Source organism: Hymenobacter translucens (genome assembly GCF_020685205.1).
GTDB classification, from domain to species: Bacteria; Bacteroidota; Bacteroidia; order Cytophagales; family Hymenobacteraceae; genus Hymenobacter; species Hymenobacter translucens.
This window is the reverse complement of the sequence record NZ_JAJERB010000006.1, coordinates 170,645-224,584: the sequence shown is the minus strand read 5'-3', so window position 1 is coordinate 224,584 and position 53,940 is coordinate 170,645. Positions and strand designations below refer to the sequence as shown.

Genomic DNA, 53,940 nt, shown 5'->3' with positions numbered 1-53,940 from the left:
GCGTGCAGCTCGTCAATGATGCCGCAATGCACGTTCAGGCCGTCGAGGTTGCCGCCCTGGTCCCGGGCGAGGGCCTTGAAGGTGCCGCCGTCGGTGGTGTAGATGCTGTGCGCGGAGGTCTGCACCCCGAACCGGGCGCCGAGCCCCTTGGCCTTCTGTGCCATCCGGTGCGCGTCCTGCCATACGATCTTCGCCTGGTCCTTGGTCGTGGCGGCGGAGTACACCTCCGGCCCGCCTTCCCCGTCAGCGGTCAGCATATACAGCCCTACCCCACTGGAAAGCGTCGATTTCGCGTTTTTTCTTGGTATCTCGGTGTAGGCGGTCTTGAACCGGCGGTTTCCCGCGGCATCTACCCAGCCAAACACGCATGTTAGAATAAACATCTGCCAGGGCTCCAACTGTATCGGACGGCCGGCCCATTCCCCCTTGATGTGGGGCAATAGCTCAATAAACCGGCAGATGCGGGAAGCCTTGTCGGGGTCGAAGTGGTAGGCGAACCCGCGGCGCTTCAAATCCTTTAGCTGCCGTTCGCAGGCCAGCTTCACCCACTTGCAGGCGGGTATCGTGCCAGCCACCACGTCGCGGGCGTACTGAGTCGCCAGGGCTACGTAGTCGCGGCTAGTCGAATTGGGAGAAGCCATCTTCTTTCTTTTCAGGGGTGGGTACTACTATCCGGGTCCGGCTGCTGGGCGTGAAGCCAAACTGCTGCCCGAGCTTGGCGGCCCGGTCGCTGGCTTCGTTGTAGATGCCGACCCAGGGGCTTTTCGTCTCATAGGAGCCGCCGCCTTTGTTGGTGATGGTGGTGGTATAGCCTTCCGTCCGCAGCTTAGAAGATGCTATGTCCATCGTGGCGACGTGCTGGCAGTAGCTTTTCAGGATGGAGAGGTCGGCCGGGGTCAGCACCTTCAGGGGCTGTAGCTGCTGCATGACCCGGTTCCACTCCTGCTGACCCTTTTCGGGCAGGTCGTCGGGCGCCATCTCGAACGATTCCAGCACGGCGGGCTTCATCGAGGGCTCCAGCTTACGGGACGGGCGCAACGTGCCCTTTTGGGCCTTTAATGCGTCTGGTTTGGGGTGTGGGCTAGCCATTTGGTCGGGTGTTCCCCTTTGGGTACGAAGTTGGACGCGTGAAAATTCGAGGAAGGGCTCCGGTATCAGCCGACTATGGGCGAGGTAACAGAACCACCCCCGGGGCAGGCTAGGCCGCAAGCCTCATCTGAAGCTGTCCGATAGCCTTGTCTCCCTTGATACTATTACACTGACGGCAGGCGCACTGCACGTTGTGGTACTCATGGGTGCCGCCCTTAGAGAGAGGCAGGATGTGGTCAAGTTCAGGAGCGTTGGGCTCCATCGTGCCGCGCTTACTCTTTGGGGTCTTGATGCCGCATAGTTGGCACGTCCACTTATCCCGATCGAATACAGTCAGCACGTTGATAGGTGTATAGAATACACCGAAATGCCGTGCCCGCCGCCTATGATTCTCCTTGCCTCTCTTGGCTTGGCGTGCCATCTCATCCCGGCACGCTTCCGAACAGAAGGCCTTGATGCTTGCGCCATACGTGCGGGTGAAGTCTTTACCACAGGCCTTGCACTGCTTAGCGGTATCAGCCTTGTTGACTATTCGCGCATCGTTGCGCTTCTTCATCATAAGGCTGCTCCCTTGCTCGCTGTACTTAGCTGTTGGCCGTCGGGCGGTGAATAGCTCTCCCGTTATGATGCAAGTGTTGAAGTAGACAGGACAGGAGGTCGCGCGCTTCGGGCGGGGCTTAACCTTGGTTAGCTCCTTCAGGCGTGGGGCATTGTCAGCCATCCATTGCTTGAGGTAGCCAGCGCGCTCGGCATTGCGCTCCCGCTCCTTCTGCTTGTAGGCTTCTGTGTAGTCGGGGCGTTTCCGCAAGGCCTTGATGGAAGCATTGATGCAGGCCTTACACGCTGCCTTATGGGCGGCTTTGTCCTTCATGTAGGTGAAGTCGGCCAAGGCCTTCTCTTCCCCGCAACGGCTACACTTCTTGTTCTGCTCCATGTCTAAAGATACCGAAAAGCTGCGGTATAATCACTGTGTAACGTGCTGTTATTCTGTCTGTTTGCCTGTTTTTTGATGCTTTTCTTTGGCTGACTTGCTCTGGTGGTGGCTCCAACAAAGTCCTTGCAGGTTCTCCCTGTCCAGGAACCCGCCACCCAACCGAACCGGGGTGATGTGGTCGGCTGCTCGGCTGGGCCTGGTGCAGCCGGGTACGGCACAGATGGGTTGTTCCTGCCGTACCCGTTTACTCATCGCCTTCCACTCCGGGCTGTTGTAGTCCGACGTGCGGGCCTTGTGCTGTTGGTAGGGCTTCGGGGGTGCGGGCGGGGGCACCCAGGGCCGGCGGGCGGTCTTCGGAAGATACGGCATCAGGACGGGAGGGAATAGGCGTGGTTGGGGCGCAGCAGGTAGAAGCCCTGGTTGTCGGGGGTGGGGCTCTGCAGCTCCAGGGCGATGCGGCGGTAGAGGCGGCCGGGCTGGCTGGCGATGCGGAAGTGGCGGGGGCTGAGTACCGAGCGGCTGTTGAACAGCGGTAGGCTGCCGAAGGGGAAGCTCAGCACCGGGTAGGCGCTTACACCAGGGCGTAGCTCCAGGCGCCAGAGGTGGCCGTTGCGGGTCGTGGGCGGGAATAGCTCCAGGCGGGTATCCTTCGGGAGCCGGCCCAGCACGTCGCACAGCTGCAGGCTCAGGTAGGCGCGGCCTTTGGGGTCCACCGTCAGCAGGGCGGGCTTCACCGGCCGGGCCGCCTCCACCTGCACCACCCGGGCCGGGGCAGCCGCTGGAACGGAGCGGGTCAGCTTCGGGGCGCCGAGAAAGGCGTGGGGGCCTTTGGGGGGTTGGGGGCTACTGTTCATGGCGCTCAAAGATGAAAATGAGGTTAGGCCCGATGTATTCCGTGGAATGGAGCCGTTGTTCTACATCGCCGTGATAAGGCAACAAGGGTTGGCCTTGCCAGTCAATCAGTGTAAACGCCATGTAGTAAGGCGGCTCCTGCCGGTCCTTCCAGTTCATCCAATGCCGGACAAAGCAGGTATTCGAGAGGCGGAACACGAAGTGCTTGAATTCATCTGCGGTCATGGCGTTGGCTTATTGCTGTGGGGGAAGGCCGCCTACTGCTGGGCTTTCTTGGCGGCTTTGCGGGCGCGTTTCTCGGCAGCCTTCCGCATGGTTTCGTTCTCGGGACGGGCCGGCAGTGGGTTAGGCTCAGGTAGATGCCGGCGGGCAGGCTGTGGTCGTTGCATCTCTACACCGGCCGAAAGGGCTGACCCTGCCAGGGCGAATGCCAATAGAATGCGGTTCTTATTCGAGTTCATGGCGGGTTGTCGTTACTGTTGGGGGTGAATGCCGGCGGCGAGGGCGGCGGCGTCGAGTTGGTCCTTCTGGTCTTGGCTGAGGCCGTGCTAAGAGGTCTTCATCTTCTTGTAAAGGGCGGTCTTCATCGCACTGCACTTTCGGCATTCTCTCCGGCCCAAAGGGTTTACATAGGTGTTGGCCTCAGTGAACTCATGCCCTAGTAGGCAATGCGTCTTTTTCTGCCCAGCATGCCTTTTCTTGCCCAGCATATCCTTTGTGTTGTCCATTGGAGTCCCAGCAAAGAGATGCGAAGGGTTGACGCAAAGGGGGTTGTCGCAGGAGTGGCAAACGAATAACCCGTCACCTATAGGCCCATTCGCCAACTCATAAGCAAACCGATGGGCGCGGCGCGTCCTCCCGTTAGCGTAGAACTGGCCGTATTTATTAGCCGAGGTCTCCCGAGTGCCAGTCCAGAGCCAACACGTATCGGTTTTATTTACATAGGACCAAAACCTGTCTGCTACTGGCATGGATAGCCCTCTGCCGTTCCGGTAACGGCTCTTTAGACACGTCTTACACATCCGAGCGCCTGAAACTGACACAGTACAGTTTTCAGGTATTAGCTCATGGCCTTTTTTGCAGTGTGTTCGAAACTTTTTTGGCATAACTTTGTGGTATTGTTTACCTCACTAAGTTACCACATTCTTACCACAATGGCAAAGAAACGCACCTCTTTCTCTCTGTCCGAAACAGCCCTCATTAAACTGAGGGATCTATCTGAAAAGCGGGGCCTTAGCATGGCGTCCGTGATTGAGGTCCTCATTCGGGAGGCGAAGTAGGAGGCTCAAAGGCTAAGCAGTGCGCCACGAAGGCGGCCGTTAGCTCTCTCGGTATCTTCGGGAACACAACCCGGTCGGTACCATCTTCAAAGTCATAGGTGCTGACATGATGCACCCATCGGTAGCGGGGCTCTCCTTCGCTCAGGTCCCAGGGAGTCGAGGCGAAGGCAGGACGGGCGGCGGGTTGCTTAGCCTGTTTGCTGACCGTGGCGGGCTTCTTGGGTTCCGTTGGGGTGCTAACACCTGCCAGGGTCTGTGGTGCTCGTGGTGGGGCTGCTTTGGGCTTCTGTTGGCCTTTGGGCGTCACGTACTGGGCTCTGTATTCGGCGGCGGTCATGGCTTACTGGCTAGTTCCTCGGCAATGCACACCCGGCAGTAGGTTCCGTACTTGTGCGCGTCTTCGTCGTGGTCGAACCCCTCTGCGCTTGTTCGCACGAACTCCTGCAACTTGCTAACGGCCCGCACAATGTCGCCTGGGTCGTAGTCGAATATGTCAAGCCCTACCATTTGGGCTATGCCATCCATCTCGATACCCCATTCCTTTTGCTTGGGGGCATCTAGTGTTGCTGTCGGCCCTTTTGGCTCGGCTCCGTAGGCCCGGCGAACAATGCGGGCCTGTCGGGCTTCCCCGTCGTCATCCATCAGGGAGGCCAGTAGCTCGGCATAGGCAAGCACCCGGGCCTTGTCTCCGCTTAGCGCGCCCTCAATGATTTTGGCGATTTGCACGGCGTAGCTACTCATCCCGGCTCCCCTCCTTTCCTTCCCCTGCTACGGGCTGCCCGGCTACGTCCTGGGGAGGGGTGGCCGGCGATAGGTGGTTCAGTCGGGTGTAGCGCATCATCTTCAAGCGCCCCAGGTAGGCTCGCCGGACTGATTCGCGTTGCCAACCCGGAGAGTTGATGTGGGGCCACTCGTCGCGGATGCACTCCCACTGATGCCAGTAGACAAACAGGGAAGTGGCTGGGCTGTGGTCGGCCTTGCGAACTCGCAGTCGTCCTCTTTGGCGCAGTAGCCGCCGGTATTCGCGGCGGGATAGCTCGACTGATATGCGGGGGTTCTGGCTCATGGCGTTGTCTAGTTAGGCGGCAGGGAGGGCTATTTGGGCTGCTTGAAGGGCGGGAGAATACCGAGGTAGTAGTATCGAGTGGGCTCCCCGTAGCCGGCAAACGTCATGTAGTGGTAGCGACCCTGGTCTTTGTACTCTGCTTCTCCCGACTGCATCAGATTGCCGACTTGATATTGCGCGGGCACCACTGAGGCGAAGTGATTAAACATTTCTTCATCAACTTCATCCAATGGGCGCAGGTAGTCGAGGATGGATAGTTCGGGGCCGCCTTCCCAGGCTTGGTAGGTTTTGATGTGCGAGGCGTGATTCATTTGGTCGTGTTGTGAAAGGGTGAGAAATCAAGGTCAAAGCGGCCCGTGTTGTCGTGGTGGCACTTGCCAGAGGGAAGCCATTTGCACCGTTCAAGCTGGCCGTTGGGCAGGATGACGGAGCCAGAGGCGCGGGTGCGGGCTTCGTCGGTGCAGAGTATGGACACCTGAAGTTTCCCGTCTGCGGTGCGTCGCAGGTCTTTCAGTAGACTGATGGGCGGGACTACGTTCATGGGCCGGGCTAATTCTTGTTGAAAACTTCTGCCTCAATCCGGTCGGCTATTTCGGGGAAGGTCAAAGGCGTGTCGCTGATTTGCGTCTGAATGAAGTAGCAGTCATGGTAGGTCAGCCCCAGCGCCTCTTGTGCCTTTTTGGGGCTCATAAACTCCTGTCCGCTTTTGTTTCGGGCCATTCCGAACATTTGGCACATGATGCCGCAGGCGCAAGCGCCCTCCCGCTCCACCTCTGTTTTAAAGATTGGGTGGCCCCGTTCGTCGGACTTCATTGCCCCCTTTTTGTGGTTTCCAGTCCGGAGCGAGTGCAGAAAGGCGGCCCGGTTCTCTTTGATTTCGGCAGTTAGTTTCATGGCGTTGTCTAGTTAGGCGGCAGTCCGCGGGGAAGGGAGGGGAAGGCTGTCGAGTAGGGCGGTTATCCAGCCAGCGCGTTCAGCCGTTCGCTCTTCCTCTTCCTGCTGCTTTTCGCGGTGGTACTTGATGTCGGCCTGGGCAGCTTCGATTCGCTCAGCCAGCCAGACGGGGCCGGCCTGCTGCTTCGGGGCTTTATCCCACCTCCCGTTGCAGTCGAAGTCGATGCTGGATTCCAGCTGCTCAATCATGAACTTCTTTAGCTCCTGATGCTCGGCGGTGGGCGGGGCCCAATGTTTGGCCTTAACCAGCAGGAGTTGATAAGCCAGCTTGAGGGCATGGCGCTTATCAATCCGCTCCTGGTAGTCTTTCGTTGCTTGCTCGAACGCTTCAGCCGCGGCGGCCTCGGCTTGTTCGGGCTTCATGGCCTTAAGCTTCTTGAGTTTTTGCTCGGCTTTCTTCTCTGCCTTGCGGTGGTAGTCGCTGGGCTGCGGGAGCTTGAGCCCTTCCGATGCGGGCTCGTCCCGTTGGTCGATGGTGGCCCCGAAGGCGCGGGCGCAGCGGGTGGCGAAGTCCCGAAGGCTGGTTTCTTTGGTGATGTCGGCGGTGTATCCGGATGGCATAATCTTGTTGGGTTAGGCGGCAGTCTCTGCCTCGTTTCGGTGGATGCTCAGGCGGCCTACAGTAGTTCGCTGGGGTTGTTCCGTTTGTACTCCCGATTACTGCCCCGGACTTCGGCCTCGTAAATGGTCATGGGCACCAGCAGTAGGGCGAGGGTATTTAGCAGGTGCCGGGCGTTGTCGATAGCGCGGGCCGTGTCGGGCGGCAGGCTGAAGAAGAGGGTAACCGCCGCCAGCGTAGCTGTGACGATCATCAGCGTGTAGATGGTCCTTTTGAAGATTGTCAGCATGACTCAGGCGTCTTGGAAAGTGGATTGCGGGAACTTGTTCAGACTGAGCTCAGCCGGGGCCGAAGGCAGGACCGACCCGGTATCCCGGTAGCGTTGAATGATCTTCGGGTCAAGGGGTGACATACCCAGCAGCGGGTCGAAGTAGCGGAAGGCCCGGCGCTCGTAGTTCAGGCGGATGCCCTCTTTCGGGGTCTTGAAGCCCGACTCCGGCTCGTTCCGCATCTTCTTGACGTAGAGGTCAACGGCGGAATCGGTGGGGTCTTCGTCGCACATCGGGCGGTGCCAGACGCAGATGCTATCCATGCGGTTCGGCCACATCCGTCCGCCTTCCATGCTGTACTGGTCCGGGATCTTGAGCTCGAGCGTTTTGGGGTTGCGGGCTTCCCCGGCGGGGTGTACACAGATCACGGTACACAGCTGCTCGTCTTTGGTGAAGTCCAGCACCAGGCCGAGTTGCGCCTTGAGCTGTTCGCTCATCATGCCGCTGAACTCCCCTAGCTTGCTCTCGAGATCATTCCAGGGGTCAAGGAGCCAGCCCCGGATGCCGAACTTCTTGGCGGCCTTCACGGCGGGCAGCAGGGTTTTGAGGCTGTGCGCCTGCCGGGGGTCAATAAAGATGAAGTGCCCCATGACCCACTTCACGGCGTCCTCATACTGGGCCCGGCTCATGCGGAACGGGTGCTTCGGGTTCACCGACTGCCCCACGTAGGCTTGCACCAGAATGGCAACGGCCTTGCGGATGGGCATATTCTCCGGCACGAACAAACCCCACTTCCACCCGTCGTACACGCTTTTGGTCACCATCTTGTTGAGTTCCGCCAGGCTCTTGCCCATGCCCGGCCAGCCCGTCACGGCGCAGCACTCTCCCGGCTGCCAGAGCCAGTGCTTGTCCACCGTGGGGTAGTGGGTGGGGCTGCCGTTGGGGTTGGTGTGGTCCCAGGCGTGGAGCGATTCGGCATAGACCGTTTCGGGGCTGATGATCGGGGCCGCGTCAGCAGCGGAGGCAACCAGGGCCGGGGCCGGACGGGTGGAGGGAATCAGGGAGAACGGATTGAGGGTACTCATGCGGCTGCCCCTCCCTTCCGCTCGAGTATTTCCTGAAAGAAGGCGTACTGCTGGGCGTTGTCAGCATGGGAGCGGCGCAGATCGGCTTCGCACAGGTTCCACTGGTGCTTGAAGAACGCGGCCCGTACCGACTCATGGTGCGCGGCCTCTTCCGTCTGGGCCAGGTTCTCCCGCAGCTGGGCATTGTAGGCGGCCGTGGCCTCGAAGTATGCCTGCATGGTTGCCAGCAGCGTTGCCACTTCGCCCCACCGCTTGCCCTCGCCGGGCTTGGTGTTGAGCAGGTCAAACGCCTCGAAGGCATCCTGCACCTGCTGCTGAACAGGGGGCAGCACTTTCGCCAGGCGGGCAGTGGCGGCCTGGGCCTCGCCTTCCAGTTCGGAGAGCTTTTGAGCGTCGTAGGGCATAGCGGTTAGCGGATGGTGCCGGCGTATTGTCCGGCGGGTTGCGTGTGGTAGCGGGGCTGGGGCTCAGCCACCCGGGGGTCGTTGAAGCCGAACAGATCGTCTTTGTCGAAGGGCTTAGAGGGGATAGCGGCCCGCTGCTGGGCAGTCAGGGCGGCGGGCTCGAGCACCTTGCCGTAGGTTTCGGCTTCCCAGAGGCGGCCGTTCAGGAAGGTCTGCGGCATGGGCATGAACTGCGGGCCGTTCTGGGTCTTGGCTTCCCGGTAAGCTTTCAGGCCAGCCAGGATGCTGCCCCGCTCGGAGGGAGGCAGGGCGTTCCACTGCCGGGTCATCTTCGCCTTGCTTCCCTCCTTCCGACCGTAGAGCTCCCAGAAGGCAGCGAAGGATAAATCCACCTCGGCGTCTGATGAGGCGGAAGCCGAATCGGACAAGGTGTTTTTACTTCTTTCTTTCTTATCCTTCTTGTTAGTGGTTGCCAGCTGGTTACTTGTTGGTTGCTGGCTGGTTGTTTGCTGGTTGCTCTGCTGGTTGATGGTTGCCGAATTTATGTCGTAAACCGCTGAACTAATGAGTTTTACTACCGTTCCTCTGTTGGTTGTTCTGGTGGTTACAAATCCCCACGCCAAAAGCTTGTTCAGAGCAGTCCGAAATTCCTGCCGAGTCAGCCCGCAAGCGTCGAAGTCGCCCATCATCGCCTCCCCCTCACTCAAGCCGTTCAGGCTGAGCTCGTCGGAGCGGCGGGCCCGGTAGGCTACCAGCGTCAGCACAGCCAGGCAGTTAGGCTGCCGGATTAACTGTTCGGTCAGGGGGTTGCGCAGTAGCTTGATGAAGGGAGTAGACACGGTGGCTTCCATTGTGAACTGAACAAAGATAGTGTAACGCAACTACATTACAAAGCGTTACCCTATCGGATTTCTGGTTATATTTGCGTTACACTACCTACTTTTGCCCCCTCACCATGCTGACTCTCACAGTGCCCCGCCCCAAGCCCAGCCAGAAGAAAGCCCCGGCTAACTACCGGGTCCCCTATTCACTTCGGGAGAAGTTCAGGATAGCGTGTGAGGGCATGAGAAGCACCCCCACCCTGCAAGTCACTGGCTTTATGCAGGACTTCGTGGCGGCCTATGAGAAGGCCCACGGCCCCATCACCCTGCCAGCAGTCGGCGGGGGCGCCACCGGGGAGGGGGCCGGCGCCTAGGCCCCGAAGCGCGGGTGTGGGTTCTCCACCTCTTTTTCGAGGCGGCGCAGCAAGGCTTTTTCGTGGTAGCCCAGCTTCGACTTGGCTTGCAGCTGCCGAACGGCGGCCCGTACTTCATTCAGCGGGGCCACCTGTTCGTTGCGGGCGTGCCAGGTCATGAGTAAGGAGCGATGTGTAGTCATCGGGTCAGGCGGTTAGAGCGGGCACGTAGGCCGCACCGGTTTTGAGTTGGTTATTCATGTGCTGCAGGCAGCATTCAATCTGGTCGGGCGTCATTTGCAGCAGCATGGTCCCGCTGATGGTCAGCACGTCCGAAAGGGCATTCACCGCGTCGGCATCCTGGCAGTTGAATTGCTTCTGCGAGGCCAGCAGGAACTTGTCGGCATGGGCCGAGAGGATATTGAGCTGCTGTTTCAGGCCGTGGCGCACGTTGCCAGCTTCCTGCATCCGGCGCACACAGTAGTCGAGGTTCACCAGGGAGGCGGCGAACTGGCCGATGATGGCTCCCTTTTCTTGGTCGGTCATAGCGTTTCGAGTTGCGAGGGGGAGAGAACCAGGTCTTTGTGATGGTCTAGCTTCTTGCCGCCGACCTGGGGGAATGGGGCTTTATGGCCGACCCGGCACCAGAAGTAGCCGGGCATATTGGGGTGTGGCTCCAGCACGTAGCCTTCTGAGCCGGTGCGTTGGCCGCGCGTGACGCGGACGGGGGTTAGTGGCTTCATGGGGCTTCGGCGTACATCGGGACGCGGCCCATTAGCGGGCGTACATCGCAGTAATTGGCATCGTAGGCAGCGATGGCCCATTCATCGTAGTTATGCTGCACCTGGGCCTGTAGGCCGATTTGGTGCTCTATCCGACTCAGGAGGATGTAGCTCTCTGAGAAGGGGCGCGGGGTGGGCAGGGGTTGCGTTACCTTGCGGCGGGTGCTGCGCAGGCTCCGGGGGTTGGCGGCGGTGGGATGTTTCATAGCGTGGCGGCTTCCAGGTCTGCTTTGCGCTTCTCTTTGGCCTCCAGCACTTCCCGGTCAAGCTGCCAGGGTTTTGCCTCGGTTGTCCAGATGCTGCGCAGGGAGGCCAGCGTATCGGCCGATTCCAACAGGGCTACCACGTCGGCTTTCGGTGTTACCGCCGGCTCGACTACCACGGCGCTCGTTTCGGGGTCGGGCATTTCTTCGGCTGGCGTGGTCGCATACCCGCCGGCCTGCATAATCCAGGCAAGCAGCAGGCGGAAGGCTTTCCCCGTCGCACGGGTTTGGGCCATGCTCTCCACCGCGTAGGGGTCAAAGCCCCGCTTCTTGGATTCCAGGTTCGAGCAGCTGGCAATGCCGCGCCCGATGGTGTTGCCGCTGCGTAGGTCGAGCAGGCTGACCGTGGCGCGGAACTCTGTATGCCGGACAAGGGTATCGGGCTTGCCTTGGTAGCCTTTAAAGGTGTGTTCGGCCCCGGTGCTGGTGTCTTCTACCTTCTCGACTATCGGCACAATACCGAGCATAGCGCCGGCGAACTGCCAGCCTTCCACATTGACGTGCTTCTTGCCCTGAATGTCCGTGAACAGGCGTTTGTCCTGAATGTGGTGCTGGAGCAGCGTAGCCAGGCCGGATAGCTCTTCGGGCTGGTTAAGGGAGTACGCGGCCAGGGCCGGCACTTCGGAGGTCTTAGCGGGCTTGCTCATCTTACCGGCGGGTTTGGGTAGCGGCCACGTCCCGGGCATCGGCGCGGGTCAGCAGGGTGCCCAGCCCATAGAAGAACAGGGCCGCAAACAGCACGTAGGCCAGGGTGCGGCGGCCGTCGCGTTTCTTGGCGGCCTTCCCCCGGGGTGCGCGGGACAGGTAGCGGGGGAGTTCAGATTCGAGGTGATCGTAGGTCATGGCTTCAGGGCTTTGAGAGTGGAGACTAGAAGATGAAGGGGGCAGCGCACCGAGCAGGGGCCTACCGGATTGGGTTCAGAGGCGGTGGCGGACTGGCTCATGGCTGCGGCACGTTGACCACTTCGCCGTGTCCGCTACAGCCAGAGCAGGGCATTTCAGCCGAACCGGGCTCTTTGGCTTCTCCTTGGCAATGCGGGCAGGGAATCAGAAGCGGGTCACCGGGCGCGTCTAAGTCCTCATCGTAGCTGAACTCCCCACGGCCCGGCCCTCCTTTCTCCCCAGCGGGGGCGGCGGCCGGCTCAGGGGCAGTAGGTAGGGGCATCCAATGGGTGACTGTTAGGTCCATTAGTGGTTCGCCGCCGTAGTCTTCCCACTCCGCATACCAGCATTCATTCTCATAGAAGCCGGTTTTCACATCACAGCCAGGGCGAGCAATCAGCACTCGGTTGTAGCGTGGCCAGACCTCTCCTTGCCTTTCTTCCGGCAGCCGGTCCGCTACCGACACCCAGGCCGGGCCTGCGACGGGAGCAGCGGGGCGCGTCAGAGCGGCAAGGGCTTTCGGGATGAAGGAGCGGGCGGCTGCGATGAAGGCAGAATCAGCTGTGTCTTTGTCGGGCCGGCCGTGGCGGTCGAATCGACAAATCGGGGCGCCGTGAACTTCGGGCGTGACTGTCGGCGCCCACTCCTGATTGCCTTGCCGCCACCGTCCGATATGCCAGGGGCCGGGCGTTGCGGCCTGCTCCAGCATCTGCATCTGGTAGACTTCTTCAGTAGTTAATTGCATCTTTGCAGTGTTGAGATAGTTGAGTGAAAGGGCCACCCATGCCGGGGTGGCTTTTTTGTTAGCGGTTCATCCGGCTCAGGCCCGCCCGCTGGGCTTCACAGGCAGCGGCCGTGGGCGTGGCGAATTCATCAAGAGCCTGGTGGTACTTGGCCCGCAGCTCGGCTTCGCGGGGCTCCAGCAGGGCGGCGGCGGCGTCGAGGTCCAGCTGACTCAGGCGGATGCGGGCGTCCCGTACCCGTTGGTAGGCAGACAGGTGGTAGCGGTAGGTGTCGGCGGTCATGGCTAGTAGTCGTCAGCAGGGTCGTAGTATCCGTTGTCCATTGCGTGGTGCCCGTGCAGGGTCTCTTCCCGCTCTGCTGCCAGCACTGCCAGCCGCTTCCGCAGGCGCTCCAACCGGACCAGATCGGTACCGTGGTCGAGCTTGTAGTTCATGGCCTGCCGCCGCTCTTCCTGGGTAAAGAGGCCGGCCGGGTGGTTCAGCAGGGACAGAATATTGTCGCTGATTGCCTTGGTGGTGAGGGAGAGAGCGGCGTTCATGGTTTAGGCGATTTTGAGGCGGCGGGCTTCGTCAGCAGCGGCCAGCTCCCGTTCGAGGTAGGCGGCTTCGTCCCGCAGGTCCATGCCGTCGTGGAGGTGGGCGTAGGCCACGACCGCCTGAATGGCGGCGCACTGGCAGCCGGTCGCGGTGGCGGCCACGGCTTGCCGCAGGTAGTTGAGTTCGGCCGGGTTGATGCGGGTTTTTGGTTTGGTAGTGTTGACGTACATAGCGTTTGCCGTTAGAGTGGCTGATTGATGATGCAATTATACCGAACCTTCGGTAATATGCAATACGCTTGTACAATTATTTCGGTTGAGTAAGGCAAATTTTTTATTGCCCCAACTGTGACGGCCGGAAGCCCAGCCGCATCAGCCCCGCAAATACTTGCTTCGCCTGGTTGGTCACCACGGCCACCTGCTTAAGATCAGCCCCACCCCGTACCATCTGGTCAGCCAGCGACATAGCGCAAGCCGTAGCGGGCTCCTTATGCCGCAACACCTCCTTTGCCGAGGTCCGCAGCTTCGACGGCAGCCCCTCCTGCTTGGCAGCCTTTACCACCTCATTCGGGCGCTTGCCGGTATGCAGCAGGCAGTTCTGTCGGTTGTACTCCACCACCGACGCCACACCACCTAATAGGTATTGGTGGTTGTTCACGCTTTTGGAGTTGGCCACCTGCACCTCCCGCTGGGTGTGCTCCAGTAGATTCACCTGCGGGGCATCGTCACCCAGGGGCCGCAGCTGGGCCTCCATCTGGTCGAACTGCTCGATGTAGTCCTGCTTGAACTGGGCGGCCCGCTTGCCGGTAAAGCCCATCACCAGGAAGGTGAACCCGGCCCGGCTCATCATTACGCCCCGCTGCTTGCGGTTGCGGGAGTCGGTGTAGGTGATCGGCGCAAAATTGAGCCGATTGAATTCCTCGTCACATTCCAGGTTGTCATATGCCTTGAGCACAGACTTATGCGACTTACCGAAACCACGGGCTACCCGCATGGTATCCGTGGCGGCGTTGCCCTTCTTGGTGGGGAATACGATTAGATTTTCCATTAGGCAGCGGGTTGAGAGACGGCCAGTTTTTCCAATTCATTCAGGATGTCATCGTCATAGCGACGGGGCGGGCGGCGCAGTACGTTGCGCACATCTTCGGGGTCGATGTCGGGCCGCATGGTGCTCACGCGAACGGCCGGCCACTGCGGAAGCTTCGGCCTGGCGACCTCGACACGATACCGGAACACGGCTTTCTCTTCGGGGCTTTTCAGCGGTTTGGGCATATTAATTCGGTTTTGTTGTGGTGTGTTGCCGATTGTTCGGTATTATTGCATCCAATACCGAAGGTTAGGCAGTAAAGCTAAACCATTCCTACGGTAAAACCAAAACATCGGTTAAAATCCACGACTATGGAAACAATAGGTAGTCGGATCAGCGCATTCCGGGAGGCGCTGAACCTGAAACAAGCAGACATCTTCCGGGCTGCGGGCATCAAGCAGCAAACCCTCTCCAGTATCGAGAGCGGCACAGAGCCTAAAAGCGGAGTCATTGCGGCGCTGCTGGCGGCCTATCCACAGATCAGCCCGGACTGGCTCCTGACTGGCAAAGGCGAAATGCTGCGGGAGGGCGCGGCCAAAGAACCTATGCTATCCGGCGGCACCCTCACCGAAGGCGGGGGCACGGCCCGCAAGCGCGGCAGCCGGCCCCACATCGACTTTGAAGATGCCGACCAGCCGGTTAACCAGAAGACCAGCGTAGGCACGGCCCTGGCAACGCAGACGGATGCGGAGTTCCGGGACATGCTGATCGGGCGTATCAACGAGCTAAAGGCGCAGAACGCCCGGCTCGAAAGCCAGCTGGAAACGAAGGACCAGGCGTACAACAAGCTGCACCGGGTACTGGAGCGCCTGCAGGACTCCTATAGCATCATGGAAACCGAACTGCAGGAGGCCCGGGCCGAGCTGCGGGGAAAGGAACACGGTAATCAATACCTCGCCCCTGGTGATTCACTATCCGCCGCCGCCGAACCCATCACCCCCATCGGCTTCAAGCCGGTCGTGCGGGCCATGTGGGTGCTGGACGCTGCCTCTGTCGAAGAGGAAGCCATGTTGGCGGCTTAGTTACCAGTTTGGTTACCACGGGTTACCCAGACGGGGTAACCGGGCAGAAAGTCAAGTATTTACCCCTACAGCAAGGCCCGGCGAAAACCGGGGCTTTTTTGCAGTTAGCTTCCCTGGTGCGTGCCTTCGCCGATGACTACTTCTAAAGCCACTATCCTTCCCTCTATATCGGTAGTAGTCCCGGTTTACGGCTGCGCCGGTGCGCTGCCCGAGCTTTATCAGCGCCTCACCAATACGCTCACCGGCTTTGCGGGCGACTATCAGCTTATTCTGGTCAACGACCACAGTCCCGACGGCAGCTGGGAGCAGGTAAAAGCGCTGGCTGCCGCCGACCCCCGGGTGCTGGGGCTCAGCTTTAGCCGCAATTTCGGCCAGCATGCGGCCATTACCGCGGGCCTGGACCGGGTTACCGGGGAGTGGGCCGTGGTGATGGACTGTGACCTGCAGGATGCGCCCGAAGAGATTCCCCGACTGTACGCGCACGCCCAAAGCCAGCAGCTGGACGTGGTGTTCGGGCGCCGGGCGGCCCGTCAGGATGCGGCCTCCAAGCAGTGGGCCGGCTACGCCTTTCACCGCCTGATGGCCTGGCTGGGCGGACCGCGGCAGGACCCGGCCACGGGAAACTTCGGCATCTTCCACCGGCGCGTGGTAACTGCGCTGGGCTTGCTGCGCGAGCCGGTGCGGGCTTTTCCGCTGCAGGTCCGCTGGCTCGGATTCCGGCAGGGTGCCCTCGACGTGCAGCATGCGGCGCGCCCCTACGGCAAAAGCAGCTACCGGTTCGGGCAGCTGCTGCGGCTGGCGTTCGTTGTGGTGCTGGCTTTCAGCGACAAACCATTACGCCTGCTGGTAAAACTCGGAACCGGTATTGTGGCTGGTGCGCTGTTGGGCGGAGCTGTAGCCCTGGCCAGCTGGCTTTGGTCGGACAATGCAGGAAACTCGTTCTGGCTGGTTGCTCTGCTGCTGAGCGTGTGGCTGCTGGGCGGCCTCCTGCTGGCCGGCATGGGCCTGGTAGGGCTGTACGTAAGCCGGACCTTCGAAGCAGCGAAAAGCCGTCCGCTCTATGTGGTGCGGGAGGAAGCCAGCGTACAAGCAGCTGCTTTATAATCTTCCGTTAGCTAGCTGCTTTATCCACCAGGCTTGATTTGACCGAACGTATGTTCGCCTCAATTGCAGGCCCGAACCTTCCAAGCTACTGTGCACAATCGTAGAGCCGATGTTACCACCTTCCGGTGGCCCGCCGGCAACACCAGTTTTCTGAGCTGAGTATATTTCCCTGCCGTTTCATCGTAGCCTATACGCTGGTTTGGTTTGACTGCTACCCGTGTGATAATTCGTCACAGCCCCTGCACAACTCCCGGCCTAAAAAAGGCATGGCACTCTGCTGATCGATACAACTTTATACTATAGAAATATAATATGATACTTTTTCAAAACCAGCCTTATTGCCATAGCTTTACCTGAACTAAACTGAATCGAAAGAAAAAGTATGCATATCGCAAGATTGCAATGAGTACCTTTCGTCTTTTCCACTTTTCCAAGTCAAACTATGTCCCTAGAATACAGCAAGTTAGAAAGCGACCGATTCAATATGCGCATCATCCGGGGCTCGATTACCAAAATTGACCCCCAGGAGCTGCTGCGTAACATCGTGGATGAGCAGGCCGACGTGGCCATCATTCGGCTACCCACGAGCCAGCAGCACCAGCTTTCCCAACTAAGCGTATTACCCTTTCCGGTTATCGTCGCGGATACCATCGTCGTATCGGACCGTGACCTGCGTGACTTTCCGGCCCAGCCCCTGCGGAACACCCAGATTGAGGTACGCATTGGTACCCTTGCGGATACGCCGGTACTAAAGGAATTGATTGACCTCACGTTCACGGACTATCGCACGCACTACAACAGCAACCCGTTATTTGATCCGAAGCTGGTGCTGGACGGGTACAAGGAATGGGCTATGAGCACCCTGGAGCCCGGCGACGGCCGGGTCTGCGTCCTGTTTTACATCGACGGGCAGCCGGTAGCCTACGCGACTATCGAACTAACCGGTACGTATGGCGAGGGAATAATCTATGGCGCCCGCCCCAATGTTCCTTATAAGAACCTATACGCAGACTTAGTCGAGTACACGATGCAGTATTTCTGGGACCATGGCCTGAAAAAGGCCCGGGGTGTTACCCAGGTGCAGAACCACGGAGTTCAGCGGGTGTGGGCCCGCACGGGCTTTCTTCCGCAACGCTCCTATTGCACCGTCCACATCAACGCTCTGCTCAGCAAGAACCCGGAGGGTCTGGAGGCGGCCACCGCCGCTTTAGCTCAGCAGACTGCCGGGTAGATACCACGCAGCATCCAGTACCAAAAAGCCCCGGTCTGCGCCGGGGTTTTTACTTCTTAAGCGGACCCACAGTTCCACGCCGTCAGCTGCTGCGGACTCGTTACCGGAATACGCATCGGGCAGTACGTTAGCAGCCCTATCTGTATCTTTCCCAGCGCACTACCTCACTTTTTCAATTACTGGCCTATGAAAAACCCCTCCTCTATCCTTATTACCCTGCTGGTGCTCCTGAGCAGTCTGCTGGCCTCAGGCCAGGGCCAGCTCACGACCAACCCGACCAGCCTGAGCGGCTACACCACCACTATGGGCACGCCTTCGGCAGAGCAGCGGGTGCTCGTAAGCGGCACCGGTCTGAGTGGCAACCTGACGGCCTCCGCCCCGGCCGGGTTTGAGATTTCCTGGACTTCCGGTTCCGGCTTCGGCAATAGCATCACGCTTACCCAGGGTGGAACGGTTACTACTGTCCCGCTTTTTGCCCGACTGACCGGGGCGGCCCTGGGGCCGGTAAGTGGCAGTATCGCTCTTGCCAGTGCTGGTGCTCCCACCCTGAGCGTACCTTTGAGCGGCACCGTGACGGCTGCCCCGACGCCTAATCCCATGCCCATACTAAGCCGGCTGGGCTCCTCTTCGGGGCAGGGTGGCTATCCGGCCTGGATAACGGTGTATGGCTTCGACTTTGTGCCGGGAGCTACACTCAGCCTGCAGGCCGATCCGGGGCTCGTCATTCCGACCACGTTTATGAGCTCCAATCAGCTGGAGGCCCTGGTAACGCTTCCCAGCGTAGCAGCCCCACGGCTGACGTATTTCCTGGTGACTAATCCGGGTCCGGGCGGCGGCACGGCCGGCACCCAGGGGTTTTTCACAATCAACCCCGGTCCACCCATGCTTACGAGCTTCTCGCCCACCAGCGGGCCGGTCGGCACCCGGGTCACCCTTACCGGCCGCAACATGTACCTGTTTGGCAGCAGCACCGGCACCACTACCTCCTTTAATGGGGCGGCTACGCAGGTGATAGGGCCGCCTTCGCCCACCACGGAGCAGTATATAACGGAGGTGCCCGCCGGCGCCACCACGGGTCTGATTACGGTAACAAACGCCAACGGGGCCACTGTCAGCGCCACGCCCTTTACCGTTACGACTGCGCCGCCGGCCTTTTTCGAAAGCTTCGAGCAGGGCACCAAAACAAGCTACGCCGCCGGGTTGGTGGTGCTGCAAAGCGGTGGCTGGACCATGAGCGAGGCTCTGCTGGGCACCACGGCCGGGGCCGACAAGTTTAATGGCAGCAAGTCGGCGCGGCTGCGCGGGGGCGGGTTCCTCGAAATGGACACCGACAAGCCCCTGGGCGCGGGCATCATTACCATCAGTGCCGCTACCTATGGTACCGAAACCGGGGTTTCCTTTATTCCGGAGCTATCGGCTGATGGCGGCATAACTTATTCCAGCCTCCTGGGGTCCTCCTCCCCGCCGGTGCTGACCGGCACGCTCACGCAGTATTCATTTATAGCCAACCGCCCGGGTAACGTCCGCCTGCGCATCCGCAGCACCAACACCGCCGCCGCTACCCCCCCCCGCCTCAATATCGACGACATCGGCATCCAGGACTACACCATCGTCAGCACCCGCCCGGGCCGGAGGCTGCCGGAATTGCAGGTGTACCCCGTACCGGCCCATGATCAGCTCACCCTGCAAGGGGCCGGTCCGGTTCGTGTAACCCTGTTCGATCTGCTCGGACGCGTGGCCCTGCCAGCTAGACTGCTGGCCGATGGCGAGGCTCTGCACCTGCCCGCTACCCTGCCCGCCGGCAGCTACCTGCTGCACGTACAGGCACCGTCCGGGCAGCGCGTAGTACACGTTACCAAGGAATAGTTCGCCGTGCTACTGCCTTTCGAACCTGAAAAAGCCCCGGCATGAGCCGGGGCTTTTTGATGGTGTGGAATGCTGTTTTTTAAGTCGGCAGGCTACTTCCGGCCTTCCTGCCCGCCGAGGTTCACGATGATGCCGAGACTCATCACCGAGTTTGCAGCTTTCAGAAACTCCTGCCGGCGCAGGCCAATGATGTTGCCGCTGATGTACTGTAGCTGAATGGGGCCCAGCACCTGCACCCGGGCGTAGGTAATGGGCTCCAGGAAAATGTTGCTTTCCGAGGGACGGCTCATTCCATCGATGCGGAAGCTGCCCAGGTTGACGTAGCTCATACGCAGCGCCACGCCGTAGCTGACCGGGAAGTAGTGGTCGAACAGAAACCAGGTGCGGGTTTTCTTTTTGCTGAAGTTGGCCTGCACGAACAGCTTGTTGAGGGAGCCGTCGAGGGTGCGGGCGGTGCGGCCCTCGGGCGTCAGTTCCACCCGCTTGGTCAGGCCGTAGCCGTAGCCCCCGTACAACTCCAGGACCCGGCCGTCGCGCAGGCGGGAGTAGCGGCCCAAGCCCAACTCGGCAAAGTCGTGTTCGACCAGCTTCTTGCTGGTGGCAGAGTGAAGCGAGGCAGCCGTGCCGATAACGCCCAGTTGGTCGGTAATGGCGTAGGCGCCCTGTACCGAGGTATTCCCGCTGAAGTTGGTACCGATCATGCCATTAAACTCGCCCTTCTGGGTGAGCAGGGGCGCGGCCGGGGGCGTGGGAAAGTACATCGACACGCATCCGCTCAGGGCCGGCAGCAGCAAGATGAGCACAAGGCGGAAAAGTGAAGTCATACTCAAAAATCGGGGAAATTCCCCAGCATCTCCCCTGTTTGCAACAGATTAATCCAACAGTGCCGGTGGCCCCTGCGACGATGCCGGCTGGTGCTGGTGGCGTTTCAGCCACTGCAGCGGGTGCAGCACCACGCCCACGCCCAGCACGAAGCTGGATTGGGGCAGGTAATAGCTGTCGGCGTCGCCTACCAGGGATTCCGAGATGGACAGCCCCACGGACGTTTGCACCTGCACGCCGCGGAACCCCAGCCGGCAGAACAGGCTGGGCTCCCAGTACGAGGCCGGTGCTTGCACCAACGGACTTCCGTTCCGGGTCAGGCTGCTGAAGTCAACCGTGGAGTAGCGCAGCACCGAACCCAGGGCGTAGGACGGGCCGTTGCGCACGGTATGGTGGTAGGCCAGGTAGCCCTGCCCGTAGTATTTCCAGTACCAGGCCTCGTACTCGACGAGCTTGACGCCGAAGGGCCAGACGAAAAAGTCATTCACGTCGAGGTAGCCCCGCACCGAGTGGCTCAGGCTTAGTCCGCCAGTGCCAGCCAGGTACCAATGGTTGTTGCCGAAGCTCTGGTAGAGCCCTGCCCCCACGCCCGCCTGCTTGGTCCGGAAGTATGTGGTGTCGGCGTTATCCGGGCGCCAGCTGCCCTCGGCCAGCACCAGCACGTGGTCGGTTGGCGACCAGGCCGCGTGCCCGTCCACCGTCTGGAGCAGGTGCCAGCTGGCGGCGGCTTCTACTTCTCCTTTGCGCACGATGGGCGTGGAAGGCAGCGTAGGCGCATACACCGCGCAACCGCTGATTAAAGTCAGCAGCGGCACCCAGGCCAGACGGAAGAAAGCCAGGCTGCGCAGAACAAGCCGCAGGGAGTAGAGAGAATGCAAGGGGAAGCTGCCGGGGCGTTATAAGACAGCATCAAGCTTACGAAATTCCGGGCGCTCCTGAAAGGCGCAGCGGCTGTTTTTCCCGCAATGCCACCAACTGTGCCGACTTGGTCACCCGGTCCAACGCAACCAACCGGACGGGCCGGAGAATGTGCGCCGGCCTAAACCTACTTGTGGGTTTAATCAGTCGCTGTGTTACGCCCGAACCGGTGAGGACGGATGACGACGCCCACTCCCATAATTGTAGCCCGGGGCGCCAGGCTGGTGGAGGGGAAACCTGACTGCAGCGGCCCGGAGATGCCGAGGGTGCCCTGCATCTGCACCGGTCCGTTGCCCAGCCGGATAAAGCCCGTCGGCTCCCAGTACAGGGTAGGCGACGGGGCGACGATGGCGGCCTCATTGAGCGTGAGGCGGGTGTAATCCACGGACGTGACCCGCACAGCCAAACCCACCACCACGCCCGGCACCTGAAATCCGCCGTGCACCTGGCTGAAATAGCGGTGGTAGCGCGACTCATAATCCAGCTTTGGGCCGTGGGCTTCGTTGTTGACCTTGCTTACTGCCGTACCGCCGTAGCCGCCCAGACCGTAGATAAACCACTGGCCGTTGTCTGAAACAGCATAGGTTCCCAACCCTACTTCGCCCTGGCGGGCGTACCAGGAGTAGCCCCGGCCCAGGCTCAAACTGCCCCCGCTGGTTACCACCAGGTGATTCAGCGGAGAATAAGCCACGTTTACCTGACCCGCGGCCAGATTAGCATAGGCCGAGGCTTCCACTTCGCCCTTGTGCTGCGCCAGCGGGGTGTGGGGCAGCACCGGCACGTAAACCCCGCAGCCACCGGCAAGCAGTCCGGCAGCAAGGATTGTAATTGGTAGCAGTGCTTTCATCCGCGGATAGGGTAACGTAAAAAAAGGATGCAAAAGGAACTCTTCGGGTTATGCCGGCCGGAGGCCCGGCGTCTTACCGCTTGCCGTCAGCAGCCATTTCTCCCTAACGGCAGGTAGGCGCCGTCCTCGGTTCCCACTGCCGGGTGGCGTTGATCGGGGTATCGTCCGGCCGGGAGCGGAAGCAGCCGCCCGCCATAACCAGTGCGTAGGGCACAGGCAGGCAGCGAAAAAAAGCCGGGTAGAAGGCAGGTGTTGATTAATGCTTCAAACGTACACGCTCAGGCCGCCCATCCGAAACCACTTCCTTATTTTTTGGGACTTTTCAGAACAGCTGCTCGCTCAACAATTTTCGACCAAATACTGCCTTTTGAAACATTTAAAAGGGAATTTTATTAACCTACCCCAGTGCCAATAGGACTTTACAGGAATTCAAAACAATAAGCAAAAAGCCGCCTTACCGGATACGTCAGGCGGCTTTCCAGCTCAGGAGTGGGTGGGCTTATTGCTTATGCAGCTGCGGTCGGAACACTACGCCCAGACTGAGGAGCATAATGTCATCCAAGGCCCGGCGGGCATCAATGCCGGTTGGGAAGGCCGTCCAGTCAGTGCGGCCCGGGTGGTCAACTCCTGAAAAGCCAATAGTCCCTTGGATCTGCCAGCGCTGCGCCTCATTGAACCCCACCCGGCCAAAGAGCATAGGCTCGTGCCGCAACATGGTGCTCATGGGCAGCGCCGTGGTGGTGCGGGAGCGATAATCAAGCTGGCTGAACTGGACTTTTGACAGGCGGTACACGGCGCCAAACGAGCCCCATTTGCCTATATATGCCAGGCCGGCCTGACCAAACAGCTTGCTGAACCGGGCCTCGAATTGCGCGAAGCCTCTCGTCTGCTGGTGATATGACACTAAACCCCGGTTACCATAACCGGCGCCATAGCCCCCCAAGGCCGTCAACTGCCAGTTCTTTCCCAGCGGCACGTAGCCCCCGCCGCCCAGCTCCCATTGACGGGTCGTATAGAAAACGGTGTCGTTGTTTTTGGGCAGGTAGGTGGCCCCACCCGTTAGCAGCAGGTTTCCGCCCGGGCAGTACACGGCAGTGAGCTCAGCCCGCCCGCTGACCTGCACGCTGGCTGCTACCTCGGCCTGGCCCGGCGTCCGGATGGTGGCAATAGTAGGCTGCATGGGCGTATACACGGCGCAGCCACCGAGGAGCGAGGCGGCCAGCAGCGCACTGTATCGGCGTAGATAATCGGTAATCATAGAGCAGGGGTTACGGGTCGGGCCGGTAAAGCAGCCTCCTCAAACCTAGCCAAGGTCAGACCGCGCCGGAAACCAGCTTCCGGGCTTTTCAGACTTTAGAATGGAGCTATAAGCCGATGGATTATGTCCGGAAAACCACATCAGGCCGGGTTTATCTGATAGAACCTCCGACTTTAGCAAGCCATTTTAATTTACCGGGCAGTAGAGCTATTGGCAGAGGGATGGCCGGAAAAGGGCGGGCAGCATTCAGGCAGGCACCGGCCTCCGGCCCGAGAAGGTTCGCAGTACCTTTGCTTACTAGCTACCGCGCCGAGGCGAGGTACAGCGGTAAGCAGCGCGAATCAGTCTTCCTTAAGCAGCAATAAAAAGCGTCGCAATGAAAAAACTGGGACTCGTAGGAGGCATCAGCTGGGTGTCAACCATCGACTATTACACGTTCATCAATGAAGGCATAAATGAGCGGCTGGGCGGCCTCAACTTTGCCGAATGCATCATCTACTCGCTGAACTTCGGCGACGTGCAGGCCGCGCACTGGGATAACTCATTCGACCTGCTGCACAATGCCTGCCGGGCCCTGAAAAGCAGCGGTGCCGAAGGGATACTCTTGTGTGCCAACACCGCGCACATTTTTTCAAAACAGCTGGCCGAACAAACCGGACTACCCATAATTGACATCGTCTCAGCAACGGCAAAGGCCGTCAGCAGCCAAGGCATCGGCAGAGTTGGGCTTTTGGGCACCAAATTCACGATGGAAATGGATTTTTTCAAAAGCGGCCTCGACCAGCAGGGGATAGAAGTACTCATTCCCGCATCAGCCGAAACCCGGGACTATATCCAGCGCACGCTTAAAGAAGAACTGGGCCGGGGAGTGCTAAACCCGGAAACCAGGACGGCCTATATTTCCATTATAGCCGAGTTAATTGAGCAGGGCGCCGGGGCAATTATCCTGGCCTGTACCGAGATTCCGCTGCTCATCAAACCGGAAGACATTGACGTTCCTGTTTTCGACACGACGAAGATTCATTCGCAGGCAGCCGTTGATTTTGCTCTTGCGCACTAAGCTTTTTCGCCGCAAGCCGCCTGCCCTGAGCATGTGGGCGTCCTTCCCTGACCACCCGATAAAGCCCGCGCCGCGGCCCACCGGCCGGCAAAGAAAAGCCCCCGCAACTTCCGTCGCGGGGGCTTTCTCATTCTGAGTAGGGTTGCTTTACTTGGCGTAAGCCACGGCGCGCATCTCCCGGATGACGGTAATCTTGATCTGGCCGGGGTACTGCATCTCCTTTTCGATCTTCTGGGAGATTTCGTAGCTCAGCTGCTGGGCGCGCTCGTCGGTCACGTTGTCGGCATTCACCATCACGCGCAGCTCGCGGCCGGCCTGGATAGCGTAGCACTGCAGCACGCCGTCGAAGCTCACGGCGGTTTCCTCGAGCTGCTTGAGGCGCTTGATGTAGCTTTCCATCATCTCGCGGCGGGCGCCGGGACGGGAGCCGCTGATGGCGTCGCAGGCCTGCACCAGGGGCGAAATCATAGCCGTCATCTCGATTTCGTCGTGGTGGGCGCCGATGGCGTTGATCACGTCGGGATGCTCTTTGTACTTCTTGGCCATCTCCATGCCCAGGATGGCGTGGGGCAGCTCGGGCTCTTCGGTGCTCACCTTACCGATGTCGTGCAGCAGACCGGCGCGCTTGGCGTGCTTCACGTTGAGGCCCAGCTCGGCGGCCATCGTGGCGCAGAGGTTGGCCACTTCGCGGGAGTGCTGGAGCAGGTTCTGCCCGTAGGACGAGCGGAAGCGCATCCGGCCTACCATCTTGATCAGCTCGGGGTGCAGGCCGTGAATGCCCAGGTCGATGATGGTCCGCTCGCCGATTTCGACGATTTCCTCGTCGATATTCTTGCGGGTCTTGGCTACAATCTCCTCAATGCGGGCCGGGTGAATGCGGCCGTCCTTCACGAGCAGGTGCAGGCTCAGGCGGGCCACCTCGCGGCGCACCGGGTCGAAGCCGGAGATGATGATGGCCTCGGGCGTGTCGTCCACGATGATTTCAACGCCGGTAGCAGCTTCGAGGGCGCGGATGTTGCGGCCTTCGCGGCCAATGATTTTGCCCTTAACGTCGTCGCTCTCGATGTTGAATACCGATACGCAGTTCTCGATGGCATGCTCGGCGGCGGTGCGCTGGATGGTTTCGAGCACCACCTTCTTGGCGTCCTTGGTAGCCGAGAGCTTGGCCTGGGCCACCACGTCCTTGATATAGGAGGAAGCCTGAATCTGGGCTTCGTTCTTCAGGCCTTCGACCAGCTGCTCGCGGGCCTCGGAAGCTGAGAGGTTGGCAATCGTTTCGAGCTGCTGCTGCACCTGCAGGCGCTGCTCTTCCAGGTCGCTTTCCTTTTGCTGGAGGCGGGCCAGCTGGGTTTCGTGGGTGGTGCGGCGCTTTTCTTCCTGAGCTTCAAGCCGCTCGCGCTGCTGCTGCGACTCTGTCTGGAGCTTTTCGCGGAGCACGTCCATGTCGGCTTCCTTTTTCTGAAGCTGCTCGAGCTGGCGCTGGGTGGTCTGGGTGAGCTGCTTGATGCTTTGCTCCTGTTCCTGCACGGCCTGACGGCGCTGGGTCAGCTCGGCATCGAGCTCGGCTTTCTGACGCTTGCTGTCCTGCTCGAACTCGTTTTTAAGCTGGCGGAACTTGTCTTTCGACTGCTGAATCCGCTCGTCGCGGGTACGGGTGGCCTGGGTTTCGGCTTCCTGCAAAATCTGCTGGGCGCGGGCCTTGGCATCGGCTTCGTGGTCCAGCCGGGCCTTGCCGGCCAGCTGGCGTCCGACCACGATGCCGGCCACAAGGGCAAGCACGGCGGCCAGAACGATATACATAAAATCAGGCATGAGCTATGGTTTATGGTGGGAAAGGAAACCATAGCAACGGGAAACGCCTTGCCGCCGATAGCCCGGCTCAGCAGCGGGGCCGTTTGCCCCGCCCCGGTCCGGGGTGCAACTGCGGCTGGTGCTTCAGCCCAGTACAACCGACGACAAAACCTCGTCGAGACGCGCCAGGCGTTCGGTGAGGGCTGCATCGGTGCCGTCCTTCTCCTTGCTGACCTTGAGCTGGTCAGCCATTGTGGACAAGGCAATCATGGCTAGTAGGTCTTGCTTGTCCTGGATGCCGTACTGCTCGCGAAAATCCCGGATCCGCTCGTTCAGAAGGCGGCCTGCCATACGCAGGCGCTCTTCTTCCGTGGGCGTTATCCGCATTGGATAATCCCGGTCGGCAACGCGGATTTTGATGGACAGTTCACTCATTCGCAGCGGGCGGCAGCAGGTTGATGGTCGTTATTCCCTCAGGTAGGCAAGGCACTTATCAATCTCGCGGATGTATTCGTTGAGGCGCAGTTTAAGCTCGGTGGCATGGGCAGGTTCCCCTGCTATGGTATTGACAAGTTTAACAATATTCTCCTGATTCTGGAAATCCTTCAACTGCCGCTCCCGGTCGCGCACCTCGGCCCGGAGCTGCTGAACCGTAGTGTGCGCATCGGCCAGCTCCTCGCGCAACTGCTGATAGGCAGCCACTAAGGTGGTTACCTGCCGCTCGAGGCGGTCAAGTTGGGCTAGCTGCTGGGAGGAGGCCATTTTTTGGTTATTTGTTTTTGATTAGTCGTTTTGGGCAGCTGGCGGAGGTAGCGGACGGCAGTTTTTCTGATTTCCGGAAGGCTGAGCTCCGGAACAGCCGGCCTTAAAAACCGAAACGGGGTTCAATAACCAAAAACCAGCGACCAAAACCCAATTTACCGCCGGATGATGGCTCCGGCCTGCTGCTCGAACTGGGCAATCAGCCGCTGCATGACCGCGTCGATGGCCTGGTCGGTCAGGGTCTGGGTGGGGTCCTGCAGCAGGAAGCTCACGGAATAGGACTTTTTGCCTTCCCCCAGGTTCGGTCCCTCGTAGGTGTCGAACACGTTCACGCTCTGCAGCAGCTTCTTCTCGGCGCGCACCGCAATCTGGCGCAGCTGCTCGAACGTGACGCCCCGGTCCACCACCACCGACAGGTCGCGGCGCACCTCGGGAAACTTCGACAGCTCCCGGGCCACCAGCTTGTTTTTGTACTTCTTCACCAGCCAGTCCCAGTCCAATTCCGCGTACCACACCGGCTGACTCACGTCGAGCTGCTTGAGCACGGAAGCCGACACCGCGCCGAGCTGGGCGACGGGCTGGTTCTGCACGAGCAAGGTCAGGCCGCCGGCCAGATAGGGGTGCTGCACGGGCTGGGGGGCCGGGCCGGCGTGGCCCAGCGACGCCAGTAGCTGCTGCACGGCCCCGGCCAGGTCGTGGAAGGTGGCCTTGGCGGCGGGGTGCTGCCAGGTTTCGGCAGTGGCGTTGCCGGTAAGCAAAAGCACGAGGCGGTTTTTCTCCTGGTACTTGCCGTCGGCGGCGCGGTGGTAGGTTTTACCGAACTCGTAGAGCTTCAGGTCGCGCTGCCGGCGGTTGAGGTTGTGGCGCACCACTTCCAGGGCCGAGTGCAGCACCGTGGGGCGCATCACGTTCAGCTCGGCGCTGTTGAAGTTAAGGATGGGCACCAGCGTCTTGTCCTGCTCCCCGCCCTTTTCGAAGTACTGGGAGTTGGTTAGGGAGTTGGTGATGATTTCGGAGTAGCCCTGCCCGCTGAGCAGGCGGGCCGTGTTCTGGCGCAGCACCTCGGGATCGGGATTCGGGAACTTGGCCAGGAACGACGACGCGTTGTGCGGGCGCAGCGCCACATGGTTGTAGCCGTAGATGCGCAGAATTTCCTCGATTACGTCGACTTCCCGGGTTACGTCCACCTTGTGCGGGGGCACGGCCAGCAGCCATTCCGCTTGTTGGTTGCTCGTTGTTGATTGTTGATTGTTGATTTCCTCCGTGATAAGGATGTCGAGGTCGGTAAGAATCTGGCGGATGCGCTCCGGGGAGATGAACTGGCCGACCAGCTGCTCGACGCGGCGCAGGCGCAGGCGAACCGGCGTGTGCTCGATGCGGGCCGGGTACTCGTCGACGAGAGGTGCAGCCAGCACCGCGCCGGCTACTTCCTTGAGCAGCTCCAAAGCCCGCTGCAGGGCCACAACTACCATGTTCGGGTCGGTGCCCCGCTCGAAGCGGAACGAAGCATCGGTTTTAAGCTGGTGGGTCTGGGCGGTGCGGCGCACCACGGCGGGGTTGAAGTAGGCGCTTTCCAGGAACACCCGGGTCGTGGCGTCGGATACGCCCGACGTCTTGCCACCGAAGACGCCCGCCAGCGCCAGGGGCTGGCCTTTAGCGTCGGCAATGACGAGGTCGGCGGCGCGAAGGGTCCGCGTTACACCATCGAGCGTCGCAAACTGCTCGCCTTCCGAGGCCCGCTTGATGCGCAGGCCCTGATCGGTAATCTGGTCGGCGTCGAAGGCGTGCAGGGGCTGGCCCAGCTCGTGCAGTACGAAGTTGGTCACGTCCACCACGTTGTTGATGGGCGACAGGCCGATGCTGCGCAGGCGGCGCTGCAGCCATTCCGGCGACGCACCTACCTGCACATTTTCAAGCAGCAGGCCAGCATAGCGCGGGCAGGCTTCGGCGTCTTCTACCGTTACACTCACGTTGGCTTTGGCGTTTTCGCCGGGCGTCAGATGGGCCAGGGCCGGCAGCCGACAGGGCTGCTGCAGCAAAGCGCGCAGCTCCCGGGCCACCCCGAAGTGGGAGGCGGCATCGGCGCGGTTAGGCGTCAGCCCGATTTCAAACACCGAGTCGGAGCCCAGGCCGAAGTAGTCGGCGGCGGGGGAGCCATTGGGCAGGTCGGTGGTCAGCACCATGATGCCGGCGTGCGACGAGCCCAGCCCGATTTCATCTTCGGCGCAGATCATGCCTTCAGAGGCCGCCCCGCGGATTTTCGACTTTTTGATCTTGAACGGCTCTCCTTCGCTCGGATACAGCATGGCGCCTTCCAGCGCCACTACCACCCGCTGGCCGGCCGCCACGTTGGGGGCCCCGCATACGATCTGCCGGGGGGTGGCGTCGCCCACGTCCACGGTGGTCAGGCTAAGCTTGTCAGCGTCGGGGTGCCGCTCGCAGGTAAGCACGGTGCCCAGCACCACGCCGCGCAGGCCGCCGGGCACGTTTTCCAGCTCCTCAATGCCTTCTACCTCGAGGCCCGAGCCGGTCAGCAGCTGCCCGATTTCGACGGCAGGTTTATCAGTAGGAAGAAGGGTACGCAGCCAGTCGAGGGAAATCTTCATGTCAAAAGTTGATGGTGGGCCGCTGATTGTCGATTGTCTGTTGCGCCGGGTGATGTCGCAAGACGCTCACCCCACAGCTGATAACCAGTTGCTCAGAAGCGGGCAAAGGTAAGGATTTGCTAAACGGGCCGAAAACGCCAGGCCAGGCTACCCTGCCCAAACCAGCGGCTCGAGGCAGCGCTTCGTTTGGCGAGCATCCCGGGAGGCATTTCCGGAACAGCTCCGTGAGGTTTGCTAGTGCGAGTGGCCGGTGTGGTCGGCTTCGGGAAACGACTTTTCGCCGGCGGCAATGGCTACCGGCAGGCGGTTTTCGGCCGGCGGCACGGGGCAGGAATAGCTGTCGTTGTAGGCGCAGAAGGGGTTGTAGGCCCGGTTGAAGTCGAGCGTCAGCTCGGTAGCATTCTTTTCGGGCAGGGCCGCGTCAAGGTAGCGCCCTCCGCCGTAGGTTTCGCGGCCGTTGGTCTGATCGGTGAACGGGACGAACAGCGTGGAGTCGCGGCCGTCGGCTTTCAGAAACAAGACCAGCTGCTGCCCCGCCTGCTGGCCGGGCAGGGTAAACGAAGCCTTGCCCCAGCGCAGGTACTTCTCGGTTTTACCGTCTGACATGGGCAGCACGATGGTGTCGGGCTTGCCGAACTGCTCCAGCTTGGCATCGAGACGGTAATCGGGACTGGGGCGGAAGTAGCGCAGGCTGTCGAAATGCTCCCGCTCGGCGCTGCTCAGGGGTGAGTCGGCGGGGCGGCGGAAGGTGTCGTTTTTCTCCTGCCGCTCCTGGCGCAGGCGCAGGATATACTGGTTGTCGTTGAGAAACAGGTCTTTGAGCACGTAGCCGAACACCACGAGCAGGCCCAGGCCAATGAGTAGTTTGAAATTGACTTTCATAGCCTGCAAAAGTAGCACCGGGCGCCTTGGCAGTTGCTACCCGACTTCGAAACGTGGCGCGACCAGTACCGCCGGCTTGGACGCCGCCGGCTCAAACTGCCGCCGCAGAATCTGCGTACCCCCGAGCTTTGACCCTGCGGCCAGCTGGCCGACACCCACTTCGACCTGCTCCTCCCCTACCCTTCTGCATGCCCCAAACCGCTACGCTCCTGCCCCAACGACAATATTGGCTGCTCCTGATTCTGCTGCTGACCACCCGGCTGGCCACGGCCCAGCTGGTGCAGCCGCTTACCGGGCGGGTGACGACGGCTGCGGGCCGTCCGGTAGCAGGCGCCAACGTGGTGTTGCTGGGCGGGCCACAGCCGGTTCAGACCGCAACTGACTCTTTGGGCCATTACTCCCTGCCCGGGGTGGCGCCCGGCCGCTACCGCCTCGAAGTGCGCAGCCTGGGCTTTCAGTCGTACCTGGAGCCGGAGCTGGCGGTGGAGTCCAGCAAGGCCGTGTACCGGCAGGTCGTGCTGACGCCCGCCGTTGTGGAGCTGGCCGAGGTGCGGGTAGCGGCCCCCGACGCGCTGGACCTGCACCAGCGCGCCTTTACGGTCGAGCAGACCCAACGCTTTCCGGCCACCTTCTTCGACCCGGCCCGGCTCGTGCTTAGTCAGCCGGGTGTTACGCAGGCCAACGACCAGGGCAACCACGTGGTGCTGCACGGGCTTTCGCCGCAGGGCATTCAGTGGCGGCTCGAAGGCCTGCCTATTCTCAACCCCAACCACCTTAGCAACGCCGGCGTCCGCTCCGACCGGGCCGCACCCAGCGGCGGGGGCGTGAACATGCTCAGCGGGCAGCTGATGGCCAATTCCGCGTTCCGCGCCGGGGCCCTAGGCTCCCGTTTCGGCAATGCCGTGAGTGGGGTGTTCGACATCAATCTGCGCCCGGGCAGCTTCAGCCAGCGGGAGCACACGCTGCAGGCCAGCCTGCTGGGAATTGACCTGGCCACGGAAGGCCCGCTGGGCGCCGGCAACAGCTCCTACCTGGTCAACTACCGGTACTCTACCGTGGGGCTGCTGGGCCAGCTGGGCGTAGACTTCGGCGGGGAATCCATCCGCTACCAGGATGTCTCGGCGCATCTGCGGTTCGACAAAACCCCGCTGGGGCAGCTAAGCCTTTTTGTGCTGGCCGGCAACGACGCCAATGAGCTGCGCCCCGGGGCCGACAGCCTGCTGTGGGAGCGGGATAAGGACCGGCAGCGCATCGACTTCCGGTCTGATCTGGCGGTGGTGGGCCTCACGCAGTCGGCCCCGGCCGGCGTGGGCGTGTGGCAGAATGGAGCGGCCCTGAGTCTGCTGCGCGCCGACCGTAGCCAGCAGTGGCTGGGTCCCCGGCAGCCCGTGCTCAACAACTCCCGGGACCGGCAGCGGGCCCGGCAGCTGAGCGCCTATAGCCGGTATCTGTTGCCGGTAGGGGGCAGCGCGCAGCTGGAAGCCGGCCTGCAGCTACAGGCACAACGGGGTGAAGAACAATGGACGGAGCTGCTTGGGCGGGACGAAGAGCGGGCAGCCGTTGCGTATACGCTCCTGCAGCCCTACGCCCAGCTGGAGTGGACGTTGCATCCTACCCTGACGCTGCACTCCGGCCTGCGCCTGAGCGTACTGCTACAGACCCTGGGCCGGCAGGTGAGCCCGGAGCCCTACGCCCAGCTGGTGTGGCACCCCTCCCCTGCCCACCGCCTGCTGCTGAGCTACAGCCGGCAGAGCCAGGTGCTGACCAACCGGCAGCAGGCCGTGCTGCAAAGCCGGGAAGCCGGCCCCGCCGACCTGGTCGGCAGCCAATATGCCAGCCTGGGCTGGGCCTTTCAGGTGCGGCCCGAACTGTCGCTTTCCGCGGAGCTTTTCTATCAGGGCCTGAGCGGGCTGCCGGCCAATGCCCGGGACGTGTGGTGGAACTACCTGAGCGAGCCGGACTTGGTGGCCACCGGGCGGGGCAAGGCCCGCAGCGCAGGTCTGGATCTGGGCCTGCAGCGCCGCTTTCAGGGGGGGCTGTACTTTCAGCTGGGCAGCTCGGTTTTCGACGCGCGCTACGCCGGCACCGACGGGCAGCTGCGCAACTCACCGTTCAACAGCCGCTGGGCCGGCAGCCTCACGGGCGGCAAAGAATGGACCCGGGACCGGCCGGCCGGGCAGCGCGTATGGGGCCTGAGTCTGCGGGCCCACAGCCGCGGCGGCTACTACTATTCGGCCATCGACGAGGCCCTCAGCCGTCAGACGGGGGTGGAATCCGAAACCAGGCTGGCACCCTACCAGGAACGCCTGCCGGCCTACGCCAGCCTGGATCTGCGCGTCAGCCACACCCGCCGCAAGCCGGGCTACTCCCGCCTCTGGTCTCTCGACATCCAGAACATCACCGGCACTCCCAACGTGGGCTGGTACTACTACGACTTTCTGCTGCAGCGCCAGGCCCGCCAGTTTCAGGTGGGCATTATCCCGGTTTTGGCTTACCGGATTCAGTTTTAAACCGAAGCAGAGCCAGAGCCAGCGCTTTGCCTAGCGGGGGTTGCGCACCGGTCCGCTCGTCAGCTCCCGGGCGGGGTCGGCGCGGCGCAGGGCTTTCATATAGGCCACCAGGTCGTCGAGCTGGGGGTCGGATATCTCGTTTTCCTTGAAGGAAGGCATCCGGCCCACGCCCAGGAAAAAGGCGCGGTGCCGCACCCGGGAGCGAAGCGCCCAGCCTGGCAGGGGGACATTGTTGAGCGAAGGACCGGCCCCGGCCTCCCCGCCCGGATGGCATTTCTGGCAGTTTTCCATGAACACCAAATGGCCACGGACCACCGCATCCGACGTGGGCAGGGCGGCGGCACGCAGGGGCTCACTCCGGCGGGCGGTGCTGCAGGCAGCCAGGCCCAGGCCCGCCAGCAGGGCGACACTTTTCAACAGGTGGTTCATGGTGCTTATTCTTTGGTGATTTTCCAGATAACCCCGGTTTTCTTTCGGGGTGAGGGCCCCTGCTCGGTCATGGGCATCTGCCCGAAGTCAACCACGTACAGGCTACGGCCATCGGGGGAGAAGCGGGCGGCAACGGGGCGCTCCAGGCCGGCGCGCCCAATCTCGGAGCTGGGCCCGTTGGTGCGCCCCTTGTTTACGACGAAGTCTTCGATGGCGCCGGTCTGTACGTTGGTGCGCACGATTTTGTAGCCCACCGGGCCGTACACCCGTCCCACGTTGGGCGCCATGTCACCAAACTGCGCGACGAATGCCTCACCCACATGGCCGAAAGCGGCGGAGCGGGAAAAGTCGAAGCCGTTGGACGACGAGTGCACGCCGAAGATGGCGGCGGGCTTGGGCGGCGTCTGCGGGTGCTGGGCCAGGATGAATTTCGGGTCGCGCTTGGGCGTTTCGTAGTCCGAGGTGTTCATGGGCTGACCGGCAGAGTAGTCGGGCCAGCCGTACCAGGTGCCGGGCTTTATTTCCCACAGTACGTCGCCCGCACCGTAGCCGGGCCGGCTGCCCCGGGTGTCGTAGCCGTTGTCGGTCGTGAACAGCCGCCCGTCGGGGGCAAAGGCCAGGCCGTACGGATTGCGCAGTCCCCAGGCCACCAGCTCCACCGGTCCGCCCTGCAGAGGCACCCGCATAATGGCGCCGGTGCAGGGCACCTGTCCTTTGATTACCTGGCCCTTGGTGCTGGCCATGCCGAACGGCAGGTAGGGCCCGGTCGTCGCCTTGTCATCCTTGGCTTCGGTCAGGGGGTTGTCGGAAATGAAGTTTTCTCCCGAGAGGACGATGTCGCGGCAGGGAATGTCGTGGAAGTCGGGGTGGCGGGGCAGCCAGCCGAACTCGGCATTATCGGGCCCTACGACGCCGGAATTGGTGGCCCCGCCCTGCCCGAAGTACAGGTAGCCGTCGGGGCCGATGGCGGGCGTGTCGGTGTGATGGTCGCCGTAGCTGGGCAGCTTGTCCACGAGTACGGTCATCTGCCCCTGGGGCGACACGCGCAGAATCCGGCCGCCTTCCAGCTCCCCGCCTTCGGCAATGTAAAAGTTACCCTGGTGATAGACGAAGCCATTCCAGGGACCGTTTTTGCTGCCCACGTAGATTTCCTTGGTGCTGCCGTCGGCTTCGAGGCGCAGCAGGCGCGGGGCCGTCCAGACTTCCCCGTAGGCGTAGCCGGCTTCCAGCACGTAGGCCGTGCCCTTATCATCGAAGGCCACGGCGGTAGGGTAAGTAAGCCCCTGGGCCACGGCTTCCACTTTATAGCCTTTCGGCACGGCTACGTCGGCGGCATTTACGGGACGAGCAGCGGCCTCAAAGGATTTCGGGCCGCCGTAGTGCCCGCGCAGCTTGTAGCAACTGGTGGTGACGGAAGCGGTAGTGAGCAGCAGCACGGCCGGCAGCCAGGACCAGCGCGCAGGAGTAGAAAGCAGCATAGACGGCGGATGAAGATCAGGTACGGGTACTCCGGATATACTCCCGCTATTTTTCCAGGGTTGTGCTTATCGGCCCTGTTACCTTGTCCGCACCCCGGGGAGACACTTATTTTGTCCGAATCCCGCCTTCCTGCCCTTCTGACGGTGCGACTTGCCTTGCTTACTCGTAACCTGATTTTGGCTGCCGGCGCGTGTCAGCCGGAAAGCCGCTCCGGGGAGAACCGTGCTTCCACCGGTGCCGGGCCGGATGTCGGGGCCGACGCCTTTCTGCGGGCGTATGAGCACAGCTTTTATGGCTGCACCGCTACCGGTTTCCTTATCTGCGCGGCCGATGGTGGGGATGCCCTCGAGCTCTACTGCCGGGGCCGCACGTACTCGCTCGAGCTGGAAGCCTGTTTGGGGAGCGAACATACGTTCGACGTTTTCTACCAGGGCCGGGCGGTAGGCAACTTTCTGTACAGCCCGGACTTCGAGGGCGCATCCGACTTTCTGCTCTTCATCGACGACCCGGCTCTTGCGGCCCGACTGGATGGTTTCAGGGACAAAGCGCTGCAAGCCGTAACGGACGGTCAGCTGCCGGACGGCCCGGAATACAGCACCCGCCAACGTGGCCGAAACGCAAAAAAGCCCATCCGGCAACCGGATGGGCTTTTCAATTGCAAAAGGGGCGCCTAGCGGGCCAGCTTTTTCTTCAGGTTCTCGTCGAGGGCTTCCAGGAACTCCTCGGTGTAGAGGTAGTCGCGGCCGTGCTCTACTTTGTTGCCGTGGATGCAGACGGCCAGGTCCTTGGTCATCTTGCCGCTTTCCACGGTTTCGATGCACACGGCTTCCAGAGCGTGGCAGAAGTCAATCAGCGCCTGGTTGTTGTCCAGCTTGCCGCGGAACTCCAGGCCCCGGGTCCAGGCAAAGATGGAAGCAATGGGGTTGGTCGAGGTGGGCTTGCCCTTCTGGTGGTCGCGGTAGTGGCGCGTTACGGTGCCGTGGGCGGCTTCGGCTTCCATGGTGCCGCCGTCAGGTGTAACCAGGGTAGACGTCATCAGCCCCAGTGAGCCAAAGCCCTGGGCTACGGTGTCGCTCTGCACGTCGCCGTCGTAGTTTTTGCAGGCCCACACGAAGTTGCCGTTCCACTTCAGCGCCGAAGCCACCATGTCGTCGATCAGGCGGTGCTCGTAGGTGATGCCGGCAGCGGTGAACTTCTGCTGGTAGTCCTGCTCGTAGATTTCCTGGAAGATGTCCTTGAAGCGGCCGTCGTACTTCTTGAGGATGGTGTTCTTGGTGCTCAGGTACAGCGGCCAGCCTTTCATCAGGGCCTGGTTGAAGCAGGCGTGGGCAAAGCCGCGGATGCTTTCGTCGGTGTTGTACATGGCCAGGGCCACGCCGTCGCTCTTGAAGTTGTAAACTTCAAACGACTGGGTCTCGCCGCCGTCCTCGGGCTGGAAGGTGATGGTGAGCTTGCCTTTACCCTTGGTCACGAAGTCGGTGGCGCGGTACTGGTCGCCAAAGGCGTGGCGGCCGATGCAGATGGGCGCGGTCCAGTTCGGCACCAGGCGGGGCACGTTGCTCATCACGATAGGCTCGCGGAACACGGTGCCGTCCAGAATATTGCGGATCGTGCCGTTGGGCGACTTCCACATCTGCTTCAGGTTGAACTCCTTTACGCGCTCCTCGTCGGGCGTGATGGTGGCGCACTTGATGCCCACCCCGTACTGCTTGATGGCGTTGGCCGCGTCGATGGTGACCTGGTCGTTGGTCTGGTCGCGGTACTCGATGCCCAGGTCGTAGTACTTGATGTCCAGTTCCAGGTAGGGCAGGATCAGCTTGTCCTTGATAAATTTCCAGATGATGCGGGTCATCTCATCACCATCAAGCTCCACTACGGGGTTGGCTACGTTGATTTTCGTCATTGCGTGAAAAGGTAATTGGGGTAGAGAGTACGCTCGTGCCGGGCGCGGCCTGGTACTACGCGCCGGAAACTTCTTAGGCTCACCGGCCGGGCAGTAGCAGCAGCAATAATAAGCAAGGATTGCGGACGATACCCCCACTCTGCCGGGTCGGAAGCAAACCAGCAGCCCGGGCAGCCCCTGATGGCAGGTAGTACGGCGCGAGTTTGACGGGACGCGGGAACGGGCAGAAAGCGGAAAACGGCTTATCTTCAGCAGCCGAATTTCGTTGCTGAAAATCTTTCGCCGCCTCCGCCGGGGCTACCCGTGATGATGAAAATAATGCAGCTCTGCGGGCTGCTGCTGTTGCTGCCCCTGCTTTGCGGCGCCCAGACGCCGCCCGTTCCGGCCGACGTCACCCTGCAGTTGGTCCAGCCGGATTCCGACCACCAGTTCTTTCTGATGTCCCGCCCCAGCGGCATCCCCGGCAAAAAGGTGAGCCATTATATGGTGGTGCGCTACCTGCGCGAGGGCAAAGAGGTGAAGCTCCCGCTTACCCCGCTCGACTCGGCCCGGACCTGTGCCGGCTGGCCCACGACGAATGTGAACATCTTCTTCGTGAACAACCAGCTCGGGTTCCTGTATGGCAGCACCATCGGCTACGGCTACTGCTCATTCACGTACCGCACCGTCGACGGGGGCAAGAGCTGGACGCGGGTTATGCTAGACGCTCAGCAGCGGGCCGACGCCGCCTACCGCGACGCGCTGTTCATGTTCAACGAAAAGCAGGGAATCATCCTGGCCTACCTCCTCAAAGGCCGCCTTACCTACTACCTCACCGCCGACGGCGGGCTGAGCTGGACCGAGAAGTGCCTCCCGATTTTGGCGCAGGAAATCAGCGGGCACGCCCACGGGCTCGGCACGTATCTGCAGCCGTTCTACTCGAAGAGCGGCAGTATCGTGCTGGTCACCAAGCAGGAAGTAGGCCTGGCGCCGGTGTCGTTCACCGTTTTCCGGTCCGAGGATTTTGGGCAGAGTTTCCGGATCATGAAGTAAGTCGCAGCCGGGAGTAGGCAACAGGATCAGAGCAGCCCCTCGTCCGCAAAGCTGTAGTAGCCCTGGTCGGTATAGATGAGGTGGTCGAGAATGGGCAGGTCGAGCAGCATCCCTCCTTCCTTGAGCTTGCGGGTCAGGGCAATGTCGGCGGTGCTGGGACTGCGGTTGCCGCTGGGGTGGTTGTGCACCAGAATTATCGAGGAAGCCAGTTGTTCCAAAGCTTCCTTGAAGATAAGCTTGGGGTCGGCTACGGTGCCGGCCACGCCTCCGCGGCTGATGCTGACTTTGCGCATCACCCTATTGGCCCGGTTGAGCAGCACCACCCAGAATTCCTCGTGGGGCAGATCCTGCAGGTGGGGCCGGATAACGTGGTAGATGTCGCGGGAGCAGGTGATGATGGCGCGGGCTGCGGCGTCGGCGTCTTTGCGCCGCCGGCCCAGCTCCAGAGCCGCCACAATGGTAATAGCCTTGGCCTCCCCAATGCCTTTATGACGCATCAGTTCCTTTATTGACAGGCGGGCCAGTTCGTTGAGGTCGTTGCCGGTGGCGGCCAGAATCAGCTTGGCCACGTCGACCGCAGAGAGCTTAGCGGTGCCCGAGCCCAGCAGGATAGCCAGCAATTCAGCGTCGGAAAGGGCTGCCCGGCCTTTGAGCAGCAGCTTTTCCCGGGGCCGGTCTTCCTCGGCCCAGCTCTTGATACTGAAACCCTGAGCGGCCTGGTAGGGTTTAGGAGCCGGGGTAGTCCCGGCCATCGTGTCTGGCAACGTCATAAGGCACCGGAATTGATAGATAGCGCCCCAAGTAAAGTAAAATTTCACCTCGTGCGTCTAGCGGCGCAACCGCCCGGCGCTTTTGTGCCAGTGCCCGGGCTTACCTCTCTTTCCCTGTTATGTCACGAAGCGTTTTGCCGTTTATCTTTTTAGCGCTGATAGTGGTGGGCGAATGGTACGGCTACCAGGCCGTACGGGCCCTGGTTCAGCATTCCACCCCCGGTACCCGCCGCCTGACCACCATTCTGTACTGGCTTTTCACGTTGGTTGTGTGGGGCCTGGGCTTCTGGGCCATGAGCACCCGGCGCGACCATGCCTCCTACAAGTCTTACTTCGGCGGGCTGCTGCTGGCCATGGTAGCCGCGAAAATCGTCATCCTGATTCCCCTGCTGGTCGAAGACATCGTCCGCGTAGGGCGCTGGGTATATCAGTCGTTCAGCACCCCGGCCGGCAGCACCGGTGATGAAAAAGCCATTTCCCGCAGTGAGTTTCTAAGTAAAGCCGCCCTGCTGGCCGGGGCAGTGCCCTTCGTAGCGCTGCTCTGGGGCATGGTCAAGGGCGGCACCGACTACACCGTAAAGCGTGTGTCGCTGCGCTTTCCCAACCTGCCGGCCTCCTTCGACGGGTTTAAGATCGTGCAGATTTCGGACCTGCACACCGGCTCGTTCCAAAGCAAGGAGCCGCTGCGCAAGGCCGTCAGCCTCATCAACCAGCAGCAGGCCGACCTGGTGTTCATGACCGGGGACCTGGTCAACAACTTTGCCCACGAGGTGGAGGAGCACATCGACACCCTGGCCGGCATTCAAAGCAAGCTGCCCATCTTCTCGGTGCTCGGCAACCACGACTATGCCGACTACGTGGACTGGGATACGATGGGTGGGGCATCGGCCAAGTCGGCCAACCTGGCCCGCATCAAGCAGAACCACGCCAAAATGGGCTGGAACCTGCTGCTCGACGAGGCCCGCACGATCGAGCGGGGTGGGGAGAAAATCAGCATCCTGGGCGTACAGAACTGGGGGGCCCGCGGGTTTACCCAGTACGGACAGCTGCACAAGGCCCACGCCGCCGCCGACACCGGGGCGCCGTTCAAGATCCTGCTCTCGCACGACCCTTCGCACTGGGACGGGCAGGTGCACGAGTACCCTGACATCGACCTCACGCTTTCGGGCCATACCCACGGCATGCAGTTCGGGGTGAATCTGCACTGGCTGAAGTGGAGCCCGGTGCAGTACGCCTACAAGCAGTGGGCCGGGCTTTACCAGCGCGGGCAGCAGTACCTGTACGTGAACACCGGGCTGGGCTTTATCGGCTACCCGGGCCGGGTTGGCTTCCTGCCCGAAATCACGGTGTTCGAGCTGCGCCGGGCATAATTGAACATGCCTTTTTTGACTGCCCAGAAAGGCTCCGTATCAGACGATACGGGGCCTTTTTCCTGGGCTGATTTTGCATAAGCACAACCACAGCGCAACCAGGGCCGTATAGGCGCTATTGCTAATTTTTAGCATTTAAACCTGATTTCACTTCTTCCTTTTTTATGAAAACGACCCTGCTGCTCCTCACCTGCGCCGGTGCCCTGTCTATGGCGGCCTGCTCCCAGGAAAAAACCACCGATACCACCACGACCACGATGGAAGGCGGCGCTAATGCTACGGCGACCACGACCTCGGACGAAACCTACCGCACCCGTGCCAATACGGTGGCAACCCGGATGGCTTCGGATATGAAAATCCAGGATACGGCCACCGTTTCGCGCATGCGCACGGCGTACTACAACCGCGCCCGCCGCATGGACGAGATGCGTAGCAAGTACACCTCCGATACCACTGGTATGTACCGCGCAATGCGCGACCTCGACATGGAAACCGACCAGGAGTTCAAAACCATCCTGACCGACCCCACCCAGTACTCGGCGTACGAGTCGAACCGCACGACCTACTACGATGATTCCGCCTACGGTGACGACGCCAGCATGTCGGCCTCCGGCTCGGACATGAGCACTTCCGGCTCGGCCTCTTCGGCGGATATGTCCTCTACTTCCGGCTCGAGCACTGAAGGCGGCAAGCTGAAGGTAAAGCGCGACGGTGATGTTAAGATCAAGGATGCCCAGGGCAACAAGACCAAAGTCGATGGCGACGACGGCACCCTGAAATCCAAGCCCGAAGACGGCGGCAAATCCGTAATCCGCTAACCGGCTACTTTTTGCCCGGATCTGGGATAGTAAGCCCGCACCGCTGCAACGGTGCGGGCTTTTTTTGGCTCATTTGTTGGCTACCTTGCGGTAAAGGGGCCGTTTACTGAGTTCATGAATCTTGCTTTTCCTTTTCTTCCGGGCACCCCGACTGCGTGGGCCAGCCGCGCCCCGTGGCTGGTTTTCCTGCTGGGCATCGTGCTGCTGCTCAGCTCGTCAAAGGCCGTGGCGCAGAATACCATCCGGGTAACGGGCTCGGTTTCGGAGGCAGCTACCCGCAAGCCCATACCGGGCGCTTCGGTCGTGGTGCAGCGCACCAGGCGCGGCGTACCGGCTTCCAACGAGGGCGACTTCAGCCTCGACGTCACCAACACCGACACGCTGCTGTTCCGGGCTGTGGGCTTTAAGCCCCAGCGCTATATTCTGGGCGGTACCGGACTTTCTCAGATAGTCGTGCAGATTAAGCTGGTGCGTGACAGCGTGATGCTGGGCGAGGTGCGCGTGCAGGAAGGTCGCCCGGACCGGGCCGAGATTAACCGGGCCCTGCGCAACATCAAGCGGCCGGCGCCCAAGCCCAATGCCGTGAAGCGTGCCCCGGCGCCCAAGCCCCTGTTTGCCGTTGACAGCACCGCGCCGAAAGCGCCTACCCCCACCATGGAAAGCCCCGTCAGCCTGATCTATGAGCAGCTTTCGCGGGAAGGCAAGGAGCGGCGCAAGATGGCGGAAATCCAGGCTCAGGAAAAGGAAAAGGCCCGGCTTGAGGCTTTGCGCAAAGCGAAGACCAAGTACAACCGCAACTTCAAGGACAACCGCGGCTACGAAGTCGAATAGCGGCCCTGCTCCGACGCCGTAACCCAACCCCGGCCGTAATTGCGCGTAAGTCCGGTCTATGCGAATCGGTTATCCCTGCGTCAACGAGTCTATCGACTGCACCTCCTCTTCCACCTTCCGGCTGGCCTCCTACTCCGATGAGCGGGTGCAGACGGCAGTAGCCGGCAACCTGGCCTGCCTGCGGCGTATTCTGGAGTATAACGTGGCTCACGAGCTGCGCTTTTTCCGGATCAGCTCCGGTATCGTGCCCTTCGGCTCCCACCCCGTGAACGTATTTCCGTGGCAGACCCACTTTGCCGCGGAGTTCCGGGCTCTGGGCGACTATATCAAGGCCGAGCAGCTTCGCATCTCCTTCCACCCCGACCAGTTCGTGGTGCTTAACTCGCCCAGCGCCGACATCGTGCAGCGCAGCGTGGCTGAACTGGTGTACCAGGGCTCGATGCTGGATTTGATGGAACTTGACTCCACCGCCAAGCTGCAGATCCACGCTGGCGGCCTCTACGGGGACCGGGAAGTTGCGCTGGAGCGGTTTATTGCGACCTATCATACTCTGCCGGAGGCAGTAAAAGCCCGGCTGGTGGTTGAAAACGACGACCGGCTGTTCAGCCTCCGCGACTGTCTGCGTCTGCACGAAGCCGTGGGCGTGCCCATCCTGTTCGACAACTTTCACCACGAGTGCCTCAACCACGGGGAGCCGATGACCGAAGCCCTGCGTCTGGCCGCCGCTACTTGGCACCCCGAGCGTGACGGCGTGCTGATGATGGACTACAGCTCCCAGTCGGTGGGCGAGCGGAAAGGCAAGCATACATCGTCGCTCGACGAAGCGCAGTTTCGTGCCTTCCTGGCTGACCTCGGCGACCTGGACGTGGACATGATGCTTGAAATCAAAGACAAAGAAGCCAGCGCCAACCGGGCCGTGGCCATCCTGCGGGAGCTCGGCCTGGTACCGGTCACCGCTTCTATATCATAATTCCTTCACCTGCTTTTTCCTCTTATGGCAGCTTCCCCGCTCACTGATCAGCTCACTGCTACTATCAACGCCCTGCGCGGCGGCCTGACAGCTATTCCCATCAGTGCCGCGATGGACACAACCGAAGCCTGGCAGCAGCACTTCCTGCAAAGCGGCGTTCCCGATCAGCAGGACATTGCCCGCGAAATAGGCAACCTGCAAACGCTGCTTTCAGCCGAAACCCTTGACGGAGCCGCCATCGGCCGCTCTCTTTCCATGTTGGGCTCCCAGACGCTCCAGCTAGCGCAGGGCTCGGAAGGTGACGTACAGTCGAACCTGCGCACCCTTGGCGACCTGCTCCTGCGCATAGGCAGCGATCTGGACAAATAGCACCTACTGCCCCGACGAAAAAGGCCACCTGACCAAATCAGGTGGCCTTTTTTCAGCCCTGCTCCTTGAAAAAGCGAAAAAAACAACCGGCCGTCGGGGCAAAAAGAAACCGCCGGTAGTTTCTACCGGCGGTTTGCTGCTGTCAGAAGGGGAGCCTACTGAGCCGACGAATTGGTTTTGGCGGGCTTCACTTTGGTCTTAGCCTTCATGTTGCCATCCTTCATTTTCATTTTGCCGTCTTTGTCGGCTTTAGCCTTCATTTTGCCTTTACGGCCGCTTTCCATGGCGCCGGTGCTCATGCTGCCGGTGTCGGAAGTACCGGTGCTCATCGTGCCGCTGCCTGACGTACCGGTTCCCATCGAACCGCTACCCGATGTACCGGTGCCCATCGAGCCACTGCCCGAGGTGCCCGAGTTCATCGATCCGGAAGTGCCGGTGCCCATTGAGCCACTGCCCGAAGTACCCGTACCGGTACCCATAGTACCGCTACCCGAGGTGCCATTGTTCATGGTACCGTTGTTCATGGTACCGTTGTTCATGGAGCCGCTGGTTGAGGAGCCGCTCATTGAAGAGCCGCTGGTCGTACCCGTAGTACCGCTTTGCATGGAGCCCGTACCCATCGAGCCGCTGCCCGAGGTGCTGCCACTGTTCATCTGGCTGCCGGAAGTGGTGCCGGTTGTACCAGTGCGGTTGGTGCTGCTACCGGTTGTGCTGCCCGAGGTGGTCGAAGCAGGGGTGGTAGACTGAGCCGAAGCGGAGGTGATACCGGCGGCGAGAAGCGAAGCGAAAATCCAAGCAGTTTTCATAGTGGTGGTTTTTGGAGTGGTAGAGTGCAAGTATGTCCGCAGGTCTTCTGAAAGGACCGTCGGTACGGGCTCATACGTCAAAACCGGCTACTGCGTTAGCGGTAAAGCCGTCAAATACCGGCTCCCCGATAAAGATTATAGTTTAAAGTCCTTAAAATTCAACTCGTTGCCTTTGTACGCAGCAGCAGCATCAATCATTTCGACCCCGTATCCGTCTGGCTAGCTACTGCCAGTAAAGCTTGTATGCAACCCACGGGGGCCGGCTTAGCCTCTCCAAGGCAGCATCAGCCTCAATGCGGAGCGAAATACCGGCCTGGTCAGACAGAAGCTTAACCTGACTAAACCTTTTCTGCCCGCCGGGATGTTCCGGATAGTCCGCTCCGAGTGAAGACCCGGCAGTCACCCTCTCTACCTGACTTTAATACGCTTACCCAGCCTATCACGTGGTAACTACTCTACTTACCCGCATACGTATGCGGCCTTTTTCGGGTGCTACCCGCCTTCTTGTCCTTGCCACAACCCTGCTGGCGTTGAGTGTGCCCCTCGGCGCCTGGACCCGCCCCTCCGATCCAAGCCACAAGCTCACGGTTCTTATCAGGGGCTTTCACTCCAACCAGGGCGGAGTGGTGGTCTTGCTGTTCCGGGGCGCTGAAGGGTTCCCGTTGCACCAGGCAGCGGCCTACCAGACCCGCCGGGTCCTGATATCCAACCGGGAGTGCCCGGTGGTTTTCGACAACCTGCCCCAAGGCCGTTACGCCGTAGTAGCGTATCACGACGTAAATGGCAACAACCAATGGGACCGGCAAGGCGTCGAAGGGACTACCTGCTCACAGCTTGCCGTTCAGCCCTCAGGGCCACCCACCTACATGGAGGCCAGCTTTCCGCTGTCGGCTCCCCGGCAGGGACTTCAGCTGACGATGTGGTATTAACCCTAGTGTGAGGCCGGGCCGCCCACAACTTTTGCCAGCTCGGTGTCAATGCGGGCAATCAGGTTCTGAAGTTCGCCCGGAACGTCATCTTCTGCCCGAACCGTCTTTACACTGCCATCCGGCTGATGAATGGTCAGGATCGTGGACGGCAGATCGGATGTGTTGCTGGTATACTGCGCCTGCAGGCCGGCGAAGCCCATTTGCTCGGCCTCTTTTAGAATTGCTGTAATGACATCGGCGGGAAGCTGAAGCTGAAAGGTGCCAATCTTAGGCACATTCTCCTGGCCGGTGTACGTCACGCGCCCATCAGCCCAGAAGGTGGCTATGAACGTCGGGCAGTTTCCCAGACAGCGCGTTTTGGCAAACACCAGCACCGGGCTTTTCGGGGCTTCGGCTTCGGAGGCAGGCTCTACTGACACGTGCTTGACCGTTTTCGGTCTTTTGCCGGGAGCAGCATCCGGCATCTCTGGCTGCGTGACGACGGGCTCCTGAATAACGGGCGACTTTATACCGCCCGTTTCCGCTACCGGTTCCGTCGGCACACTTGGCGGCAAGGTGTTGATCCTGTCTGGCTTGACGCGGGACTTTGTGCCGCCCGTTTCCGGAGCTGGCGTTGTTGCAGGAGCAGGCGTTTCGACTAGGACGGGCTGGGCCGGGGCCTCCACCTTGGCCGGGCGGGGCGTCTTGATTCGTCCGGGAATTGGCTTATAGCCGCCGGTTTCCGGGGTTGGCGTGGTAGTCGCGGGCGTTGGCGTGGTGGTGTGGGGAGAGCCAACCGGAGTCGGGGTCGTATGGGTGCGCACCGGCGGCGTCACCGTGCCCACTGCGGGACCGGAACTGGTGGGAGCAGAGAGCACCGGAGTGGAAACGCGCGCAGGCCCGGCCGGCTGAGGAGCGGATGGCCTATCCGGCCGGGGCTCCCGACCCGGGCGGGGCGGACGGTTGCGGTAGCGCTCTGAGGCATACCCGGTATCGGGATGAGTCCCGTAGTAGTTCACGGTGCAAGCCGGCAGTAAGCTTAGTCCCAGCAAAGCCAGAGCCACTGCGGAAACCGGGCGAAGCCAGCGGGTTAGGCGGCTGGTCAGGGAACCCAAAACGGGGCTATGGCCAGGCGTAACGGAAGACGAAAAAGAGAGTAGAGTTGCCATAAGTCAGATAAAAAAAGTTGGGGTTGCTGACACAATATCAAAAAACCACCCAATTGCTATGTATCCTACTTGCCTCGCTAGCTCTGTTTATATATCTAACATCAAATCAACACAATAAAAATTTTCTATTCCTTGAAAAAAAGTTCCAAATGCCAGGATTTTATTCCTAGTAATTGTTTCGCGCCTTGTTCCGGGGATGCTAAAAGCAGGCACCAAGGCTTATTTTTCACCTAAGTCGAGCCTGGTCTTCACACCTAGCTGGATGGCCTGTGCCTCGCTGCCCCGACTCCCTGACCGATCAGGCGCAAAGCCTCACTAATCCAGCGAAAGTGGCAGGCCCGGTAACCCTAAGCACCTGGCAAAGCAATCTGGCGGCCTCTACTTCACCCTACCAGCCAATCAAAGCTAGCCTGACCCGCACGCCTGGATGGCATCGGAGCCCGGCTTTATTAGGCCGTGATAAGGTCGCGCTTGGTACCAGGCGGGTAGCTACGCGCTTATGCTACAGTGCCGGGAAGGAGTGGCGTGCAAACATCTGGTCGTGCTGAAGGGAAAGTAACACGGCTGCTCTGCCAGCCCGTAGCCATTCGTCCTTGAGGCAAAAAATCCCCGCAGTACGCAGGTTTTTTTTGTGACGGGCCACGGGCAGCCAAGCTTGCTTGTCCCGGCAGAGGCGTCGAAATGCCCTTTTCAGCCATGGCATCTGCCCTCTGGAACCGTGGTCAAAAGCGGTGTAAGCCGAACCCCGGGCCGTTCCTTCACAAGAATGAATGGGGTGCTGGGAAGGGTAAGCGGGCACAAACGGCGGCAGGTAAACTTCCCGCGTGTTATTTTGCCAGTAAAGTCCCACCAAATGTTTCCTGCCACCCGCTGGAAACTGCTAATTTATCCCAATGACCACTCTCGAAAACTATACCCTTGGCCGCTGGGCACCCGGCGCTGAGTCGCCGCAGGAGATGCTCGACGCCAGCACCGGCGAAGTCATTGCCCTGGCTCACACCGAAGGTTTTGACTTCGCCTCGATTCTTGACTACGGCCGCCGCGTGGGTAACCCCAGGCTGCGCAAAATGACGTTTCATGAGCGGGGCCGCATGCTGAAGGCCCTGGCCTTCCACCTGCAGGAGAAAAAGGAGATTTTCTATGAGCTGAGCTACCGTTCCGGTGCCACCCGCGCCGACTCCTGGATTGACATCGAGGGCGGCATCGGCAACCTGTTTGCCAATGCCTCCCTCCGCCGCAAGTTTCCCGACAAGCCCTTCTATGTGGAAGGTGAGCCGGTTGGCTTGTCGAAGGGCGGCACCTTTATGGCCCAGCACCTGCTGGTGCCTCGCGAAGGCGTGGCCGTTCATATCAACGCCTACAACTTCCCCATCTGGGGCATGCTGGAGAAAATTGCGGTGAACCTGCTGGCCGGCATGCCTGCCGTAGTAAAGCCCGCCGTTCCCTCGGCCTACCTCACCGAGGCCGTCGTGCGCGAAATCATTGCTTCGGGCATTTTGCCTGAAGGTGCCTTGCAGCTCGTGGTAGGCTCCGGGCAGGGTATTCTGGACCACGTCACGTACCAGGACGTGGTGACGTTCACCGGCTCAGCTTCTACCGGCCGCAAGCTGCGGGCCCACCCGCGCATTATCGAGGAAGCCGTACCCTTCACCATGGAGGCCGACTCGCTTAACGCCGCCGTGCTGGGCGTGGATGCCCGACCGGGCACGCCCGAGTTTGACTTGTTTGTCAAGGAAGTCCGCAAGGAGATGACCGCTAAGTGCGGGCAGAAGTGCACCGCCATCCGCCGCGCCATCGTGCCCGAAAACCTGCTGGAAGACGTGCAGATTGCTCTGGGCAAGGCCCTGGCGCAAACCACCATCGGCCACCCGCAGGCGGAAGGCGTCCGGATGGGCGCCCTGGCCGGTCGGGCCCAGGCCGAGATATTCCGCGAGCGGGTGCGCCATCTAGCTCAGAACACGCCCATCGTGTACGGCGACCTGGAAACCGTGGATCTGCTGGGCAAGGAGCGCGGGGCCGACTTCGCGAAAGGCGCCTTCACCTCCCCCATCGTGCTGCTCAACAAGGAGCCCTTCCGCCACCTCGACAGCCACGAAATTGAAGCCTTTGGTCCGGTAGTAACCCTGATGCCCTACCGCGAGACCGAAGAAGCCATTACCCTGGCGAATATGGGCAAAGGCTCGCTGGTGTGCTCTTTAGCGACCAACGACCCGCGCACGGCCCAGGACTTCGTGCTGGGTGCTGCCACGCACCACGGCCGCATCCTGATATTGAACGGCGAAATGGGCAAGGAAAGCACCGGCCACGGCTCCCCACTCCCCATGCTCATTCATGGCGGGCCCGGTCGGGCCGGGGGCGGGCAGGAAATGGGCGGCATCCGCGGAGTGGAGCACTTTATGCAGCGCGTAGCCCTGCAGGGCTCACCCAGCATGATTACGGCCATTACGGAAGTCTACCAGACCGGTGCCCGTCAGCTGGAGCGCGACAAGCATCCCTTCCAGCACTACTTCGAAGAGCTGGAAATCGGGCAGACCTATACTACCCACCGGCATACCGTCACGGAGGCGGATATCAGCGCCTTCGCCCAGGTGTCGGGCGACAATTTCTACGCCCACGTGGATGCTACTTCGCTGGAAGGCACGCTCTTCACCGGCCGGGTGGCGCACGGCTACTACATCCTGAGCAAAGCCGCTGGCATGTTCGTGGACCCGCGCAAGGGCCCGGTGCTGCTTAACTACGGGCTCGACGAGTGCCGCTTTACCAAACCCGTGTACCCCGGCACCACTATCGGCGTGCAGCTGACCGTGAAGGAGAAAGTGGGCCAGGAAAAGCGCGACGAAACCGACGTGGCCAAGGGCATCGTGCGCTGGCTGGTGACCATCACCGACGAAACCGGTGAAACCGTGGCCGTGGCTACGATTCTGACCATGGTCAAGAAAAAAAACCAGGAATAGCCTATCTCATCGGGCAGGGTGTGCCGGCTACCGCCCGCACACTCTGCTTTTCTTCGCCTCACTGATACTTTGCATGCCTACCACTAATACAACGGCCGCCGGCCGGGTCACCGTCTCTTCCAGCGCCGATGGCGTAGCCACCATTTCTTTTTTTCATCCTTCCCACAACTCATTGCCCGGGGCTCTGCTAACCGAACTGGCCCAAACCATAACGGCCGTCGGGCAGGATGAGAGCACCAAAGTCATCATCCTGCGCAGCGAAGGCGAAAAAACCTTCTGTGCCGGCGCAAGCTTCGACGAGCTCGTGGCCATCGAAAACGAAGCCCAGGGGCTGACGTTCTTTTCGGGTTTTGCCCAGGTAATCAATGCCTGCCGCACCTGTCCCAAGATTATCCTGGGCCGCGTGCAAGGCAAAGCCATCGGCGGCGGCGTGGGCGTGGCCGCGTCTACCGACTACTGCTTTGCCACCACCCAGGCCTCGGTAAAGCTCAGCGAACTGGTCGTAGGTATTGGTCCGTTTGTGGTAGGACCCGCCGTGGAGCGTAAAATCGGTGTGTCGGCCTACGCCCAACTGGCGCTGGATGCGGGAGAATTTCAAACGGCGCAGTGGGCTCAGCAGAAGGGGCTGTACCATGAGGTAGTAGAATCAGAAGCGGCCCTCGATGCGGCCGTGGAGGCTTTTGCGGCTAAGCTCACGGCCTACAATCCCGAAGCGTTAACGGATCTGAAGCGCGTCATCTGGGCCGGCACCGAGCACTGGGATACGCTGCTGGTCGAGCGCGCCGCCATCAGCGGGCGCCTGGTGCTGTCCGACTTCACCCGACAGGCCATTCAGCGCTTTAAGGCCCGGTAACGACGCCTAGCTTATGTATTGCCATATTCTACAGCAAAGTAGATTCAAACATTTTAAATGGAAAAAATTCTTATAACTGGAGGTGGTGGATTTATCGGCGGCAGCCTTGCGGAAGAGCTTTCTAAAGACCCTCGTAACATTATTTATCTTTTTGACAATTTTTTAACCAGTTCTCTGGGCAACATTCCAATAAATAAAAACATTTATTTTGTCAAAGGGGATGTCAATAAGAAAAACGAGCTTAAAGCTTTAATGAAAGCACATCGATTTGATCATGTATTCCATTATGCAGCGGTGGTAGGCGTGAAAAGAACATTAGAAAACCCCATCGGTGTTTTAAATGACATAGAAGGAATAAAAAATATATTAAAATTTTCACATCATACCGGGGTAAAAAGGGTCTTCTTTTCATCTTCGTCTGAGGTGTATGGAGAGCCTGTGGAGCACCCACAAAACGAAGCTACCACACCATTGAATTCAAAGCTCCCTTATGCAATTGTAAAAAACATCGGGGAAGCTTACTGCAAATCATTTCAAAAAGAGTACGGCTTGAAGTATACCGTGTTTAGATTCTTTAATACGTATGGACCTCGTCAAAGCAGAGATTTTGTTATTCCGCGCTTCATCCACCAGGCCCTCAATAACGAGAACATAACTATTCATGGCGAGGGCACACAAAGACGTACTTTTTGTTACATCCAAGATAACATAGACTTTACTTTAAAAACTTTACAAACCCATCATTATGTTAATGACACCGTAAATGTAGGCTGCGGCATTCAAACCTCAATAATTGATCTTGCCAAATTGATTATCCGGTTAACCGGATCTGACTCTAAAATCATTCATCTTCCTCCTTTAAAGGAAGGAGATATGAGCATGAGAATGCCTGACAACAGCAAAATGATAAACTTATTAGACCGTCCACTTAAGCCCCTGGAAGAGGGTTTAATGGAACTTATAAAGATTGAATCTACACGTAAATCAAGAATTGTATGCATGTAGAAAAAGCCAAATACACAAAACGTGTTGAGAATGATGAAACTTATTCAGAAATAAGATTTCTGGCAAATTCTTATTTCCAAAAATACAATTTAAGAAAGACAGGTTCAACATCCCTATACGTAAGAGGCATAATCTTATTTATCTTGTCTTTGACTTCATACTGGATTCTCTTAAATTCCTCTCAATTTGTTATAGCTCAGGCAGGCTACCTTTCATTTGGGTTGTGCTTGCTAATATTGGGAATGACGCTGGGACATGATGCCGCTCACCACTGCCTGACTGGCAAGCTACGATGGGACAACAAAATATTTCAAACCATATTTATACTCCAGGGCTTAAACCCGTCATGGTGGAAAAGAAAACACAACAACTCTCACCATCCATACCCTAATGTATCTGATTTGGATTCAGATCTAGAAATAACATCCCTTCTCCGACTGTCACCATTTCAAAAGTCAAGAGGCATTCACAAATTTCAACACCTATACGCACCGTTCCTGTACATTTTTTCCTCTTTGATTTGGATAGTGATATACGACTTTAAATTGCTTTTCAAAACGAAACACGGAAATCTTATCCTTCGGAAAAATGACTCCAATGTCTATACTTTTGCAATTATAAAAATCGTGTATTTTGCAATATATTTAGCAATACCAATGCATTTCTCATCACTGCCAGCATTTGAAATAGCGACGGGCTTTTTGATTATGCATGGAATACTTTCTTTATTCGTCACTTTTACTTTTTTTATTTCCCACCATGTTACTTATACTCACTATACGCATTGTGGTCATCAACAAAATATAAATACTTCCTGGCTAGAACAACAGATAGCATCTACGGTAGACTTTCATCCACAGAGCAAACTTTTTAATTGTATCTTTGGAGGATTCAATACTCATGTAGCACACCATTTATTCCCTAGTGTCTCTCACGTTCATTATCCTGTACTTACACAGATAATAAAATCTGTATTACAAGAAAAAGAAACCAAGTACCATGCAATAACATTTGCCGGGGGAATTTGCGCTCATTTGAAGCATCTAAAAAACTTAGGAAGGGCTGCGTGATCAGAAAAGCTGTAATATCCATGCATGACACTTCTCCTGCATTTCTGAAGGAAACAGAAGTTGTGTTGAACACCATAACCCAAAAAAAATCCTTTCTTATTACGCCTTTGTGGCACGGCAAAGTTGGACTGGATTATCATTTTAGCGAACTAGTAAAATCCGAGGACTTGGCACTCCATGGCTATATGCACATATCTTCCTATTTCGACCCGTACTCAATTCTATATGGCAATAAAAACATATCACGTGAATTTTTAAACCTAGATCTCGAAGAGACAAAAAGAATTATTGGGTTCGGAAAAAAAATATTCAAAGATCATCTGGGTTTTTCGCCTAAAGGGTTTATTCCACCCATGTGGTATCACAACAGACACATGATAATGGCTTTGAAAGAACTAGACTTTGAATATACTGAAAGCTGGACTGAGTTTTTGAATTTAAGAAATGGCAAAAATTATTTTTCATTTCCCCTCAGCCTGGATTATGGCCGAAATATTTTATTAAGCAATCTATATTTGATAGCCTGGAGAAACTACTTAAAATGGAAACAACCCAAAATTATTCGCATTGCTATTCATCCTTCCGATATTGGCAATGGTCTGTTACCTAAGATTAGAGGGGTGATACAGCTCCTAGAAGAACAAGGGTGCACATTTGTAACTTACTCAGAGCTATTTAACGAAACTCAACTATGATTTCACTAATAATTTGCACGCTGAACGAAGAAAAGTATTTACCAATGCTGCTAGACAGCATAGAAATTCAGCAAGGGCCCTTTGAAGTAATTGTAGTAGATGGAAATTCCACAGACAATACTGCAAAAGTGGTTCAAAACTATGCGCAACGATCCTCAGAACCTGTTCAGCTGGTAACAATGGAAGAAGCTGGATTATCTAACCAAAGAAACAAAGGCGTTGAGAAAGCAAAATATGAGCATTTACTTTTCTTGGACGCCGACGTGGTGCTTCCTGCGGGTTTCCTTAAAGACAGCCTTACGCAAATAAAAAACAAGGATATACCATTTGCAGGGACAAAAATATATGCAGCCGAACCAGGCCGAACCTATCGAATCACCTATTACATGTACTCTCATTACTACCTACCTTTGATGAGACTGTTTAATCCTGTAATCCATGGTTGTTCAATCTTTACAACCAAAGAAATGCATTACAAGATCGGCGGCTTTCAGCAAGACGTTACTTTCGAAGATTTTAGATACTCTAAAATGGCTGCCCAGTACTATCGCCCCGTCTTATTAAAAAACATCTACGTTCGTACTTCTGCTAGGCGGTTTTACAACGCTACTCCCAGAGAACTAGCAGAGCTGGTGGTTTCGGGGCTTTACTCTTTATTTAAAGCCGGAATGGATGGCAAAAGCTTTATGAAAAAGTTTCATGAAAATTATGGGAAACACGGGACACCAAAATACTAATTATATATGATCGAAAAGTGCATGTATTTTGAGCGAATACATCATTTAATTCTTATAAAAGCATAAAAATCAATTGAAATTATTACTGAGCTCGTATCTGAAATTTTTTCTGCAAAATTGCTGTAGAATGATCACATCTGCGCTTCGATTCGGGAACTCCCAGTGCTTGATTAATGCATAACCCAGCCCCTCGTACGCAGACGTTTGACACGGTTAAAAACGTGCGTGGAAATAGGGCTACGTGAAGTAGAGAAGCGTCCCTTGCAGCAGCGTCAGCATCAAGGTAACGCCCCAGAAAGCAGCTTTGCGGTTTTTGTGGCGCAGCAGTAAAATAGCCACCCACGCGCCGGGCAGCGTAGCGAGGTGCAGCACTTTTTCGGCAATGCGCCGTTGTCCCCGCTGGGCTTTGCGTTTATCCAAGGTAAACAGCAGGAAGCACAGGAGATTGAAAAACAACAGGCAACTCAAGAGTAGTTTCATGGTGCGGGAGGCAGGCCTTTCTGAGTAGGCTATTTTGGGTTTCGGCCTGGGTGGTCGCTGTATGGGTATGAACCGGTTGGGCGGGTTCAAAAAGAGCGAGGAAGACGTGAAGCCTACCTTTATTAAAGGACATCCCGTCAGCATCAATTACTATTAATTCTTTCGCTGCTGCCTTTCTGCAGCCTGCACGCCTAGGTATACCCCACAAACAAAAAACCCGCTCTACATTACTGTAAAGCGGGTTTTTAGTGGAGCTGCAGGGAGTCGAACCCTGGTCCAGACAAGGAAACCGTCGAGCTTTCTACGTGCGTATCTACGCTTGAATTTTCGTGGTAGTCCAGGCGCGCATCAGGCCCTTAGACTACCCTTAGATGCGATTAGTTTTCGCCGCGAGGTCACACCTCCCTTGCGACTATCTTCTACTTACGACGCCCCGAACTCACCCGTGTAAAAGAAAACGGGTGCGGGACGATGACATTACCTAATACCTAGACTAGGCAGCCATGGCGTAGCTATACTCGCCAGTTATTGTTCGAATGATTTTTTAACAGGAGATCCACTCAACTCCTGGCACGCTTACTCGCGACCTGCGCAAGCTGTCAATTCCGGTCAGCCCCAAATGGTAAAGAACGATGCCCGCCACAAGTACGCGGG

General features: G+C 59.2%; 65 protein-coding genes and 1 other RNA gene (1 of these 66 running past the window's edge). 21 read left to right on the top strand and 45 right to left on the bottom strand.

Annotated elements, in window-relative coordinates:
• From LJY25_RS14715 to LJY25_RS14635, 16 genes are all read right to left on the bottom strand, one after another.
• Positions 1–641, bottom strand: the 5' end (the start) of a protein-coding gene (locus LJY25_RS14715; protein ID WP_227609113.1) for a terminase large subunit. Its footprint begins 1,048 nt before the window's first position; the window shows 641 of its 1,689 coding nt (coding positions 1–641); the start codon lies at positions 639–641; the stop codon falls past the left edge of the window.
• Positions 619–1,089 carry a phage terminase small subunit P27 family gene (locus LJY25_RS14710; RefSeq protein WP_227609112.1) on the bottom strand — a complete coding sequence of 157 codons (471 nt, stop codon included), beginning with the start codon at positions 1,087–1,089 and terminating at the stop codon, positions 619–621. The genes LJY25_RS14715 and LJY25_RS14710 overlap by 23 nt, the downstream gene beginning before the upstream one ends.
• A gap of 109 nt (positions 1,090–1,198) precedes the next feature.
• Entirely contained in the window at positions 1,199–2,023 is an 825-nt protein-coding gene (locus LJY25_RS14705; protein WP_227609111.1) for an HNH endonuclease, read from the bottom strand.
• A gap of 368 nt (positions 2,024–2,391) precedes the next feature.
• Positions 2,392–2,877 carry a hypothetical protein gene (locus tag LJY25_RS14695; RefSeq protein ID WP_227609110.1) on the bottom strand — a complete coding sequence of 162 codons (486 nt, stop codon included), beginning with the start codon at positions 2,875–2,877 and terminating at the stop codon, positions 2,392–2,394.
• Entirely contained in the window at positions 2,867–3,100 is a 234-nt protein-coding gene (locus tag LJY25_RS14690; RefSeq protein WP_227609109.1) for a hypothetical protein, read from the bottom strand. The genes LJY25_RS14695 and LJY25_RS14690 overlap by 11 nt, the downstream gene beginning before the upstream one ends.
• Before the next feature lie 323 nt (positions 3,101–3,423).
• Positions 3,424–3,846: an HNH endonuclease signature motif containing protein gene (locus LJY25_RS21455; protein ID WP_227609108.1), complete on the bottom strand. Its 423-nt coding sequence runs from the start codon at positions 3,844–3,846 to the stop codon at positions 3,424–3,426.
• Positions 3,847–4,488: 642 nt separating this feature from the next.
• A complete protein-coding gene (locus LJY25_RS14680; protein ID WP_227609107.1) occupies positions 4,489–4,881 on the bottom strand; it encodes a hypothetical protein in 393 nt (130 codons plus the stop codon).
• 7 nt (positions 4,882–4,888) lie between these two features.
• A complete protein-coding gene (locus LJY25_RS14675) occupies positions 4,889–5,221 on the bottom strand; it encodes a hypothetical protein (RefSeq protein WP_227609106.1) in 333 nt (110 codons plus the stop codon).
• 29 nt (positions 5,222–5,250) lie between these two features.
• Positions 5,251–5,532, bottom strand: a complete 282-nt coding sequence (locus LJY25_RS14670; RefSeq protein ID WP_227609105.1) for a hypothetical protein — start codon at positions 5,530–5,532, stop codon at positions 5,251–5,253.
• Positions 5,529–5,762: a hypothetical protein gene (locus LJY25_RS14665; protein WP_227609104.1), complete on the bottom strand. Its 234-nt coding sequence runs from the start codon at positions 5,760–5,762 to the stop codon at positions 5,529–5,531. Before LJY25_RS14665 ends, LJY25_RS14670 begins: the two co-directional genes overlap by 4 nt.
• An 8-nt stretch (positions 5,763–5,770) precedes the next feature.
• Positions 5,771–6,115, bottom strand: coding sequence for a hypothetical protein (locus tag LJY25_RS14660; protein WP_227609103.1), 345 nt, complete (start codon positions 6,113–6,115; stop codon positions 5,771–5,773).
• A gap of 12 nt (positions 6,116–6,127) precedes the next feature.
• Complete coding sequence (locus LJY25_RS14655) at positions 6,128–6,736, bottom strand: hypothetical protein (protein WP_227609102.1); 609 nt, start codon at positions 6,734–6,736, stop codon at positions 6,128–6,130.
• 56 nt (positions 6,737–6,792) lie between these two features.
• The gene (locus LJY25_RS14650) at positions 6,793–7,023 is read right to left on the bottom strand and encodes a hypothetical protein (RefSeq protein ID WP_227609101.1); all 231 of its coding nucleotides are present in this window, start codon (positions 7,021–7,023) and stop codon (positions 6,793–6,795) included.
• A 3-nt stretch (positions 7,024–7,026) separates the two neighbouring features.
• On the bottom strand, positions 7,027–8,088 hold the full coding sequence (locus LJY25_RS14645) for a hypothetical protein (RefSeq protein ID WP_227609100.1): 1,062 nt from the start codon (positions 8,086–8,088) through the stop codon (positions 7,027–7,029).
• Positions 8,085–8,492 carry a hypothetical protein gene (locus LJY25_RS14640; RefSeq protein ID WP_227609099.1) on the bottom strand — a complete coding sequence of 136 codons (408 nt, stop codon included), beginning with the start codon at positions 8,490–8,492 and terminating at the stop codon, positions 8,085–8,087. The genes LJY25_RS14645 and LJY25_RS14640 overlap by 4 nt, the downstream gene beginning before the upstream one ends.
• A 5-nt stretch (positions 8,493–8,497) precedes the next feature.
• A complete protein-coding gene (locus LJY25_RS14635) occupies positions 8,498–9,343 on the bottom strand; it encodes a hypothetical protein (protein WP_227609098.1) in 846 nt (281 codons plus the stop codon).
• Positions 9,344–9,447: 104 nt separating this feature from the next.
• Between LJY25_RS14635 and LJY25_RS14630 the strand changes: the two genes are divergently transcribed.
• The gene (locus tag LJY25_RS14630) at positions 9,448–9,687 is read left to right on the top strand and encodes a hypothetical protein (protein WP_227609097.1); all 240 of its coding nucleotides are present in this window, start codon (positions 9,448–9,450) and stop codon (positions 9,685–9,687) included.
• Here the strand turns inward: LJY25_RS14630 and LJY25_RS14625 are convergent.
• From LJY25_RS14625 to LJY25_RS14570, 12 genes are all read right to left on the bottom strand, one after another.
• Positions 9,684–9,869 carry a hypothetical protein gene (locus LJY25_RS14625; RefSeq protein WP_227609096.1) on the bottom strand — a complete coding sequence of 62 codons (186 nt, stop codon included), beginning with the start codon at positions 9,867–9,869 and terminating at the stop codon, positions 9,684–9,686. The genes LJY25_RS14630 and LJY25_RS14625 overlap by 4 nt on opposite strands.
• A gap of 4 nt (positions 9,870–9,873) precedes the next feature.
• A complete protein-coding gene (locus tag LJY25_RS14620) occupies positions 9,874–10,212 on the bottom strand; it encodes a hypothetical protein (RefSeq protein ID WP_227609095.1) in 339 nt (112 codons plus the stop codon).
• A complete protein-coding gene (locus LJY25_RS14615) occupies positions 10,209–10,409 on the bottom strand; it encodes a hypothetical protein (RefSeq protein WP_227609094.1) in 201 nt (66 codons plus the stop codon). Before LJY25_RS14615 ends, LJY25_RS14620 begins: the two co-directional genes overlap by 4 nt.
• On the bottom strand, positions 10,406–10,654 hold the full coding sequence (locus LJY25_RS14610) for a hypothetical protein (protein ID WP_227609093.1): 249 nt from the start codon (positions 10,652–10,654) through the stop codon (positions 10,406–10,408). The genes LJY25_RS14615 and LJY25_RS14610 overlap by 4 nt, the downstream gene beginning before the upstream one ends.
• Complete coding sequence (locus tag LJY25_RS14605) at positions 10,651–11,358, bottom strand: hypothetical protein (RefSeq protein WP_227609092.1); 708 nt, start codon at positions 11,356–11,358, stop codon at positions 10,651–10,653. Before LJY25_RS14605 ends, LJY25_RS14610 begins: the two co-directional genes overlap by 4 nt.
• 1 nt (position 11,359) lies before the next feature.
• A complete protein-coding gene (locus tag LJY25_RS14600; RefSeq protein WP_227609091.1) occupies positions 11,360–11,554 on the bottom strand; it encodes a hypothetical protein in 195 nt (64 codons plus the stop codon).
• Positions 11,555–11,651: 97 nt separating this feature from the next.
• Entirely contained in the window at positions 11,652–12,374 is a 723-nt protein-coding gene (locus LJY25_RS14595) for a DUF551 domain-containing protein (RefSeq protein WP_227609090.1), read from the bottom strand.
• 22 nt (positions 12,375–12,396) lie between these two features.
• Positions 12,397–12,618, bottom strand: a complete 222-nt coding sequence (locus LJY25_RS14590) for a hypothetical protein (protein ID WP_227609089.1) — start codon at positions 12,616–12,618, stop codon at positions 12,397–12,399.
• Between the two features lie 2 nt (positions 12,619–12,620).
• Positions 12,621–12,875, bottom strand: a complete 255-nt coding sequence (locus LJY25_RS14585; protein WP_227609088.1) for a hypothetical protein — start codon at positions 12,873–12,875, stop codon at positions 12,621–12,623.
• A 3-nt stretch (positions 12,876–12,878) separates the two neighbouring features.
• On the bottom strand, positions 12,879–13,103 hold the full coding sequence (locus tag LJY25_RS14580) for a hypothetical protein (RefSeq protein ID WP_227609087.1): 225 nt from the start codon (positions 13,101–13,103) through the stop codon (positions 12,879–12,881).
• A gap of 103 nt (positions 13,104–13,206) precedes the next feature.
• The gene (locus LJY25_RS14575; RefSeq protein WP_227609086.1) at positions 13,207–13,920 is read right to left on the bottom strand and encodes a Rha family transcriptional regulator; all 714 of its coding nucleotides are present in this window, start codon (positions 13,918–13,920) and stop codon (positions 13,207–13,209) included.
• Positions 13,920–14,144 carry a hypothetical protein gene (locus tag LJY25_RS14570; RefSeq protein ID WP_227609085.1) on the bottom strand — a complete coding sequence of 75 codons (225 nt, stop codon included), beginning with the start codon at positions 14,142–14,144 and terminating at the stop codon, positions 13,920–13,922. The genes LJY25_RS14575 and LJY25_RS14570 overlap by 1 nt, the downstream gene beginning before the upstream one ends.
• A gap of 126 nt (positions 14,145–14,270) precedes the next feature.
• On the opposite strand from LJY25_RS14570, the gene LJY25_RS14565 reads away from it, so the two are divergent.
• The 4 genes from LJY25_RS14565 to LJY25_RS14550 all read left to right on the top strand — a co-directional run bounded on the left by LJY25_RS14565 (position 14,271) and on the right by LJY25_RS14550 (position 19,182).
• Entirely contained in the window at positions 14,271–14,981 is a 711-nt protein-coding gene (locus LJY25_RS14565) for a helix-turn-helix domain-containing protein (RefSeq protein WP_227609084.1), read from the top strand.
• 132 nt (positions 14,982–15,113) lie between these two features.
• Positions 15,114–16,085, top strand: coding sequence for a glycosyltransferase family 2 protein (locus LJY25_RS14560; protein ID WP_227609083.1), 972 nt, complete (start codon positions 15,114–15,116; stop codon positions 16,083–16,085).
• A gap of 442 nt (positions 16,086–16,527) precedes the next feature.
• A complete protein-coding gene (locus LJY25_RS14555) occupies positions 16,528–17,316 on the top strand; it encodes a hypothetical protein (protein ID WP_227609082.1) in 789 nt (262 codons plus the stop codon).
• Between the two features lie 186 nt (positions 17,317–17,502).
• Complete coding sequence (locus LJY25_RS14550) at positions 17,503–19,182, top strand: IPT/TIG domain-containing protein (protein ID WP_227609081.1); 1,680 nt, start codon at positions 17,503–17,505, stop codon at positions 19,180–19,182.
• Positions 19,183–19,274: 92 nt separating this feature from the next.
• On the opposite strand, the gene LJY25_RS14545 is transcribed toward LJY25_RS14550, so the two are convergent.
• The 4 genes from LJY25_RS14545 to LJY25_RS14530 form a co-directional block, all read right to left on the bottom strand.
• The gene (locus tag LJY25_RS14545) at positions 19,275–20,006 is read right to left on the bottom strand and encodes a hypothetical protein (protein WP_227609080.1); all 732 of its coding nucleotides are present in this window, start codon (positions 20,004–20,006) and stop codon (positions 19,275–19,277) included.
• 48 nt (positions 20,007–20,054) lie between these two features.
• On the bottom strand, positions 20,055–20,882 hold the full coding sequence (locus tag LJY25_RS14540) for a hypothetical protein (protein WP_227609079.1): 828 nt from the start codon (positions 20,880–20,882) through the stop codon (positions 20,055–20,057).
• 179 nt (positions 20,883–21,061) lie between these two features.
• The gene (locus LJY25_RS14535; RefSeq protein WP_227609078.1) at positions 21,062–21,769 is read right to left on the bottom strand and encodes a hypothetical protein; all 708 of its coding nucleotides are present in this window, start codon (positions 21,767–21,769) and stop codon (positions 21,062–21,064) included.
• Positions 21,770–22,268: 499 nt separating this feature from the next.
• Entirely contained in the window at positions 22,269–23,027 is a 759-nt protein-coding gene (locus tag LJY25_RS14530; protein WP_227609077.1) for a hypothetical protein, read from the bottom strand.
• A 376-nt stretch (positions 23,028–23,403) separates the two neighbouring features.
• Between LJY25_RS14530 and LJY25_RS14525 the strand changes: the two genes are divergently transcribed.
• Positions 23,404–24,087, top strand: coding sequence for an aspartate/glutamate racemase family protein (locus LJY25_RS14525; protein WP_227609076.1), 684 nt, complete (start codon positions 23,404–23,406; stop codon positions 24,085–24,087).
• A gap of 147 nt (positions 24,088–24,234) precedes the next feature.
• Here LJY25_RS14525 and rny read toward each other — a convergent pair whose 3' ends face one another.
• The 5 genes from rny to LJY25_RS14500 form a co-directional block, all read right to left on the bottom strand.
• Positions 24,235–25,887: a ribonuclease Y gene (gene rny, locus LJY25_RS14520; protein WP_394799969.1), complete on the bottom strand. Its 1,653-nt coding sequence runs from the start codon at positions 25,885–25,887 to the stop codon at positions 24,235–24,237.
• A 135-nt stretch (positions 25,888–26,022) separates the two neighbouring features.
• On the bottom strand, positions 26,023–26,313 hold the full coding sequence (locus LJY25_RS14515) for a cell division protein ZapA (protein ID WP_227609074.1): 291 nt from the start codon (positions 26,311–26,313) through the stop codon (positions 26,023–26,025).
• 30 nt (positions 26,314–26,343) lie between these two features.
• Entirely contained in the window at positions 26,344–26,640 is a 297-nt protein-coding gene (locus tag LJY25_RS14510) for a hypothetical protein (protein ID WP_227609073.1), read from the bottom strand.
• 155 nt (positions 26,641–26,795) lie between these two features.
• Entirely contained in the window at positions 26,796–29,246 is a 2,451-nt protein-coding gene (gene pheT, locus LJY25_RS14505; RefSeq protein ID WP_227609072.1) for a phenylalanine--tRNA ligase subunit beta, read from the bottom strand.
• Positions 29,247–29,480: 234 nt separating this feature from the next.
• Complete coding sequence (locus LJY25_RS14500; RefSeq protein WP_227609071.1) at positions 29,481–30,128, bottom strand: DUF1684 domain-containing protein; 648 nt, start codon at positions 30,126–30,128, stop codon at positions 29,481–29,483.
• Positions 30,129–30,316: 188 nt separating this feature from the next.
• Between LJY25_RS14500 and LJY25_RS14495 the strand changes: the two genes are divergently transcribed.
• Complete coding sequence (locus tag LJY25_RS14495; protein WP_227609070.1) at positions 30,317–32,638, top strand: TonB-dependent receptor; 2,322 nt, start codon at positions 30,317–30,319, stop codon at positions 32,636–32,638.
• 30 nt (positions 32,639–32,668) lie between these two features.
• Here LJY25_RS14495 and LJY25_RS14490 read toward each other — a convergent pair whose 3' ends face one another.
• Both LJY25_RS14490 and LJY25_RS14485 read right to left on the bottom strand, forming a co-directional pair.
• Positions 32,669–33,067 carry a c-type cytochrome gene (locus tag LJY25_RS14490; protein ID WP_227609069.1) on the bottom strand — a complete coding sequence of 133 codons (399 nt, stop codon included), beginning with the start codon at positions 33,065–33,067 and terminating at the stop codon, positions 32,669–32,671.
• Positions 33,068–33,072: 5 nt separating this feature from the next.
• Positions 33,073–34,545 (bottom strand): PQQ-dependent sugar dehydrogenase, encoded by a 1,473-nt coding sequence (locus LJY25_RS14485; RefSeq protein WP_227609068.1) that lies wholly within the window; start codon positions 34,543–34,545, stop codon positions 33,073–33,075.
• 156 nt (positions 34,546–34,701) lie between these two features.
• Here LJY25_RS14485 and LJY25_RS14480 point away from each other — a divergent pair, with 156 nt between their 5' ends.
• A complete protein-coding gene (locus LJY25_RS14480; RefSeq protein WP_227609067.1) occupies positions 34,702–35,220 on the top strand; it encodes a hypothetical protein in 519 nt (172 codons plus the stop codon).
• On the opposite strand, the gene LJY25_RS14475 is transcribed toward LJY25_RS14480, so the two are convergent.
• On the bottom strand, positions 35,217–36,449 hold the full coding sequence (locus LJY25_RS14475) for an isocitrate dehydrogenase (NADP(+)) (protein ID WP_227609066.1): 1,233 nt from the start codon (positions 36,447–36,449) through the stop codon (positions 35,217–35,219). The two genes, LJY25_RS14480 and LJY25_RS14475, sit on opposite strands and share 4 nt — an antisense overlap.
• 309 nt (positions 36,450–36,758) lie before the next feature.
• On the opposite strand from LJY25_RS14475, the gene LJY25_RS14470 reads away from it, so the two are divergent.
• Entirely contained in the window at positions 36,759–37,481 is a 723-nt protein-coding gene (locus LJY25_RS14470) for a WD40/YVTN/BNR-like repeat-containing protein (protein ID WP_227609065.1), read from the top strand.
• Positions 37,482–37,507: 26 nt separating this feature from the next.
• Here LJY25_RS14470 and radC read toward each other — a convergent pair whose 3' ends face one another.
• Positions 37,508–38,233 (bottom strand): RadC family protein, encoded by a 726-nt coding sequence (gene radC, locus LJY25_RS14465; RefSeq protein ID WP_227609221.1) that lies wholly within the window; start codon positions 38,231–38,233, stop codon positions 37,508–37,510.
• Positions 38,234–38,370: 137 nt separating this feature from the next.
• On the opposite strand from radC, the gene LJY25_RS14460 reads away from it, so the two are divergent.
• The 5 genes from LJY25_RS14460 (at position 38,371) to LJY25_RS14440 (ending at position 42,609) form a co-directional block, all read left to right on the top strand.
• Positions 38,371–39,621, top strand: coding sequence for a metallophosphoesterase (locus LJY25_RS14460; protein ID WP_227609064.1), 1,251 nt, complete (start codon positions 38,371–38,373; stop codon positions 39,619–39,621).
• A 164-nt stretch (positions 39,622–39,785) separates the two neighbouring features.
• Complete coding sequence (locus LJY25_RS14455; protein WP_227609063.1) at positions 39,786–40,439, top strand: hypothetical protein; 654 nt, start codon at positions 39,786–39,788, stop codon at positions 40,437–40,439.
• A 114-nt stretch (positions 40,440–40,553) separates the two neighbouring features.
• Positions 40,554–41,270, top strand: a complete 717-nt coding sequence (locus LJY25_RS14450) for a carboxypeptidase-like regulatory domain-containing protein (protein ID WP_227609062.1) — start codon at positions 40,554–40,556, stop codon at positions 41,268–41,270.
• Positions 41,271–41,328: 58 nt separating this feature from the next.
• Entirely contained in the window at positions 41,329–42,240 is a 912-nt protein-coding gene (gene uvsE / locus LJY25_RS14445; protein WP_227609061.1) for a UV DNA damage repair endonuclease UvsE, read from the top strand.
• 24 nt (positions 42,241–42,264) lie between these two features.
• Positions 42,265–42,609, top strand: coding sequence for a hypothetical protein (locus tag LJY25_RS14440; RefSeq protein WP_227609060.1), 345 nt, complete (start codon positions 42,265–42,267; stop codon positions 42,607–42,609).
• A gap of 155 nt (positions 42,610–42,764) precedes the next feature.
• Here LJY25_RS14440 and LJY25_RS14435 read toward each other — a convergent pair whose 3' ends face one another.
• Complete coding sequence (locus LJY25_RS14435; RefSeq protein ID WP_227609059.1) at positions 42,765–43,415, bottom strand: hypothetical protein; 651 nt, start codon at positions 43,413–43,415, stop codon at positions 42,765–42,767.
• Between the two features lie 473 nt (positions 43,416–43,888).
• Here LJY25_RS14435 and LJY25_RS14430 point away from each other — a divergent pair, with 473 nt between their 5' ends.
• Positions 43,889–44,344 (top strand): DUF2141 domain-containing protein, encoded by a 456-nt coding sequence (locus LJY25_RS14430; protein ID WP_227609058.1) that lies wholly within the window; start codon positions 43,889–43,891, stop codon positions 44,342–44,344.
• Between the two features lie 2 nt (positions 44,345–44,346).
• Here the strand turns inward: LJY25_RS14430 and LJY25_RS21390 are convergent, their stop codons facing one another.
• Positions 44,347–45,201, bottom strand: a complete 855-nt coding sequence (locus tag LJY25_RS21390; RefSeq protein ID WP_227609057.1) for a DUF6438 domain-containing protein — start codon at positions 45,199–45,201, stop codon at positions 44,347–44,349.
• 1,184 nt (positions 45,202–46,385) lie between these two features.
• Here LJY25_RS21390 and paaZ point away from each other — a divergent pair.
• The 6 genes from paaZ (at position 46,386) to LJY25_RS14395 (ending at position 52,806) form a co-directional block, all read left to right on the top strand.
• Complete coding sequence (gene paaZ, locus LJY25_RS14420; RefSeq protein ID WP_227609056.1) at positions 46,386–48,446, top strand: phenylacetic acid degradation bifunctional protein PaaZ; 2,061 nt, start codon at positions 46,386–46,388, stop codon at positions 48,444–48,446.
• A gap of 73 nt (positions 48,447–48,519) precedes the next feature.
• Positions 48,520–49,299, top strand: coding sequence for an enoyl-CoA hydratase/isomerase family protein (locus LJY25_RS14415; protein WP_227609055.1), 780 nt, complete (start codon positions 48,520–48,522; stop codon positions 49,297–49,299).
• Positions 49,300–49,356: 57 nt separating this feature from the next.
• On the top strand, positions 49,357–50,304 hold the full coding sequence (locus tag LJY25_RS14410; protein WP_227609054.1) for an NAD-dependent epimerase/dehydratase family protein: 948 nt from the start codon (positions 49,357–49,359) through the stop codon (positions 50,302–50,304).
• Positions 50,295–51,374 carry a fatty acid desaturase family protein gene (locus tag LJY25_RS14405; RefSeq protein WP_227609053.1) on the top strand — a complete coding sequence of 360 codons (1,080 nt, stop codon included), beginning with the start codon at positions 50,295–50,297 and terminating at the stop codon, positions 51,372–51,374. The genes LJY25_RS14410 and LJY25_RS14405 overlap by 10 nt, the downstream gene beginning before the upstream one ends.
• A gap of 20 nt (positions 51,375–51,394) precedes the next feature.
• On the top strand, positions 51,395–52,069 hold the full coding sequence (locus LJY25_RS14400; RefSeq protein WP_227609052.1) for a DUF2334 domain-containing protein: 675 nt from the start codon (positions 51,395–51,397) through the stop codon (positions 52,067–52,069).
• Complete coding sequence (locus LJY25_RS14395) at positions 52,066–52,806, top strand: glycosyltransferase (RefSeq protein ID WP_227609051.1); 741 nt, start codon at positions 52,066–52,068, stop codon at positions 52,804–52,806. Before LJY25_RS14400 ends, LJY25_RS14395 begins: the two co-directional genes overlap by 4 nt.
• 237 nt (positions 52,807–53,043) lie before the next feature.
• Here the strand turns inward: LJY25_RS14395 and LJY25_RS14390 are convergent, their stop codons facing one another.
• Complete coding sequence (locus LJY25_RS14390; protein ID WP_227609050.1) at positions 53,044–53,286, bottom strand: DUF1294 domain-containing protein; 243 nt, start codon at positions 53,284–53,286, stop codon at positions 53,044–53,046.
• A 246-nt stretch (positions 53,287–53,532) separates the two neighbouring features.
• Positions 53,533–53,903, bottom strand: a transfer-messenger RNA (tmRNA) gene (ssrA, locus tag LJY25_RS14385).
• Between the last annotated feature and the right edge of the window lie 37 nt (positions 53,904–53,940).

Coding starts and splice junctions, on each gene's coding strand:
- LJY25_RS14710 (WP_227609112.1), bottom strand. CDS start 1,089: ATGGCTAGCCCACACCCCAAACCAGACGCATTAAAGGCCCAAAAGGGC.
- LJY25_RS14705 (WP_227609111.1), bottom strand. CDS start 2,023: ATGGAGCAGAACAAGAAGTGTAGCCGTTGCGGGGAAGAGAAGGCCTTG.
- LJY25_RS14695 (WP_227609110.1), bottom strand. CDS start 2,877: ATGAACAGTAGCCCCCAACCCCCCAAAGGCCCCCACGCCTTTCTCGGC.
- LJY25_RS14690 (WP_227609109.1), bottom strand. CDS start 3,100: ATGACCGCAGATGAATTCAAGCACTTCGTGTTCCGCCTCTCGAATACC.
- LJY25_RS21455 (WP_227609108.1), bottom strand. CDS start 3,846: ATGCCAGTAGCAGACAGGTTTTGGTCCTATGTAAATAAAACCGATACG.
- LJY25_RS14675 (WP_227609106.1), bottom strand. CDS start 5,221: ATGAGCCAGAACCCCCGCATATCAGTCGAGCTATCCCGCCGCGAATAC.
- LJY25_RS14670 (WP_227609105.1), bottom strand. CDS start 5,532: ATGAATCACGCCTCGCACATCAAAACCTACCAAGCCTGGGAAGGCGGC.
- LJY25_RS14665 (WP_227609104.1), bottom strand. CDS start 5,762: ATGAACGTAGTCCCGCCCATCAGTCTACTGAAAGACCTGCGACGCACC.
- LJY25_RS14660 (WP_227609103.1), bottom strand. CDS start 6,115: ATGAAACTAACTGCCGAAATCAAAGAGAACCGGGCCGCCTTTCTGCAC.
- LJY25_RS14655 (WP_227609102.1), bottom strand. CDS start 6,736: ATGCCATCCGGATACACCGCCGACATCACCAAAGAAACCAGCCTTCGG.
- LJY25_RS14650 (WP_227609101.1), bottom strand. CDS start 7,023: ATGCTGACAATCTTCAAAAGGACCATCTACACGCTGATGATCGTCACA.
- LJY25_RS14645 (WP_227609100.1), bottom strand. CDS start 8,088: ATGAGTACCCTCAATCCGTTCTCCCTGATTCCCTCCACCCGTCCGGCC.
- LJY25_RS14640 (WP_227609099.1), bottom strand. CDS start 8,492: ATGCCCTACGACGCTCAAAAGCTCTCCGAACTGGAAGGCGAGGCCCAG.
- LJY25_RS14635 (WP_227609098.1), bottom strand. CDS start 9,343: ATGGAAGCCACCGTGTCTACTCCCTTCATCAAGCTACTGCGCAACCCC.
- LJY25_RS14630 (WP_227609097.1), top strand. CDS start 9,448: ATGCTGACTCTCACAGTGCCCCGCCCCAAGCCCAGCCAGAAGAAAGCC.
- LJY25_RS14625 (WP_227609096.1), bottom strand. CDS start 9,869: ATGACTACACATCGCTCCTTACTCATGACCTGGCACGCCCGCAACGAA.
- LJY25_RS14620 (WP_227609095.1), bottom strand. CDS start 10,212: ATGACCGACCAAGAAAAGGGAGCCATCATCGGCCAGTTCGCCGCCTCC.
- LJY25_RS14615 (WP_227609094.1), bottom strand. CDS start 10,409: ATGAAGCCACTAACCCCCGTCCGCGTCACGCGCGGCCAACGCACCGGC.
- LJY25_RS14610 (WP_227609093.1), bottom strand. CDS start 10,654: ATGAAACATCCCACCGCCGCCAACCCCCGGAGCCTGCGCAGCACCCGC.
- LJY25_RS14605 (WP_227609092.1), bottom strand. CDS start 11,358: ATGAGCAAGCCCGCTAAGACCTCCGAAGTGCCGGCCCTGGCCGCGTAC.
- LJY25_RS14600 (WP_227609091.1), bottom strand. CDS start 11,554: ATGACCTACGATCACCTCGAATCTGAACTCCCCCGCTACCTGTCCCGC.
- LJY25_RS14590 (WP_227609089.1), bottom strand. CDS start 12,618: ATGACCGCCGACACCTACCGCTACCACCTGTCTGCCTACCAACGGGTA.
- LJY25_RS14585 (WP_227609088.1), bottom strand. CDS start 12,875: ATGAACGCCGCTCTCTCCCTCACCACCAAGGCAATCAGCGACAATATT.
- LJY25_RS14580 (WP_227609087.1), bottom strand. CDS start 13,103: ATGTACGTCAACACTACCAAACCAAAAACCCGCATCAACCCGGCCGAA.
- LJY25_RS14575 (WP_227609086.1), bottom strand. CDS start 13,920: ATGGAAAATCTAATCGTATTCCCCACCAAGAAGGGCAACGCCGCCACG.
- LJY25_RS14570 (WP_227609085.1), bottom strand. CDS start 14,144: ATGCCCAAACCGCTGAAAAGCCCCGAAGAGAAAGCCGTGTTCCGGTAT.
- LJY25_RS14565 (WP_227609084.1), top strand. CDS start 14,271: ATGGAAACAATAGGTAGTCGGATCAGCGCATTCCGGGAGGCGCTGAAC.
- LJY25_RS14560 (WP_227609083.1), top strand. CDS start 15,114: ATGACTACTTCTAAAGCCACTATCCTTCCCTCTATATCGGTAGTAGTC.
- LJY25_RS14555 (WP_227609082.1), top strand. CDS start 16,528: ATGTCCCTAGAATACAGCAAGTTAGAAAGCGACCGATTCAATATGCGC.
- LJY25_RS14550 (WP_227609081.1), top strand. CDS start 17,503: ATGAAAAACCCCTCCTCTATCCTTATTACCCTGCTGGTGCTCCTGAGC.
- LJY25_RS14545 (WP_227609080.1), bottom strand. CDS start 20,006: ATGACTTCACTTTTCCGCCTTGTGCTCATCTTGCTGCTGCCGGCCCTG.
- LJY25_RS14535 (WP_227609078.1), bottom strand. CDS start 21,769: ATGAAAGCACTGCTACCAATTACAATCCTTGCTGCCGGACTGCTTGCC.
- LJY25_RS14530 (WP_227609077.1), bottom strand. CDS start 23,027: ATGATTACCGATTATCTACGCCGATACAGTGCGCTGCTGGCCGCCTCG.
- LJY25_RS14525 (WP_227609076.1), top strand. CDS start 23,404: ATGAAAAAACTGGGACTCGTAGGAGGCATCAGCTGGGTGTCAACCATC.
- rny (WP_394799969.1), bottom strand. CDS start 25,887: ATGTATATCGTTCTGGCCGCCGTGCTTGCCCTTGTGGCCGGCATCGTG.
- LJY25_RS14515 (WP_227609074.1), bottom strand. CDS start 26,313: ATGAGTGAACTGTCCATCAAAATCCGCGTTGCCGACCGGGATTATCCA.
- LJY25_RS14510 (WP_227609073.1), bottom strand. CDS start 26,640: ATGGCCTCCTCCCAGCAGCTAGCCCAACTTGACCGCCTCGAGCGGCAG.
- pheT (WP_227609072.1), bottom strand. CDS start 29,246: ATGAAGATTTCCCTCGACTGGCTGCGTACCCTTCTTCCTACTGATAAA.
- LJY25_RS14500 (WP_227609071.1), bottom strand. CDS start 30,128: ATGAAAGTCAATTTCAAACTACTCATTGGCCTGGGCCTGCTCGTGGTG.
- LJY25_RS14495 (WP_227609070.1), top strand. CDS start 30,317: ATGCCCCAAACCGCTACGCTCCTGCCCCAACGACAATATTGGCTGCTC.
- LJY25_RS14490 (WP_227609069.1), bottom strand. CDS start 33,067: ATGAACCACCTGTTGAAAAGTGTCGCCCTGCTGGCGGGCCTGGGCCTG.
- LJY25_RS14485 (WP_227609068.1), bottom strand. CDS start 34,545: ATGCTGCTTTCTACTCCTGCGCGCTGGTCCTGGCTGCCGGCCGTGCTG.
- LJY25_RS14475 (WP_227609066.1), bottom strand. CDS start 36,449: ATGACGAAAATCAACGTAGCCAACCCCGTAGTGGAGCTTGATGGTGAT.
- LJY25_RS14470 (WP_227609065.1), top strand. CDS start 36,759: ATGAAAATAATGCAGCTCTGCGGGCTGCTGCTGTTGCTGCCCCTGCTT.
- radC (WP_227609221.1), bottom strand. CDS start 38,233: ATGGCCGGGACTACCCCGGCTCCTAAACCCTACCAGGCCGCTCAGGGT.
- LJY25_RS14460 (WP_227609064.1), top strand. CDS start 38,371: ATGTCACGAAGCGTTTTGCCGTTTATCTTTTTAGCGCTGATAGTGGTG.
- LJY25_RS14455 (WP_227609063.1), top strand. CDS start 39,786: ATGAAAACGACCCTGCTGCTCCTCACCTGCGCCGGTGCCCTGTCTATG.
- LJY25_RS14450 (WP_227609062.1), top strand. CDS start 40,554: ATGAATCTTGCTTTTCCTTTTCTTCCGGGCACCCCGACTGCGTGGGCC.
- uvsE (WP_227609061.1), top strand. CDS start 41,329: ATGCGAATCGGTTATCCCTGCGTCAACGAGTCTATCGACTGCACCTCC.
- LJY25_RS14440 (WP_227609060.1), top strand. CDS start 42,265: ATGGCAGCTTCCCCGCTCACTGATCAGCTCACTGCTACTATCAACGCC.
- LJY25_RS14435 (WP_227609059.1), bottom strand. CDS start 43,415: ATGAAAACTGCTTGGATTTTCGCTTCGCTTCTCGCCGCCGGTATCACC.
- LJY25_RS14430 (WP_227609058.1), top strand. CDS start 43,889: ATGCGGCCTTTTTCGGGTGCTACCCGCCTTCTTGTCCTTGCCACAACC.
- paaZ (WP_227609056.1), top strand. CDS start 46,386: ATGACCACTCTCGAAAACTATACCCTTGGCCGCTGGGCACCCGGCGCT.
- LJY25_RS14415 (WP_227609055.1), top strand. CDS start 48,520: ATGCCTACCACTAATACAACGGCCGCCGGCCGGGTCACCGTCTCTTCC.
- LJY25_RS14410 (WP_227609054.1), top strand. CDS start 49,357: ATGGAAAAAATTCTTATAACTGGAGGTGGTGGATTTATCGGCGGCAGC.
- LJY25_RS14405 (WP_227609053.1), top strand. CDS start 50,295: ATGCATGTAGAAAAAGCCAAATACACAAAACGTGTTGAGAATGATGAA.
- LJY25_RS14400 (WP_227609052.1), top strand. CDS start 51,395: ATGCATGACACTTCTCCTGCATTTCTGAAGGAAACAGAAGTTGTGTTG.
- LJY25_RS14395 (WP_227609051.1), top strand. CDS start 52,066: ATGATTTCACTAATAATTTGCACGCTGAACGAAGAAAAGTATTTACCA.
- LJY25_RS14390 (WP_227609050.1), bottom strand. CDS start 53,286: ATGAAACTACTCTTGAGTTGCCTGTTGTTTTTCAATCTCCTGTGCTTC.